General features: G+C 52.8%; 26 protein-coding genes, 1 tRNA gene and 1 rRNA gene. 4 read left to right on the plus strand and 24 right to left on the minus strand.

The window, feature by feature from the left end; translation table 11 throughout:
- Positions 1 to 126 precede the first annotated feature (126 nt).
- The 24 genes from RDM37_RS03940 to RDM37_RS04055 all read right to left on the minus strand — a co-directional run bounded on the left by RDM37_RS03940 (position 127) and on the right by RDM37_RS04055 (position 37,220).
- A complete protein-coding gene (locus tag RDM37_RS03940; RefSeq protein WP_308555184.1) occupies positions 127 to 2,541 on the minus strand; it encodes a lamin tail domain-containing protein in 2,415 nt (804 codons plus the stop codon).
- Between the two features lie 16 nt (positions 2,542 to 2,557).
- Entirely contained in the window at positions 2,558 to 4,672 is a 2,115-nt protein-coding gene (locus RDM37_RS03945) for a M3 family metallopeptidase (protein ID WP_308555186.1), read from the minus strand.
- Between the two features lie 25 nt (positions 4,673 to 4,697).
- Positions 4,698 to 5,954 (minus strand): glycoside hydrolase family 57 protein, encoded by a 1,257-nt coding sequence (locus RDM37_RS03950; RefSeq protein WP_308555188.1) that lies wholly within the window; start codon positions 5,952 to 5,954, stop codon positions 4,698 to 4,700.
- A 30-nt stretch (positions 5,955 to 5,984) separates the two neighbouring features.
- A complete protein-coding gene (locus tag RDM37_RS03955) occupies positions 5,985 to 7,241 on the minus strand; it encodes a glycosyltransferase family 4 protein (protein WP_308555190.1) in 1,257 nt (418 codons plus the stop codon).
- Positions 7,238 to 9,244 (minus strand): glycogen debranching enzyme N-terminal domain-containing protein, encoded by a 2,007-nt coding sequence (locus tag RDM37_RS03960; RefSeq protein ID WP_308555192.1) that lies wholly within the window; start codon positions 9,242 to 9,244, stop codon positions 7,238 to 7,240. The genes RDM37_RS03955 and RDM37_RS03960 overlap by 4 nt, the downstream gene beginning before the upstream one ends.
- A gap of 318 nt (positions 9,245 to 9,562) precedes the next feature.
- Positions 9,563 to 11,503, minus strand: a complete 1,941-nt coding sequence (mutL, locus tag RDM37_RS03965) for a DNA mismatch repair endonuclease MutL (protein ID WP_308555194.1) — start codon at positions 11,501 to 11,503, stop codon at positions 9,563 to 9,565.
- A gap of 208 nt (positions 11,504 to 11,711) precedes the next feature.
- The gene (locus RDM37_RS03970) at positions 11,712 to 13,838 is read right to left on the minus strand and encodes an OstA-like protein (RefSeq protein WP_308555196.1); all 2,127 of its coding nucleotides are present in this window, start codon (positions 13,836 to 13,838) and stop codon (positions 11,712 to 11,714) included.
- A gap of 66 nt (positions 13,839 to 13,904) precedes the next feature.
- Positions 13,905 to 15,323 carry a peptidylprolyl isomerase gene (locus tag RDM37_RS03975; protein ID WP_308555198.1) on the minus strand — a complete coding sequence of 473 codons (1,419 nt, stop codon included), beginning with the start codon at positions 15,321 to 15,323 and terminating at the stop codon, positions 13,905 to 13,907.
- Positions 15,324 to 15,347: 24 nt separating this feature from the next.
- A complete protein-coding gene (gene recQ / locus RDM37_RS03980; protein WP_308555200.1) occupies positions 15,348 to 17,549 on the minus strand; it encodes a DNA helicase RecQ in 2,202 nt (733 codons plus the stop codon).
- Positions 17,550 to 17,649: 100 nt separating this feature from the next.
- Positions 17,650 to 18,969, minus strand: coding sequence for an ATP-dependent Clp protease ATP-binding subunit ClpX (clpX, locus tag RDM37_RS03985; RefSeq protein ID WP_308555202.1), 1,320 nt, complete (start codon positions 18,967 to 18,969; stop codon positions 17,650 to 17,652).
- Positions 18,953 to 19,669: an ATP-dependent Clp endopeptidase proteolytic subunit ClpP gene (gene clpP, locus RDM37_RS03990; protein ID WP_308555204.1), complete on the minus strand. Its 717-nt coding sequence runs from the start codon at positions 19,667 to 19,669 to the stop codon at positions 18,953 to 18,955. Before clpP ends, clpX begins: the two co-directional genes overlap by 17 nt.
- A 156-nt stretch (positions 19,670 to 19,825) precedes the next feature.
- Positions 19,826 to 21,985: an LlaJI family restriction endonuclease gene (locus tag RDM37_RS03995; protein ID WP_308555206.1), complete on the minus strand. Its 2,160-nt coding sequence runs from the start codon at positions 21,983 to 21,985 to the stop codon at positions 19,826 to 19,828.
- Between the two features lie 11 nt (positions 21,986 to 21,996).
- On the minus strand, positions 21,997 to 23,346 hold the full coding sequence (locus RDM37_RS04000; protein WP_308555208.1) for an AAA family ATPase: 1,350 nt from the start codon (positions 23,344 to 23,346) through the stop codon (positions 21,997 to 21,999).
- Positions 23,347 to 24,104: 758 nt separating this feature from the next.
- Positions 24,105 to 25,130: a radical SAM protein gene (locus RDM37_RS04005; protein WP_308555210.1), complete on the minus strand. Its 1,026-nt coding sequence runs from the start codon at positions 25,128 to 25,130 to the stop codon at positions 24,105 to 24,107.
- A 22-nt stretch (positions 25,131 to 25,152) separates the two neighbouring features.
- Positions 25,153 to 27,999, minus strand: a complete 2,847-nt coding sequence (gene polA, locus RDM37_RS04010; RefSeq protein WP_308555212.1) for a DNA polymerase I — start codon at positions 27,997 to 27,999, stop codon at positions 25,153 to 25,155.
- A 26-nt stretch (positions 28,000 to 28,025) separates the two neighbouring features.
- On the minus strand, positions 28,026 to 28,631 hold the full coding sequence (locus RDM37_RS04015; RefSeq protein ID WP_296951189.1) for a sugar O-acetyltransferase: 606 nt from the start codon (positions 28,629 to 28,631) through the stop codon (positions 28,026 to 28,028).
- 292 nt (positions 28,632 to 28,923) lie between these two features.
- Positions 28,924 to 29,373, minus strand: coding sequence for an IS200/IS605 family transposase (gene tnpA, locus RDM37_RS04020; protein WP_308555214.1), 450 nt, complete (start codon positions 29,371 to 29,373; stop codon positions 28,924 to 28,926).
- Complete coding sequence (locus tag RDM37_RS04025; protein WP_308555216.1) at positions 29,360 to 29,614, minus strand: hypothetical protein; 255 nt, start codon at positions 29,612 to 29,614, stop codon at positions 29,360 to 29,362. Before RDM37_RS04025 ends, tnpA begins: the two co-directional genes overlap by 14 nt.
- 1,226 nt (positions 29,615 to 30,840) lie before the next feature.
- Positions 30,841 to 34,017: a translation initiation factor IF-2 gene (gene infB / locus RDM37_RS04030; RefSeq protein ID WP_308555218.1), complete on the minus strand. Its 3,177-nt coding sequence runs from the start codon at positions 34,015 to 34,017 to the stop codon at positions 30,841 to 30,843.
- Positions 34,018 to 34,124: 107 nt separating this feature from the next.
- The gene (gene nusA / locus RDM37_RS04035) at positions 34,125 to 35,504 is read right to left on the minus strand and encodes a transcription termination factor NusA (protein ID WP_299369039.1); all 1,380 of its coding nucleotides are present in this window, start codon (positions 35,502 to 35,504) and stop codon (positions 34,125 to 34,127) included.
- Positions 35,505 to 35,572: 68 nt separating this feature from the next.
- A complete protein-coding gene (locus RDM37_RS04040; protein WP_308555220.1) occupies positions 35,573 to 36,070 on the minus strand; it encodes a ribosome assembly cofactor RimP in 498 nt (165 codons plus the stop codon).
- A gap of 354 nt (positions 36,071 to 36,424) precedes the next feature.
- Positions 36,425 to 36,682, minus strand: coding sequence for a 50S ribosomal protein L27 (gene rpmA / locus RDM37_RS04045; RefSeq protein WP_293965569.1), 258 nt, complete (start codon positions 36,680 to 36,682; stop codon positions 36,425 to 36,427).
- Between the two features lie 19 nt (positions 36,683 to 36,701).
- A complete protein-coding gene (gene rplU / locus RDM37_RS04050; protein WP_293965567.1) occupies positions 36,702 to 37,019 on the minus strand; it encodes a 50S ribosomal protein L21 in 318 nt (105 codons plus the stop codon).
- Positions 37,020 to 37,148: 129 nt separating this feature from the next.
- A tRNA-Arg gene (locus RDM37_RS04055) sits at positions 37,149 to 37,220 on the minus strand.
- 287 nt (positions 37,221 to 37,507) lie between these two features.
- On the opposite strand from RDM37_RS04055, the gene RDM37_RS04060 reads away from it, so the two are divergent.
- The 4 genes from RDM37_RS04060 to RDM37_RS04075 form a co-directional block, all read left to right on the plus strand.
- Complete coding sequence (locus tag RDM37_RS04060; protein ID WP_308555222.1) at positions 37,508 to 38,275, plus strand: ADP-ribosylglycohydrolase family protein; 768 nt, start codon at positions 37,508 to 37,510, stop codon at positions 38,273 to 38,275.
- 559 nt (positions 38,276 to 38,834) lie between these two features.
- On the plus strand, positions 38,835 to 40,448 hold the full coding sequence (locus tag RDM37_RS04065) for a T9SS type A sorting domain-containing protein (RefSeq protein ID WP_308555224.1): 1,614 nt from the start codon (positions 38,835 to 38,837) through the stop codon (positions 40,446 to 40,448).
- Between the two features lie 902 nt (positions 40,449 to 41,350).
- Positions 41,351 to 44,899 (plus strand): leucine-rich repeat domain-containing protein, encoded by a 3,549-nt coding sequence (locus RDM37_RS04070; protein ID WP_308555226.1) that lies wholly within the window; start codon positions 41,351 to 41,353, stop codon positions 44,897 to 44,899.
- Positions 44,900 to 46,650: 1,751 nt separating this feature from the next.
- Positions 46,651 to 47,040: ribosomal RNA gene (locus tag RDM37_RS04075) — 16S ribosomal RNA — on the plus strand; the annotation flags it as partial.

A 47,040-nucleotide genomic window follows, 5' to 3' on the forward strand; every position in this document is an offset into this window, starting at 1 on the left:
TTCAGTACGAAAATGGCTATTAGGCTGTTTTACCCACCATTTTGACCTATACGCCAAAAGTTCCAAGAGGGGAACCAGTTTTGGAACTCGTATCTGCTACGGAGACAGTACGATAGGAGGGCGTGTTTAGTTGACGATGATGCTGACGAGTGGGTAGGCGCGCTTGCGGTCGGGATGGCGTAGCTCCACGAGGAGGATGGCGCGTGTCGTGAGTGTCGCGGGCAAAAGCTCGGCGAGGCTCTGCCGCTCTACGATGGCTCGGCAGAGGGTCTCGGTGCTGGCGTGGTCATACTGCGCTAGCCGATAGCCCGCCACAGCGTATAGCGTGGCTGTGCAGCGGGTCTCACCGTCTGAGATCTCTTGGAGCACCAGTCGGGCGAGCTGTGGTAGCGACAGGCGCGTGCGTCGCTTCGGTAGATCGAGACTTTCGTCAGAGGTGGCGGTGCGTCCGTAGACACTGTTTTGCCGCCCCGGCGTGCCGTAGTTAGCCCACGCCTCAGCAGCTGTCCAGTTGCTCAAGTCTTGAGACTGCTTGTCTGGTATGATGCGCTCCTGAGCTACGCCTTTGACCTTTTGCAGAGCCTTGGGGAAGGTCTTGATGTCGTAGTAAACCTCCTCGACGATGCTGTCGTTTGCCAAGTGCACGAGCCGTATCGCGCACTCGCTATCCGGTAGCTGAGGCATCTTGGGGAAGAGGAGCAAGCTGTCGGGCTTGGCGTAGTAGAGACGCTCGAGCGGATGCGTGCTGGGTGTGAGCGCGAGGTAGCCCCGTGGGGGGATGCCGCCCGTGGGGTGGGGCGGGAGCGGATAGACCTTGGAGGGGTGCCCAGAGCGCACGATGACCAGTCCGAGGTGGTCCGTATTGACCATGGTATCGTTGGGGTTGTAGAGCTCGATGTACTCGGAGCCGTCGACCGTAGGACGCGCCATGATCTCGGTGATGTAGAGCGGTAGGGGAGCTGCGCGGTGGGTCGTGTCACTGGGCGAACCGCCTGCAGGCTGTATGCTATTGCGCTGCCCTGGGGTAGCGAAGTGCGCCTGCGGGGTGGCTGCGCCCCAAAACTCTTGGCTCTTGTCGCCCGTGGGGGAGAAGTATCGCTCGAGGGCTACGCCACGCTGATTGCGTCGCTGACCGAGGAGACCCGGGTCGTAGCGAAAGGTTTCCACAACCGTTGAGTCGGCATGACGAAGCAGCTCGATGGTGAAGCCTTTGTTGGCAAGCTGTGGCAGCGTCTTGCTCTGAGTCAGACTATCGCGTGGTGCTTCATAGAAGACGGTGATGCCCTCTACCGAAGTGGTGAAGGCGTGATACCCGCCCGCTGGGATCGGGCAGGAGCGACTGCTCAGCGGATACCAGGTGGACACCTTGCCCCGTCGCCACACCCCGACCGAGTAACCACTGGCATCGAGCGTTTGACCGGTGGGGTTGTGCAACTCGATATACTCAGAGGCACCCGAGAGCGGGTTGGCCATAAACTCGCTGAAGGTGAGTGCCAAGCTATCTGGACGAGGCTGCGGCTGGTCATACTCGACGGCTATCCTGTAGATCGCATTCTCGACACGCTTGGCACTGGCGGTCCGTACCCCGCGGAAGGAGAGCGCATATTCACCCTCTGGGATTGACGCCTCACTCCTTATATAGATGCTTTTGCCCTCGGTAGAGGTGGCGAGCTTGCCCCACGAGGGAGCCACTGCGATGATCGCCTCCGAGAGGTCGGCCGGCTCGGCGCAGAGCATCTCGACCGTGTGCGGATCTTTCTGACGAAACTCTTGGTAAAACTGGCTCGCTGGTATCACATTGCGCTCACGAGTCAACTCCTCAGGAGAGACTAGTGTGGGGTAAACGTCGAGAAACTCCAGCGAACTGTGCTGCGCCCGAGTCTTGCTATACTCGCAAGCGAAGAGGAATGTGGTACTCTTGTAGTTGCTAGGCGCAGCGGGCGTGCTGCCTGCACTGCCCACATACTTGTAGAGGTCGGTCGCACGGTGTCGCACCCACATCGACCAGTGCGCCGTAGCTGTCGGGTCATACTGGATGACAAAGTCAACGACTCCGCCATCTTCGCGGATCTCGTCAAAGTAAGGGTACTCGATTAGCTTTTGAAACGAGATTTGCTTGATGCGTCCATTACTTTCTAAAGCGACATTGCTCTCTGCCAGGAAGAGAGCCTGTTTGTTGTCCATCTTGAGCACCACATAGTTGAAGGTGCCGTCAGCTAGAGCCTCGTAGCAGTAGAGGAGGAGCTTCACATTGTTGCCCTTGGTCGGGGTGTAGTCGAGTTGCACCTTGCCCTGCCAGGTCATCTGCTTGCTGAGGGGCACTTTTGCCTTGATGTAGGCGTAGTTGGTCGTGCTACTAGGCTTGCTGTCGTTGAGTTGTAGCCCTCTGATGGGATCGCAGCGAAACTTGTCGAGCGTCCCCCGCCATACGGAGGGCGAGAGCGAGACGCTATCGGCAAAGTGCGCCTGCCACTGCCCCACGACAGACCAACTGCTGAGCAATCCTAAGATGAGTGCAAACCAGATCCAGCGAAGGCGCATAGCTTCTCTTCTTTAGCTAGTTAGCTGGTGTAATGCCGTCACGCTTGAGCATTGCGGTGAGTGTGGGTTTGCGTCCTCGGAAGCGTACATAGAGCTCCATCGGGTCTAGCTCGTCACCCCGCTCTAAGATCTGATGCCGGAAGTCGGTAGCAACGGTCGGAGAGAAGATCCCCTCCTCGCTAAATCGCTCGAAAGCGTCCGTGGCAAGCATCTCGCTCCACTTGTATCCGTAGTAACCAGCGGCGTAGCCTCCCGCGAAGATGTGACTGAAGGCGGTGGCGACGATATGCTTCGGGTGCTGCGGGTCACGCTCCCTGTCGCGCAGGGTGGTGCCTCGGAGGGTCTCCCGCTCGTAGGTGTAGAGGTCGTCGGGTAGGCTTTCGCCCTCGGCCAAAGTGTGGTAAGCCATATCCAGCTTGCCAAAGATCACCTGTCGGATGGTGCTGTAACCGACGGGGTATTGAGTCGCCTGGATTGCTTTGTTGAGGAGCTTAGCGGGGAGCGGTTCGCCCGTCTGGTAGTGCTTAGAGAGCAGCTCGGTGACCACCTCGGGCTGGAGAAGATAGTTTTCCATAAACTGGCTCGGGAGCTCCACAAAGTCACGCTCTACATTGGTTCCCGACATAGAGCTGTAGCGTGTCTGTGTGAGCAAGCCGTGGAGCGAGTGACCGAACTCGTGAAGGAGCGTGTGTACCTCCGAGAGGGTGAGCATAGCCTCCTTGCCAGCCGTCGGCGGGGTGAAGTTCATCACGAGGAGGATATGCGGGCGCTGCGTGGGCGTCCACTCCCGTAGGTTGTTCATCCAGGCACCGCTGCGCTTGCCCTTGCGGGGGAAGAAGTCGAGGTAGAGCAGTCCGAGATGCGACCCGTCGCTGTCTAGCACTTGGTAGGGACGCACGTCGGGATGATAGACGGCGACCTCCTCAGCGGGTGCGAAAGTGATGCCGTAGAGTCGTGTGGCAATGGCGAAGACGCCCGAGATAACCTGCGAGAGCGGGAAGTAGGGACGTAGCTCCTCCTCCTTGACCCCAAAGGTCTGCTCGCTGTGCCGCTCCATATAATAAGAGAGGTCCCACGACTCTAGCTCGAAGCCCGCCTCACGATCCAGCTCGTCCAGTTCATCAAGCGCGGTCTGTCGGTAATACTTGGTCAGGTCGTCGAGGAGCTGATCTACCTGCTCAGGGCTGTTGCACATGCGATGCTTGAGGCGGTAGGTCGCATAGTTGGGATGTCCGAGTAGTCGTGCCAGATTGCCACGGAGTGTCGCTATCTGACGAACGATCTGCCGATTGTTTTGCTCGTTGTCACGATTGCCCACGCTGCCCCGTCCTAAGTACATCTTGTAGCGTAGCTCTCTGTCGGCACAGTGCTTCATGATGGCACCCACATGCGGAGCCGAGAGGTCAAAGAGATAGCCCTCGCCATGCGCTTCGGAGGCAGTGCGTGCTTTCTCTCGAGCATCGTCTAGGATCTGCTGAGGCAAGCCACGTAGGCGGTCGCTTTCGTCAGCAGGCACAAAGAGCGTCCAGGACTCCTCGTCGCAAAGTTTGTTTTGCGCAAATCGTGTGGTCAACTGACTGAGCTGCTCATTGATCTCTCTAAAACGCTCCCGCTCGGCACCAACGAGCAGAGCACCATTGTCCGCAAAGCCCTCGTAGCTCTCGGTCAGGAGGCGCAGGTCAATCTCGTCCAGGTGCAGCTCCTCGCGCTGGTCATAGACGGAGCGAATGCGGGCGAAGAGCGCCTCGTTGAGCAGCGTATCCGTCGACAGCTTGCTGAGCCAATCGGAGAAGGTCTCCGAGAGCTGCATCATCTCGGGACACGAGTAGGCGGAGAGCAGATTGTAAAAGGCTGCTGTGACCGCCTCCAGAGCCTCGCCACTCTCCTCGAAGCGACGAATCGTATTGTCAAAGGTGGCTGGCTCACGCTGTGCCGTGATTGCATCGATCTCCGCACGATGCAGCGTGATCGCCTCCTGCATAGCCGTGCGGAAGGTCTCCATCGTCTGCTCTATGGCAGTGGCGGAGGAGAGGTCGAAGAACTGATCAAAGGGGAAGCTCCCGTAGGGAGTTTCGGGAGCGGTAAAGAGTTCGCTTAGCAGTGCTGTCGCCTGAGGCGTGGTTGCGGTCATATATAAGGAGTTGGGTAGGGTTGGTTTACTTAGCCAACTGATCTTCCAGCTGAGCTATCTTTTTGTTTTGGTTTTCGATGGTCTGCAGGAGCGCGCTGAGCTCCTCATTACCCATAGAGGTGGGGTACTCGGCAGAGACGCGGAGGAGGAAGTCGCTCAGGACGTTCATATAGTTGGTAAAAGCGGCGTAAGGCGTTTCGTAGGGCGAGAATGCGCCTGGACCGCCCAACTTAGTGGTCATATAGAAGAGGTGATCGGAGCCCTGCAAGTTGATCCAGTCCTCCAGTAGTCGCTGGTCTCGTGAGAGACGGATGCGCTCGCCCCACTCCTCGAGCTTCTGTATGACACATTGCTGTAGCTCATTGCCCGTCCATAGCGAAGTGTCTCGCTCCTCGCCCATACGGCTCACCGGATAGGTCGCTTGTATTGTGTCTTGCGGGGTGCAGTGCGTGGCAATCTCTTGAGGCGTGGTAAAGGTGAAGCCCCGCTTAGAACCCTGCTCGGGAAGAGCTCGGAAGAACTCAAAGATGCCAGTCTCACGGCTCCAGACCGATCCGAGTGTCTCTAGAGGCAGAGAGACCAAAGCATAGTCGCCCTGCTCAGCCTCCAGCGTCGCAAAGAAGCGCTCCGTCGTGTAGGGGTAGAGCGGACTGTCGTACCGTGCGAAGTCGTGGGCGATCGCATCGGAGAGCTCTGCGTGACGCATCAGGAGAGCCATGCCCTCGGTCGTTGCGTTGTACAGGTAGTTAGGACTCTTCCACGCTAGGAGGTGCTTGGCGCCCTCGGTGACGATCGCTTTGTACCCTTGGCTATGAGCCACCTGTGCGATGCGGTCGCTGTAGATCAGCTCAGGATTGGAGAGCGTCATGGGAGAGACCCCAAGGAGCGAACTGATACGGGTGCGGTACATGCGCAATTGGTTCGCATACTCCTCCTCATCGTACAGCCCGCAGAGCCCGTGCGAGATCGGCTCGCCGAGTATCTCGATGTGCCCGCTCTTAACCAGTCGCTTGAGTAGCTGGATCATGTCCGGCGTGTGCAGCTCCATCTGTGTGAGCACCGAGCCTGAGAGCGTGAGGGCAACTCTAAAGTCGGGATGCGCCTCGATCAATTGCTCGATCAGTTCGAGGGCTGGTCTATAGGAGCGGTCTACCACTTGACGCAGTATCTCCTCATTGGCAAAGTCGTCGTAATAGTAGTGGTCGCTACCGATATTGAAGAATGGGTAGTTCTTGAGCCTAAACGGTTGGTGTAGGTAGAAGTGAAGTATAATCTGTATCATAGGAAGGTGGAGAAGTCGTTTGTCAAAGTATTATACAAGTCGGTCGTAGATAGCTCTGAGGCGCAGTCCAGCTTTGCTCCAGACGATGTTGTTGACCTCCTCGAGACCCTTTTGCTTGAGATGCTCGTGGAGGGTCGGATAGGAGACGAGGGCGTGCATAGCGTCGGCCATAGCGTCCACGTCCCAGTAGTCGGTCTTGATCGCGTAGCGCAGGATCTCGGCGCAGCCACTCTGCTTGGAGATAATGCTCGGCACGCCACACTGCATAGCCTCTAGCGGCGAGATGCCAAAAGGCTCCGACACCGAGGGCATCACGTAGACGTCGCTCGAGCGCAGCATCTCATACACCTGCTGCCCTCGCAGGAAGCCCGTAAAGTGAAAGCGGTCGGCTATACGCTTGCGAGCCACGAGGTCAATCATCTTGTCCATCATATCGCCATTGCCCGCCATCACAAAGCGGATGCCGTCGGTATGCTGTAGCACCTTGTGGGCCGCCTCGACGAAGTACTCAGGTCCCTTTTGCATGGTGATGCGCCCCAGGAAGGTAATCACCTTGTCGCCCGTATGCTGCTTATTGGGCAAAGCTAATAGCTCAGGACTAAGTGGCTCGACAGCGTTGTGGACGGTAAAGACCTTGTCGGGGCTCTGACCATACTTGTCGATGACGGTTCGTCGGGTCAGGTTGCTCACACAGACGATAGCGTCTGCGTAGTCCATCCCTTGCCGCTCGATCGCATAGACCTGTGGATTGACATTGCCACGACTGCGGTCGAAGTCGGTCGCATGCACATGGATTACCAGTGGCCGCCCCGTCACCATCTTCGTATGAATCCCCGCTGGGTAGGTGAGCCAGTCATGCGAGTGAATGATGTCGCACGGCACCGTCCGCGCTATGACGCCCGCCACGATCGAGTAATTGTTGATCTCCTCCAGCAGGTTGTCCGGGTAAGCTCCGCTAAACTCCAGACAGCCCAAGTCGTTGGGGCAGCGATAGCGAAAGTCATCGTAAATGTGCTCTCTCGCAGCTTGGTAGTAGGTCACCTCCGCCTCATTGTGTAGCCGTGAGCGCAGGTACTCGGTACTATGATCATGGTAAACGATCGGCGTGCGGTCAGCGCCAACCAGCGTAATGTGCGAAGTATCCTCATCGCCATACAGCTTAGGCACGACAAAGGTTATATCCATATCGCTCTGCTCGGCCATACCATTGGTCAAGCCGTAGCTAGCCGTGCCTAGCCCTCCCGAAATGTGTGGGGGAAACTCCCACCCGTACATCAATACTCTCATCTTGTAGGACGCTCTTCGTTGCTGGTTGTATAGTATAGGTAGTTAGCCAGAGGGGTCTCCTCACTATTGTATCGCTCCAGGGTCACCAAGGCGCGCAAGACCTCCGCACAGCTCATCGCAAAGGAGATACCTCCGTGACTATCGTAGGGCGGGTTGCCGTCGTACAGCTCGCTCAGTGTCGAGATACCGTGATGCTGTAACTCATCCTGTATATCTCCTAGTAGGCGCGCCAGGTGGGTCACACCGCTACGACCATTGATCTTCAGATAAGCATCCGTGTAGGCACCCAGTAGCCACGGCCACGCGGAGCCATTATAGTAAGCATGCTCCCGCTGCTCCTGAAGTCCGCTGCACTGCTCCACATAGCCCTCACTGCGGGGACTCAGCGAGCGAATACCCTTTGGCGTGAGTAGCTCAGAGGTTACAATCCCTAGCACTTGTCGCTGCTTAGCACGGCTCAGCGAGCAGAACGGTAGCGAGATAGCTATCAGCATATCGGGACGGACAGCCCGCTCACGATACCCCTCCTTGGTCACGTAGTCATATAGGTAGCCATAGGGATTGACAAAAGTCTGCTCGAAAGCAGGTCCCAAGCGTTCGATCACGCTCGCCAGCTCCTCGGGAAAGCTCTCTGCGCCACGAGCCTCACGGTAGAAGCAGAGCGCATTGTACCACAAGCCGTTGACCTCCACCAGATAGCCCCGTCGTGGCACGACCGCTTGACCCGCTATTGTTGAGTCCATCCAGGTGACTGGAGGCGTGCCACTGCCCTCGGCATAGAGCAGCCCGTTTGGCTCGATGCGCAGTATCGGGTGGCGGTCGCTCAGGTAGTATTCGATGATGCGCCCCACGAAGTCTAGGTAGAAGGTGCGGTGGCTGTCGTCTGGATACTCAGCGAGGAAGAGCTGTATAGCCCGTATCGCCCAGAGCCCCACGTCGGGGTCGCGCACCCCCTCCATATCTAGCGGGAGAGCGATCTGCTTGATGAAGTTGATGCTGCTCCGTATGAAGGTGCTCATCACATTGTGAAAGCGCTCTGGGTGGTCACTGTAGATCGAGCACCCAGGCAAAGCGACCATTTCATCCCTCGCCCGCACCCCATACCATGGGAAGCCCGCTAGGATGTAGTGTCGATTGGATTCTGGTTTATAGTAAAACTGGCTACAAGCATTGCGCAGACAGCTCCGCAGATCCACCCGTGCCTTGCGGTGCGCCACCTCCGAGTCAAAGAGCGCAGGCAACGTGGTCACATCTACCTCCTCTAGCTGAGCGGTGAAGTAAACCGACTCGCCATTGCGTAGCTCCATCTCGAAGTAACCTGGCGAATAAAGGTCTTCGCAGCTTTCGTACCCTCGTATCTGCTCCTTAGGATAGTGCAAGTTCTTGATCCAGTAGCCCTCATCGACCCAATGCGAGGGGGCATCCACCTGCATATACAGGTCCGGATAACCCTCATAGAGACAGGTGCGCACACCCGTTGTGCCGACGGGGTGGACGGTCGTGTCGGCGGTCTCGTTCTCATGCGATAGGAGGATCACATCTCTAAAGGCGACCACCGGGCGCAGCCGCAGCGTGGTCTCGCTGTGGCTGTCGAGGAGCGTGAACTTGATAATGACCTGATTCTTGTAGTGGCAGAAGATCGACTCCCGCTGCAGGACCACCCCGCCCACGCGGTATATCGTGCGGGGCATCTTGTCTATGTTGTACTCTCGTATGTACTTGTGCCCATTGGGATAGACCGTGCCATCGCCGTAGAGATGCACCCCAAGGTTAAACTCCGCCCCATGCTGTATCACCGTCGCGTCTAGCGACGAGAGTAGGATGTGGTTGTGCTGGCTCAGGTGAAGCAGCGGCACCACGAGGAGACCGTGATACTTGCGCGTGTTACACCCCACGAGGGTCGTACAGTTGAAGGCACCCCCACGGTTAGAGCGTATATGCTCCAGCTGTAGCGAGCGGTCTAGGTTAGAAAGTGTCGTGCGGTCAAACTTGAGATAACTCATAGATAGTAAATTACTTGGGAGTCATGATGCGATCGCTCCTCGATGCGCGCCAGAGACAAGCGTAGTGTGGCGAGGTGACGAGCGGTCTTGAGGATAGTCCTCTCTGCGTTGCTAAGATACGAATTAACCGCTGAACGGAGGTTAATTTCCCGCTAAACGAACAGTTTCCTCCGAAGAAACTAGAGTTTCCTCCGAAGAAACTGGAGTTTCCTAGGTATGAAACTAGAGTTTCACCCAAGTGCTACTGATAGTTGGCTCAAAAAAAAGACTAGGGGACGAGTCCCCTAGTCAGGCAGATAGAGTAAGAGTTTGTGAGGATTAGAACCACTTGTCGATCTCCTCGGAGGTGAGCGAGACCATGATGGAGCGTCCGAGCGGGTCGAACTGCGAATTGGGCGTCAGGAAGAGGTCGGAGATGATCTGACTGGGCTGGGCAGCACGCGCGTGGAGTGTGTGGCGCACCAGTTCGCTGGCTTGGCGCAGGGCTTCGCCGGAGAGGAAGAGTTGCGCGAGCTGCATCGCCTGAGAGAGCTCTGTATCGCTCTCTTCACGCTCCAGCTGATCGAGGTATTCGCCGAGCGTCTGGGTGATCATATCGGCAACTCCGATGGGGCGGAGCGGCTTGGGGACAGAAGTTATGAGGTAGACGTTTTCGTCTGTATCTGCGGAGGCTTCTTCTTGCGGGGTGATCTCAAAGCCGATCTGTCGTAGGCTCTCGACCAACTCGTGATGCATCGGGTAGAGATCGCTGGGTAGCGACAGCTCCTCGGCAAAGAGTAGCGGCTGTGCCTGATCGGGTTCGAGCGTGAGGGTGGCTATCTGCTGCTCGTAGTAGATGCGTAGCAGCGCGCGATCGATCTGTATGACTGCAAGACGGTCGCTCATCGTGGTGAAGAGGTAGCGCTCCTGAAAGGTGTAAACCAGGTTGGTGCTATTGGCAGCTGGCTGAGCGGGGCTGGCGGAGACCGCAAAGAGTGGATCTGTCGCCGAGGGGGTTGCCCCTGTGGGTTGGCTTGCGGGAAGCGTTGACTCGCCTCGTCGCTGCTGGAAGTCGTCGATAAAGTTTTCCCAATGAGCGGGCGAGCCGCTACTCAGCGGGGAGAGTGGGTCGAGGGGATTCTGGTCGTCCGTTGGGACCGCCTTAAAGGGATTGTACTCAGGGTCTATCTGCACGGGCGGTGGCTGGAGCGTACTGCTACTCTGTCGTGTGGCATCGTAGGCCGGTATGTCGATGAGCTGGTCGGTGCTAAAGGTGATGGCGGGCATAGCACTGGTGGTGCTGAGGTGCTCGCGTAGCACTACCATGAGGAGCTTGAAGATAGCCTGCTCGTCGAGGAACTTGATCTCCGTCTTGGTCGGATGTATATTGACATCGATGCGACTGGGGTCTAACTGAAAGTAGATGAAGTAGTTGGGCTGGCTACCTGGCGCGACGAGATCCTCAAAGACGTTCATGACCGCACGGTGGAAGTAGGGGTGCTTCATGTAGCGTCCATTGACAAAGAAGAACTGCTGGGCACCTCTGCGCTTAGCATCACGAGGCAGGGTGATGAAGCCCGAGACGTTGGCTAGGGGACCCTGGTACTCGATCGGGATGAGCTGCTTGGAGTAGCTCTTGCCTAGGAGGTCTACAATGCGGTGCTGCAGATCGCTCTTGGGGAGGTTGCGTATGAGCTTGCCCTCGGAGTAGAGGGTGAAGGCGATCTCGGGGTAGACCAGAGCGATGCGCTCGAACTGGCGGTAGATGTGTCGCAGCTCCGTCTCGGAGCCTTTGAGGAAGCGTCGACGTGCGGGGACGTTGTAAAAGAGATTCTTCACCGTCATAGAGGTGCCTACCTCGGCAACGGTGGGGGAGGAGCTGATGACCTCGGAGCCGTTGATCAGGAGCTTGTAACCTATGTCGCTGTCGGCCTGTCGTGTGATCAGCTCGATCTGAGCTACTGCCACGATGGAGGCAAGCGCCTCGCCACGAAAGCCCATGGAGCGGAGCGTGAAGAGGTCGTCGACGGAGGATATCTTGCTGGTAGCGTGCCGCTCGAAGGCCATACGAGCATCTAGCGGACTCATGCCGACGCCGTCGTCGATGACGCGCATGAGCTCTTTGCCCGCATCTTGTAGCTCGATGGTTATCTGCGTGGCATGGGCATCGATGGCGTTTTCGACCAGCTCTTTGAGCATAGAGGCTGGTCGCTGGATCACTTCACCAGCGGCTATCTGATTGGCAATGCTGTCGGGGAGAAGGTGGATGATTTCGCTCATAGGAAGGAGAAGAGGGGACCCTGTCTATAGTATAGTACCCAGACGATGAAACCTAAGAGGATGAGCGTCAGGATGCAGCGCAGGATGATGCCCGAGCGGGCGTAGTTGTCTATGCCTCGGTCTCGCTGCTTCTTGAGATGACGTGTGCCTCCGTAGAGACTCTCCGAGAGACTCTCACGAAACGCTTCGCCAGATCCGTAGTCAGCCTCTACTTGCTTGTCGTGGGCTTTGTTGGCGTCGTCGCTACTTCCTGCTGTGTCGGAGCCTTCGGCAGCTTCGAGCTCTCGTCTGATCTGCTCGATGCGTCGCTGGAGCTGCTCCTTCTTGGGGTCCCAATAGATGGGCTTGTGGTTGAAGCTGCGCGGTTGTCGTGGTCTATATATGAGTCCCATGAGTATAGAGGTAAAAGGTGTATGTAGCTCTGGAGCGAGTCTGCGGGAGACTGTACGGAGCTGCTGTCGCTCTCTAGTGGGCGACGTATGTAGATGGAGAGTGGCGTCTCAGCTACGGCAGTCGTGTCGGAGGCTGCCGCTGGCTTAGATTCTGCAGGCTTGGGCTTCTCGATGGCTTGCTGGTACTCCTTGTAAAAGGCTTGCCAGGCGGCTAGTCCGTCGAAGCCTTGGCTCATCTTGCTGTTTTGACCTTGCAGTGTAGCGAGCGAGTCGGTAGACTCTAGCTGTGCTGTGCGGTCGGGGATGACATCTTCGGGCGTGAGCGGACGCTTGTCGCCATGCCACTCGGCACCGCTCATCTGACGCAGCTCATCGGTGAGGTCTTGGATCGGGTGGATCGTCCCCTCAGCCTTGCCATGCCAGAGGATGTGGTCGAGCTTGTCATCGGCAATGTAAACGTCCATTTGCGGGTTTCGCACCTGAGCAAGAGCGTAGTAATGCTTCGCTTTCTCCTGCTGCAGGTAGTAGCGTGACTCCACGTTGGAGCGATAGAAGGCATGGTCGAGCGTGCCTTCGCGAAAGTAAGCTTGGATCGTATCGGCCTTGACACGGTCCTGCTTGACCGAATCAATCCAGCGCACGGTCGAGGCGTTGGGCCAAGCGAAGGCGTGGTCGATCGTATCGTTGGCAAGGTGAGCATAGATGGTGTCACCCTTGAGCTGTGTCGAGTCGTTCCACAAGATAGGACTGCCAAAGAGCTTGATGAGCGAGTCGACGGAGAAGTAGTGTATGGAGTCACCGATGGCCTGTATATCCTTGCGGTAGAGGCGCACATCGTGGTACCCCTTGGTGTACTTGACCTCTAGCGAGTCGGTGGTGCCTGGGGCCGGAGGTAGATTGCGCTTGATGCCCTCCATGATCTGGGCAGACATATATAGAGTGTCCTCCTCGGAGTAGTCCATGACGTAGGCTCGTCCTGTGGCGTAGGTATAGCCATTGGCCTCATCGAGATAGCCGTAGTCACCGAAGTAGGTTACCTTGTCCTCTTGGTTGTCGATCACCACATCGTAGAAGGCCTGGCAGATCTGTCTCTTCTTGTCGTAGAGTATCGAGTCGCCCGTCATGGTGCCATCGGGATGCGTGACGAGCGAGCGATCGAGGAGGATGCTCTGCTCGGTGTCTGTATTGTAAAAGCCACGGTCGGTCTCGATCGTGACCGAGTCTTTGGTCTCTATGAGGGTGGGGCTGACAATACGACAGATCGAGGTCTTCGTATTGTAGTGCAGTATGTCGGTGTCGAGGGTAAAGCGGTCGTTCTCTAGGTGCACATCGTTCTGAAAGAGTGCCTCGTCGGAGCTGGTGTTGTACTCACCGTAGATAGAGGTGAGCGTATTGACCGAGTCGGCCAGGGTGCCGAAGTTGTCGTAGTAACCGACCTTTTGGTTGCGATCGTAGAAGAGCCTTTCGGTGAAGAGTGTCGTCACATTCTTCGTCAATATCACATTGTCGTGGAGCTCTGCCATGGCGGTCATACCGTCGTACAGCATCTCTCCAGCGGTTATCGAGATCGAGTCTCCCTCTAGGATCTGCACATGACCGAAGGCGTCAAAGGAATTGGTCGTCTCGTTGAGATTGGCACTGTCGCAGGTCATGATCCAGCTGCCATGCCTGAGACGCACATTGCCCGTAAGGATGACAATGTCTGGGTGTATCTCCTGATCGTGTCTGAGTACATCGGCATGGTCGAGGATGATGAGCCGCTTGCCGCCCACCATCTCAGGGGGTGGTGCTGGAGCGTCTGTAACATGAGTGGCGGGGTGTAGCATCGCCGTACCGCCCCATAGTGGTAGTCCCACAAAAAGCACCAGAGCGACCGCTAGTAACCCGCTGAGGGTGAGTAGTAGTCGCTGTGTAGCGGTCACTTGGTGAGACTGAAAGGACATGAGACTCTATAGTCTAATGGGTAGAGATGTGGGTGCGCGATCACCTCCTCTGAGGAAGCGTAGGTACTACTTCTTGATCCAACCTGGATAGCGGAAGTCGCACTGCTGATAGTCAGGGCTGATGCGTATATAAGTACTCTTCTGGTGCTGGACGATCCACTTGTCTAGCTCTTTCTGCTTCTTGTCCTGCAGAGCTAGCTGCTTGATGAGCTGAAAGTCGGTAGCCATGTCGGCACGGTGACCAGCGACGCGACGCTTGAGCTTGAGGAGTACGACCTGCGTATTACCGTTTGCGTCTTGAGAGACAAAGGCTGGAGAGACATCGCCCACCTGCATCTTGTCTACATAAGAGGCGAAGTCTTGCTGCAACTCGGACATGGTAAAGAGTGCCGTGCCGTAGCGGTCGCTCTCGTAGTCTTCGTTGAGGAGGAGACCAAAGTTGTTTTTCGTCTCATCGACGTTGCTACATAGGACGACGGCATCGTCAAAGGAGGTCTTGCCATTGCGTACCTGCACAGCGACAGAGTCCGCTTTGTTGACGGCTTGCTGTAGTTTGTCCGGAGCCACGCTCGGCTTGAGGAGTATGTGACGGAAGTTGATCGTGTTGTCACGCTTCTCGATAAGCTGTACGATGTGATAGCCCGTGGCGGTACGTATGATAGGAGAGACCTGCTTGGTATCGGTCAAAGCGAAGACAACCTGGGCAAACTCAGGCTCTAGAGAGCTGCGAGCCACGAAGCCATACTCACCACCACGCAGGGATGTGCGAGAGTCCTGTGAGTAGAGGCGAGCAATCGTTGAGAAGTCGCGACGCCCAGCGACTATATCGTCGGCGTAGCCTCTGAGCTGCTCTTTGATCTGATCAATAGCTGCCAGCTCGATGTCAGGCGTGATACGAAGTGCTTGGACCTCGACGACATCTGGTATGTATGGCAAGCTGTCTTGGGGTATCTGAGCGTAGTATGAGCGGATCTCTGTGGGTGTTACCGCCACTCCCTGGATGATCTTCTGCTGCATCTGTCGGACTATCTCATTATTGACCGCCATGATGCGCTGCTGCTCACGAATGCTGGAGTAGGGACGGTTGAAGTACTCCTCGAGACGCTCACGAGAGCCTATCTGCTGCACGAGGCTCTCCATAAAGTTGTCTACAAATCGGTCTACCTTAGTATTATCTACCGAGATACTATCGATCTTAGCTTGGTTCAGGAAGAGCATCTGGACAGCTAGTTGCTCCGTAAGGTAGCAGTCGGGGTTTCCCTCGAGAGGCATCCCCTGAGAGCGCATGTAGAGCTTTTGGTTTTCTATCTCAGACTTGAGGATAGGCTCATCGCCCACGGTCCATATAACCTCATCGACGACAGATCCTGCGAGGGTCTTCTGCTGCGGTGTCTGAGCCGTCAGAGAGAGGCTAGCCAGCAAAGACAAGAGCATGGACGCTATCATCCAGCGTGCGGGTGATGTAGATGATCTATAGGTAGACATAAGAGTTGTATTGCTAATGTGGTCTTATTGGTTGCAGGAGAAGATGAGCATAGCGAGTCGTAGCTCCGCCTCGTTGTAGAAGTCTTCGTACTCGCTGATGAGGTCGTCTAGCGTGCATCCTGGGTGGTCCTCTAGATACTCCTTCAGCTCGTCGTAGCTATCCTCACCTAGCTCAGAGGCTATGAGGTAGTTGAGCTTGACTTTGGTGCCAGACTTGACGATACGCTCCAGCTCGGTGAGCAGATCGTCGGTGCTGATAGAGTGTGAGATAGCTATATCCTCAAGGAGCACCTGACGGTCTAGCTGCTGTACGATAGAGATATGCTGCTTGGTATTGTTAGGCAGTGTGCGGATCTTGTAGTCCTCGGGTCGCTCGATCTCATACTCCTCGACATAGTTACGTATGACACGGACGAAATCCTCGCCATATCGATCAGCCTGCTCGACATTGACACCCGAGATGTTCTTAAGCTCAGGCAACGTAATCGGGTATAAGGTAGACATCTCCTCAAGAGCAGCATCTGGGAAGACCCCATTGGGCCCCAGCCCGAGCTTGATGCTGAGCTTCTTGCGCATATCCTTGAGTATGTTGTATAGAGCGGGATCGGTAGAGGCTGTACGTCCACGTCCACTAGATGCAGAGCTATCCGTCTCCTCATCATCGTCTAGATCCTCATCGTCATCTAGATCCTCCTCATCGGGAGTTACAATCTTGAACGAGGTCGGCTTCTTGATAAACTTCTTGCCGCTCGGTGTGACGCTCAGGATACCATAGGTCTCTGTGCTCTCGATCAGGTACTGCAGTACCAGAGCACGCTCTACGACTAGCTCCCAGACATCTCGTGAGTAGTCGCTGCCTATACCATAGGACTTCAGCTTGTCGTGATGAAAGTCTTCAATAGGAGCGGTGTCGCAACCTAAGATCACATCGATGACGTGATCCTTCTTAAATTGTTCTTTGAGCTCCAAGACCGTTTGGAGCAGTTGTTTCAAAAGCTCTTTAGCCTCCATTGTTTTCCTGTTTTTTGCACAATTGTCGCACGCTCCACAGTTCTCCTGATCATATCTCTCTCCAAAATAATAGAGCAGATATGCCCGTCGACACATGGGCGTGAGTGCAAAGGTAGAAGTTTTTGCGAGTAATTGCCTACCTATCTCCTGCTCGGCGATAGGTTTTCCCTGCATAAAGTTCTCCAGCTTCTGTATATCCTTCTCATTATAAAAGGCTAAGCAATATCCCTCGCCACCATCACGACCTGCACGTCCTGTCTCCTGATAGTAGCCCTCGAGGCTCTTAGGCATGTCGTAGTGTATGACGTAGCGTACATCGGGCTTGTCGATACCCATGCCAAAGGCTATCGTGGCAACGATCACACGGCACTCCTCGCTCAGGAAAGCATCCTGATTGGCCGAGCGCTCCTTAGCGTCTAGTCCGGCATGGTAGGGGAGTGCCTTGATGCCGTTCATCTGGAGCAGCTTGGAGAGGTTCATCACCTTCTCACGGCTCATGCAGTAGATGATACCGCTCTTGTTGGGTCTCTTGCGGATAAATCGGATGATGCGCGCATTGACATCTTCGCCCTTCTCCTCGACGCTGTAGTAGAGGTTAGGACGGTTGAAGCTTGACTTAAAGATCCGGCCATCGAGGATGCCCAGATTCTTGCGAATGTCGTGCTCTACCTTAGGCGTAGCCGTCGCTGTGAGTGCGATGATCGGTCTGCGTCCTATTTCATCGATCACGGGACGTATCTTGCGATACTCAGGGCGAAAGTCATGCCCCCACTCGGAGATACAGTGCGCCTCATCGATCGCAAAGAAAGAGATCTTGACCTGACGGAAGAACTCTATGTTCTCAGCCTTGCCGAGCGACTCGGGCGCTACATAGAGCAGCTTCGTGTCACCCGCAGAGACATCGTGGTAGACCTGGTCGAGCTGTGCTTTATTGAGCGACGAGTTCAGCACGTGCGCTATATCGTTAGATCCAGTCGTCTCGCGCAGGGCATCGACCTGATTCTTCATCAGAGCAATCAGCGGGGAGACGATGATAGCCGTCCCCTCCATGATGAGTGCAGGGAGCTGATAGCATAGAGACTTACCGCTACCTGTAGGCATCAAGACAAAAGTGTCGTGACCCTCTAGCAGGCTTTTAATGATCTCTTTCTGATTACCCTTGAACTCTTCAAAGCCGAAGATCTTACTCAGTAGTTCTGTCAGATTGTGTGTCATGGTTCGTGAGATTGGTCATCCGGAGAGGCACTGTGATGCGCTCTCCACTGGTGGATTAACGATTACATAGGGTGTGCACTGGTTTGTGGCAGAGGTAGATTTAGTTGGCTAGAGAGGCAGTCATGCTCGGCGTCACCTTAGAGCGAGCATACTGCTCTGTGATACGTAGCGTCTTACGCTTCAGAGAGGGTATCTCGTACATCGCGTCGATCATGATCTTCTCCACGATCGAGCGCAGTCCACGAGCCCCCAGCTTTGTCTCGACAGCGACATGGACGATATACTTGAGTGCCTCCTCGTCGAAGGTGAGCCGTACGCCATCCATCTCAAAGAGCTTCTGGTACTGCTTCGTGATGGCATTCTTAGGCTCTACGAGGATGCGCAGGAGTGACTCACTATCTAGGGCGTCTAGATAGGTCAGGATAGGCAGACGTCCGATGATCTCGGGGATCAGCCCGTAGCGTCGGAGGTCTTGATGGGTAATGTGTGCCAGCAGATTGTTTTGGATCGTCTGGTAGTCCATCTGCTGCTCCTTATAACCCACCACGCGGGTGTTGAGGCGAGAACCGATGATCCGCTCTATGCCGTCAAAGGCACCAGCACAGATGAAGAGGATCTGCTGCGTATTGACCTGGATAAACTTCTGCTCGGGATGCTTGCGACCACCATAAGGGGGGACGTTGATGACACTCCCCTCGAGCAGCTTGAGAAGGCCCTGCTGCACCCCTTCGCCACTCACATCACGGGTGATGGAGGGGTTGTCGCCCTTGCGCGCTATCTTGTCAATCTCATCGATGAAGACGATGCCACGCTCTGCGGCAGCTACGTCGTAGTCGCAGTTTTGCAGTAGGCGAGAGATGATACTCTCTATATCCTCTCCCACATAGCCGGCTTGCGTCAGGACCGTCGCATCGACCATCGCAAAGGGCACCTGTAGCATACGAGCTATCGACTGGGCTAGGAGCGTTTTACCGCATCCCGTCGGTCCCACCATGATGATATTGCTCTTGGCGATCTCTACATCGTCTAGCTTGGAGCTATCGTCGCTCTTTTCGTCCTTCTCTTGGCTAGCCAAGATACGCTTATAGTGGTTGTAGACAGCCACCGAGAGATACTTCTTAGCATCGGTCTGCCCGATCACGTAGCGATCCAGGTAAGCAGCTATCTCCTGCGGCTTAGGCAGCGACTCGTAGGTGAGTGGCGCAAAGGCAGAGCCCTTGCCTCCCTGCTTTTTCTGTTCAGTAGGGTCAAGCGTGGGGCCAGAGACCAGCCCGTTCTGATAGAGCAAAGCGTAGATCTGCTCCGCGCAGTCACTACAGATCTGCGCAGAGCCCTCGGCACCTATTAGTATAGGCACCTCGCTCTCAGGACGATTGCAGAAAGAGCATCGACGCTCTATCGAGTTACTTTTCTTTGCCATCTGCCTTCTTGTCCTTAGCTACTTGCTTAGAAGATACGAGTACCTTATCGATCATGCCATACTCCAGCGCCTCCGAGGCGGTCATCCACTTGTCACGATCGCTGTCTCGCTCGATCTCCTCGACAGAGCGACCCGAGTGATCGGCTATGATCTTGTAGAGCTCAGCCTTCACCTTGAGGATCTCCTTAGCAGCGATCTCTATGTCGCTCGCCTGGCCTTGCATACCGCCCATCGGCTGGTGTATCATCACCCGCGAGTGGGGTAGTGCATAGCGCTTACCCTCGGCACCCGCTACGAGGAGGACAGCGGCCATCGAGGCGGCCATACCGGTACACATCGTCGAGACATCGCACCCCACGTACTGCATCGTATCGTAGATGCCAAAGCCCGCATAGACCGACCCACCAGGGCTATTGATATAGATCGAAATATCCTTGCCAGGATCTGCATTGTCTAGGTACAGAAGCTGCGCCTGGATCACATTGGCCGTGTAGTCGTTGACCTCCGTGCCGAGGAAGATGATACGATCCATCATCAGGCGGCTGAAGACATCCATCTGCGCCACGTTGAGCTGACGCTCCTCGATGATGGTCGGATTGATGTAGCCAGTAGAGGCGGTTATGTAGTCGTTGAGAGCATTGGTATTCATCCGAAGATGAGCGTGTGCATAGTGGACGAAGTCCTTATTATGGTCTGTCATAGTGATGAAGCAGAGTTAAGTGAGTTACTATTTATAGGTTAAAGGAGCGAAGCCACGCTTCACTTGCTAAAGGTTAGAGCCAGTCGAGTCACCCCGCCCTAGCTTAATTCAGAAACAAAGATAACGTTATTTCTGAACATACGCTACACCCCTCACTCAGATCTCATCTGTGTTTATCAAGTCGGCTATCTGACAATAAGATGGATCATAACGCTCCGTATTGTCAGCAAACTCCAAGTAGCCTGAGTGGATGTGGGTGGTGGGCACTCTTTTATCTAAGTCAAACTGAACCAAAAGGTAGAGCGGGCAGTGCCTCATGTTGAGATAGAGTCCTGGGTGCTCCTCGATGTCTGAGTTGTTGAGTAGTTGAGGTGTAGCACTGATCTCAAATAGATGCTGCCCCTCGTCTCGTCTTGTGTGAAAAAGGAGATAGCGGATCTCATCTAGATGACGGATGATCTCCATCCCCGCCTTCGTTGTCTTGATGCCGATAGCTATCTCTCCTGAGTTTAGGAACTTATGCAGCCTATCTTGATACATCATCACCGCTAGCACACCCTGGCGTGCACTCAAGCCGGGGGCTGTTTTACTATCTATCGATACGCTTAGAGCTTGCTGTGGATTGGTTCCGAGGGCACATGGCTCTACATAGTAGTCTTGTCGCAGCCTAGCCAAGAGTAGCTCATTAGCCTCCGTATCTTTATGGTCGAGGGCTAGAGACAGATACCGAGGATCTGAAAAAGGCCGATACACCTTCCCTAGTAGCTCCTGAAAGTGTACTCGCAGGTACTCCTCATTATCGACCCCCAGCTTAGCTCTCATAGCGTAAAAGTCATACTGCTCCTGCAGTGCTGACTGTATCTTTTCACGAAACAGGTTACGCACTTTTTTCTTCCACACACTCTTCTGGTAGTTATTCTCTCGAGCATAGAGCGACACCACGTAGAGGAAGTTTACATCGTAATGATAGACTAGGAGCGTATCACGATCGAAGAGGCGATTGTTGAAGTGTCGAGAGATAAAGGTGTTGTTTTCACGATCTGTCGTAGAGATATTGTCGGCATAGGAGAGATGCTCGTCCATCTTAGCACTGATGAAGAAGTTAGGCACGATATTGTACCCTTCGGTTTGATCATCACGGTACTTGGGGCTGTGTGCGCGCAGAGCAGTGTGGTCTGCCGAGTCATCTAGGAAGAGGTTGATATTCCATTGGATCACGTTACGCGCATAGGTAAACTGCTTGTAGACAGACTCCGACGAGATCTGATTGCCTATCTTATAGTACTTACTGTCTCCGATGTAGTAGATTGGCTTGTCGTCCTCATTGTTCGTTAGGCTCTGATAGCTATAGATGTGATCTACTCGCTTACCATCGCCTTGGTCTTTTAGTCCTCGTGGAGGTTCTTTGTCTCCAATGAGCTCGTCTATGATAGCCTCAAATACAATGTTAAAGCTCTTGACCAGCAGGTACTCACGTTGCTCTGCTACGATATTGATACGATGCGCTCTGTCAAAGAAGGCATAGCACATCTCCCACAGGCGCAGCTGTATGTCAGAGAAGTAGCGATACTTTATTTGCTTCAGTCGGCGAACGCCATAGCCAGATAGGTAGTGGTCGAACTTGCGCCCTTTGATCAGCTCATAGCCGAAGGCGATCTCTACGGGAAATCCGTAAGTATCACTGATGTAGTGAAGGATAGAGAGATAGATAATGATCAGCTCCTCATCGGTATCGACCTGTCGCTTCTTATTAATAGGGTCTAGGTAGATAGGACTCCCCTTTTGTATCCAGGCCGTAGAGTGGGCGATGGTGCGTGTCCAGTTGATCTTGTTATGCCCAGAGTGTATGTTGCGTAGCGTAGAGGTAAAGAAGTGCTGCTGCTCCTTGTTGAAGCGGAGGAGTGTCAGTAAGATGTCTAAGAAGGTATTGCTCAGCATACGCCTGCCCTTGCCCATCTCTGCTATCTTACGACGATAGACGATATCATTCTTGGGGTTGCTGTTATTGTAGACAACGATCGCTCGATAGATCCACACCGCAAAGTCGTAGATAAAGCTACGCTCCTCTGCGGTGAGCAGATCTGAGTCGTCTAGGTTGATGATGTCGTGTGGATCCAGTCGTGAGAAGACTCTATCCTGCTCATCTAGTAGCACCTTAGGTAGGATAAAGACACAGTCACGGAGGCGAGCGTTGTAGTAATAGCCTACATAGCTCACACTTACGGCCCCCTCTACATTCTCTAGAGGACTCAGCTCGTGCAGAATCTCCCGCACGCTCTCAGACCGATAGTTAAAGCCCTCGATGATTACCCTCACGGCTACTTTATCTACGCCTGACTGTCAGTCGCTTCTACTATATCGTCTCCCTTGATCAGATTGTCTAGAAACTGAGCGACGAGTTCTTCATTCACACGCTGTCCCTGAACCTCGGTCTCGTAAAACATCGGGAAGGTCATCTGACCACCCGTTGCCGTCTGAAACTCCTTGTCACTAAACCCGTAATCCTTAAAGACGTCGTTCCATAAGTAGAAGATCACCTTACTCACGAAGGTGTCTGCAGAGATTGTCTGGTTGTCCTGGGGCTTGACAAAGAAGTACCCGAGCTTCTTATCCTCACTATCGGTAACACTGCCTATCTTGCTATTGATCTGCTCTAGGAAGGTCCACCAGTCCCATGTTTTGCTAGCAGCCTCGATGACCCACCCCCTCTGTGCATTACGGATGGGGACATACTCCCACTCCCAGCGCCGCTTAAAAGCACTATCAATGGGGAATAGACTTTGGTCACTCGTATTCATCGTGGCGAGGATATGAAGATTCTTCGGGAGTAGGAGTAGCTCTCCAGACTTCACCTTGCTCATGACATCCTCATACTCCTCTGAGTAGAGTGCGTTAATCTCCTCCTCAATGCGCTCGTCAGGAGCAAAGCTACCATCCTGCTGGAAGTGCTCCTCAAGGTACTTGCAGATGTCACTATCCGCTACAATAGGGTACTCTGAGAAGCCCTCACTATTACGGTCTAGCAACTGAAAGAGATCGCCAAAGATCTGTGCACAATTGCCTCGGTTGATCTCCTCAATAACTAGATACTGAGGCTCTGGATAATGCTCCCACGCCTGAGTGTATGCCTTGAGGAAGGCTTGAGGCACGAAGTTGTACACGATTCGCTTTTCTTCCACTTGAGTACCGCTACTCTCATTTCGTGGCACAATCTCCATTGTGGGCTTGTAAGCCCCTACAAATGTTGAATAGTCGCTGTCAGGGTGAAATGTAGTGCGAATTAATTTCTTTCCAGTAGCTTGCAGACTCTTGATCTGGTATGACTTGCCAGTCCCTGGAGCTCCGTAGTAAATTACTTGAAGGGGTTGAGATGAGTGAGGCTGATTCCTTAAGCTTCCCTTAAGGTACATACCCGCCATTACAGACAAAGTTGCAGTGTATCCATATTCAAACTTGTCAATATCACTCTGCCCACTCAAAGCTGCTCTAGCTTCGTTTGACGTTGAGTTTGGGTGGTTACTCCAGTAGTCGATGTACTCTTTGAGCAACTCTTTAGAGATTGTACGGAGCCCTCTTGCTCCTCTACTATTGGACTCGACTAGATAGCAAAGCCGATCTACATCAACAATACGAACACTTCCATCTTCTGAAATGTCTCCTTTTTGCAATGGACGCATAAGTTCTTAGGATCTACATGATTGAATTAGGTCGCCTAGTGTTACATCTAAGAGTTCAGCGATATTATATTGGGTGGCGATAGAGCGTTAGTCGTCTTTTTGTAGGATCTCTAGACACAACATGCTCAAACGCATCGATTCACACAGCTCTCAGACTCTTTATGTACCTAGCTATGCAAAGATAGGCATTTTCATCCGTTCGGAGAGGGGAGAACGATCAGGGCTCAGGGCTGACGCATTATAATCGCTCTTTTAGAAGCTACACATGAGCGACAAGCGAGGCATAGATGAGGTCACTATATATAATGTGTCAGCCATGCCCTCTAACTTCTCCCCTCTAATTTCTAACCTCTAACCTCTAGTTCCTGTTTACATATCTTTACGGGGAAATTCGTCCGATTCTATCCTTTCTCGAATATCCACGTGGAAAATCTCAAATCCCCACGTGGAGAATTTTTATTTTCCACGTGGGCGTCAAAAAATTCCTCCGAAGTTTCATTTGATTCCTCCGAGGAATTTTTTATTTCCTACCTGGGAAATAAAAAATATCCACCTGGATATTTCGAAATATCCACGTGGAAATCACTTTTCCCCGACATGGTGCCGTTTCGATATGTCGTTGGGTCTAAATTATTGTGACAGGTCGGCAGTGAGTTTGCCCTGATGAAGACTGTTGACTTTTGCAACAGTCTCGTTTTGGGGTCGTATATCGCCGCGCGCAGTTCGTATGCTTTCGGAGGGAGGAGCGGAGCGGGGAACTAGTAGTTTAGCTTTTTGGTTGTGTGGGTGTCGCGCTCTGCGTAGGTATTGCGCTGGGTGAAGATGGCACGGAACAGCCGCCCGACGAGGTGCGACTGGCGAGCATAGTTCCTGAGCGAGACCGAGCGAAAGTCCACATCCTGAGGCCCGAAGCTTTGCGGGGAGATGTAGTAATAGGTCGCCTCCTCAAAGAGCTTTGCCAAGCGTCGAGGCGGCTTGGCTGTCTGGCTCATCTTCTTACTGCTGGGGCAAATGACCTCTATCCCCTCAGCACAGAGCCGCTCTACCGTAGTCGCTATGACCCGGTCGTAGGCCGCTACGAGGGGAGCCATGTCGAACTCCTTGTAGGCACTCTCGCCGATCTTCTGCACGGGGCGTATCTGCACCGTTCGGACGGGATAGTCACGGATTAAGTCGGGTAGACGGCTTAGCTCCTCCACATTGTCGCGATTGACCGTGTAGTTGAGCCGTACGGCGGGTGGGTTGTCTAGCGCCTTCAACCACTCTAGTAGCGTGACAAATCGTTGCCACTCGGCACCTACCATCAGCCGCTCATAAGTCGCTTGCGTGGTGCCATGCAGCGAGAGTGTCAGTTCGCTCAGTCCCGCCGTCACGAGTGCCTGCAGGGTCTCCTCGGTCAGGGCATTGCCATTCGTTATGACAGAGATCCAAGGAACGTGGTACTCCTGGCCCAGCTGTACGAGGCGAAGCATCGTCTCTGGGGTGAGCGTCGGCTCGGCACCGCAACCGATCTGTAGCCTGAGTGCCTGGGGAAAGAGATGAGCCGCTATCGCCTCGCAGTCGTCCGTGGTCAGCTTGCCACGCAGCGTAGCTCTATACTCAGGATCGCTAAAGTAGCACATCTGACAGCGGAGGTTGCAGGCTAAGATAGGGTCAATGAAAACGCCTATGTAGCGTCTCCTCAAGAGGTGCATACCGAGGACGGAGAGGAGCTTAAGGCGATCTCCTCCCTTACGGCTCAAGGTGCGCGCTAGTCGCTGTGTGGCGTGGGTGAGCTGGCTCATCATCCTCTCTGTCTCAGGTGGATTAGTGCGCTGCGAGCCAATCTTTGCCGGTGCCGATCTCCACGACAAGCGGTACAGAACACTCGGGCCAGGCACCCTCCATCGCTTCACGAACGAGGGCTGTGACACGATCCAGTTCGTCGAGATAGACGTTGAGGACCAGTTCGTCGTGCACCTGCAGGACGAGGTAGCTGCGTAGCTGTTGCTTCGTCAGCTCCTCCTCGACACGTATCATAGCGATCTTGATGATGTCTGCGGCGGTGCCTTGGATCGGTGCGTTGATCGCGTTGCGCTCGGCATTGCCACGCTGGGCTCCACGCGCCGTGCGGAGGTTGCGTAGCTGCCGGCGACGACCGAAGGCGGTCTCCGTATAGCCTCGCTCGGTGGCCAGCGCTATCGCCTCATTCATAAAGGCTTGTATATGGGTGAAAGTGGCGAAGTACTCCTTAATCAGCTCGGCAGCCTCGCCAACGGGGATGTTGAGACGCTGGCTCAGACCGTAGGGCGTGATGCCGTAGTTGATGCCAAAGTTAGCCGTCTTCGCCTTGCTGCGCATTAGCGGGGTCACCTCCTCGGGAGCCACCTTAAAGACTTTAGCAGCTGTCGCCGTGTGAATATCGTCGCCCGAGAGGAAGGAGTGTATCATCGCTGGGTCTTGGCTCAGATGCGCTATGACGCGCAACTCCACCTGCGAGTAGTCCGCACTGAGCAGGACAGCGCCGATTGGCTCCTCATGGGTGTGATCCACAGGAACGCAAGCCGAAAGGCGCGGGGTGTAGTACGGATCAGCGACAAAGGCACGACGCAGGGGACGCCCAAGGTCGCTACGGATGGGGATGTTTTGCAGATTCGGATTGCTCGAGGAGAGCCTGCCCGTGGCGGTGACCGCCTGATTGTACGAAGTGTGGAGCTTGCCATCGGGGTAGCACATCTTGGGCAGCGGATCTATGTAGGTGTTGAGCAACTTGCGCGCCTCACGGTAGTCTAGGATGAGTGCGACGACAGGGTGGAGCGAGCGCAGCGGGAGGAGCGTCTCCTCGTTGGTCACATAGCTACCAGTCTTAGTTTTGCGTGGCTTCTCCACAATCTTAAGCTCATCGAAGAGCAGTTCGCCGATCTGCTTCGGACTATTGACCTTCAGGTTAAGCCCTCGTGAGGAGTAGCTCTGTATCTCCTTCTCTAGGCGGAGGACGCTCTCGAGTAGCTCCTGACGGGAGCGCTGCAGTGCCTCAATGTCGAGGACGATGCCACGCTGCTCCATGTGCATCAGCACGTAGAGGAGCGGTATCTCCACCTCGGTGAGGAGACGCTGCTCGGTAGGGGAGAGCTGCTTGTGCAGGGCGTGGTACAGGCGTAGCGTCACGTAGGCATCTTCGCTGGCGTAGTCGCAGAGGAGCTTGGGGTCTACGTCGGTGCGTAGCGCAAAGCTCTCCTGAGACGAGAGATCTTTGTAGCGTATCGTGTCGTAGCGGAGCAAGCCGCCGGCCAGTTCGTCGAGACTATGCCCCTGGTCGGCATCGATCAGGTAGTGCGCCAGCATGGTGTCGTAGAGCGGGCGCGCCTCGGGGAGTCCGTAGCGTGTCAGCACCTCTAGGTCAAACTTCGCATTGTGCGCCACCTTGAGCACACGCTCGTCCTGCATTAGTTCCTTTAGCGGAGAAAGTATATGCGTAGCCTCCTCGGCCGACTCGGGTAGCGGGATAAAGTAAGCCTGCTGCTCATCGGCACAGAGCGACATGCCGACGATGCCCGCACAGAGCGCATCGAGGCTATCGGTCTCAGTGTCAAAGGCGACCACGGAGCTGCCCGCCAACTGCTTAGCGAGCTGGTTCACTGCTTCGTAACCTTTGACTTCGGTAAAGGTCACGCCAACCGTCTTATAGTTTTCTAGAGGAGCTGCGGCACTCACGGGACCCGACACCTCAATCGTGGCTGGCGAACTAGCTGGCGTCGCGCTACCGCCAAGGTCAAAGAGACCCACCTGAGGAGTGCTCTCTGCGGGCTTGCCGATGCGCTTCAGTAGCGAGGTGAAGGCAAACTCCTTGAAGATGCGCTCCACAGCGGCGTGGTCGGGGCCTCGCCACTTCATCTGATCTGGGTCAAAGGTGACTCCCGGCACGTCGGTCACGATGGTGACGAGATGCCGCGAGAGCATCGTCTGCTCCTTGGCTGCGAGGAGCTTTTTCGCATAGGTCGGCTTCACCTGGTCAATGCGTGCGTAGATATCTTCGATCGAGTCAAACTCCTCGAGGAGTCGTTGCGCTGCGACTTTGCCAATGCCTGGACAGCCGGGCACATTGTCCGAACTATCTCCCACCAGCCCCAAGTAGTCGATCATCTGTAGCGGATAGCGGATGCCGTACTTAGCGGTGATCTCCTCGGCACCTAGTAGCTCGAAGCCTGACCCCGTGCGCTGTGGCGCAAACATCTGCGCATGCGGTCCGACGAGTTGCCCGTAATCCTTGTCTGGTGTGACCATGCGCACATTGTAGCCCGCCTCGACAGCTTGGCGGCTCAGGGTGCCGATCAGGTCGTCCGCTTCGTACCCTTCGACCCCCAGCAGAGGTATCTGGTAAGCCTGCACCAACTCTTTGATATAAGGCATCGAGAAGCGTATCGTCTCGGGGGTCTCGGGGCGATTGGCCTTGTACTCTGGGTACTCCTTGTGGCGAAAGGTTCCTCCCGGCATATCCATCGCCACGGCGATGTAGTCGGGTCGCTCCTTGTCAATGATGTCTTGTAGCGTGGAGGCGAAGCCGTAGAGCGCACTCGTGTCGCGCCCCTGCGCATCCACGAGGGGACGATTGATGAAGGCGTAGTAAGCTCGGTAAATCAGTGCATAAGCGTCAAGCAGATAGAGCGTAGGCATAGTTCAGATAGGGTAAAAGTAACGGGTTAATCTTGAGGGGCGGCAGAATCGCTGAGCGAACGAATGACACGGCAGGGATTGCCCACGGCCAGGCTCATCGGGGGGATGCTCTTGGTGACGACACTCCCCGCACCGATCACGGAGCCACGGCCAATGGTTACACCGGGGAGGATCGTGCAGCCACCACCGATCCAGACATGGTCCTCGATGATGATCGGGATGCCAAACTCCCAGCCGGCAGCGCGCTCCTCGAGGTCGAGCGGATGCCCCACACTGTAGAGCGACACGGAGGGACCGATGAGTACATGGTCGCCAATGGTCACATGCCCGCCATCGAGCATGGTGCAACCACTATTGATGAAGGTATGACTCCCCACCTCAATCTCGCTCCCGTAGTCGCAGAAGAATGGGGTCACCAGCCAACTCCCCTCGCCGAGCTCTCCGAGTAGCTTCTCTAGCTCACGATGATACTGCGCCCGCTCCTCGACGGGTATGCGGTGCAGGGCCTGCAATCGCTCCTTGCACTGACTGGCCAAGAGCTGGCGGTCGGTGTCGCTCTGTATATTATAGTAGCGATAACCCTCGGGCTGCGGGGAGGGTACAAACGATAATGGGGAAGTCGTGTGAGACATACGGTGAAGCGGTAAATGCGGAGAGAGAAGCCTGTCATCTCCACCACGGAGCCAGCAGAGCAACCCTCAGCGGAGGCTATGGCAACAGTCTCCTACCACAAAGGTAACAATAAATCCCCTCTCCTTTCTCTTTCCTCCCGCTCGCACTCCAGTTTCACCCGTGTGAAACTATTGCTATCCAATAAAAGGCAGAAAGGACAGCAATGAAAATCTGTAGGACACAAAGTCCATACCACAAACGCTATCGCCTGCTACCAGCAGCCGCTACACGTCCTCTCCCGTGAAACTTGGGTTACGAGTGTGACTCATCTTGAGCTGCACCTAATCCAAATATCATTGTTAATTCTTTCTCAAAGCCAAGCTTGCCGTGATGCTCTTTTTGCCTATCAATATAGGAGCTAACAGCTACGACATCCCGACGGCTCACAGTACTCGCAAAGTACCCCTCTTGCCAAGCAAAAGATCCACGTGTACTTACCTCTGTGTTTAGGAACTTGTTGGTCGACTTCTTGATCTCTCGGACAAAGTGTGAGACAACAAACTCTCCTGAATAAGCAACCAGTAAGATGTGGATATGATTCGTCATACCATTTACATTTATAACAGAGTAGGATCCCGCTTTGGTACAAGCCTGTATGTAGGCATATAGGCGCTCCTGTATGTCAGGAAGGATAGACGGCTTCCGCTCCTTCGTTGAGAAGACGAGGTGATAATAAAGCGAGATATAATTATCTGTACTCATAACGTCTACGATCGTAAGAATTCTCGTATCTTCTGCTCCTCAAGGTATAGGAAGTCCATTTCGTAGGAGTCTGTTGTGTCGCAAAGTAGCAACCACTTTGGCTGATATCGTCATCGGTGATGGTGCCAAAGGTGTGCTCGGTAAATATCTGATATAGAGGCTTACTGTCGTGTGCCACCTTGAGGTAAAGGTAGTGGCGTATAGCCTCTATCTGCGCATCACGTAGCTTGCCCCGCTCCAAGATGTACTGTAGAAATGGCTGATAGGGGCAGTCGGGCTGTACTCACCAGGCATCGCCTGCCTCTTTGATTAACTCGTAAAACATATATCGCTCTAGACTCGATTGCTCATCAAAGGTAGTAAAAAAGAAGGCTGACCACATCAATTACCCTAGATCCCGCAATCCCGCATATCTTGTGAGTATTCCGCTGTAATGAGGCCCTCTGACTAGAACTAGCCGTGTGCCCCGATAGGTCGCCAGTTTATCGCCCCCTCGATCAAGTCAAATGTGTTTGCTGCTCCTAGTCCGACCCACAAGGGGTCGATCAATGGGCAACGTCTTGTCCCCCCCAGTCGTTCGGGCTACGCCCTCCGACTGGGGGCTATGATTCGTCTGACCTCCTGCGGAGGTCACAAACGACGTGTATTCGTATCCCCTCCTGTGGAGGTCACAAACGACGTGTATTCGTATCCCCTCCTGCGGAGGTCACAAACGACGTGTATTCGTATCACCTCCTGCGGAGGTCACAAACGACGTGTATTCGTATCCCCTCCTGCGGAGGTCACAAACGACGTGTATCTGTAATATGGATCCCCTCCTGCGGAGGTCACAAACGACGTGTATCTGTAATATGGATCCTTCGTATCACCTCCTGCGGAGGTCACAACAGATGACAATGACATTTCGCTCTCAGGCTTAGAGAGGAACGACCGCAGCGCGGTCGGACGGATCCTAGCCCCCAGTCGGAGGGCATAGCCCGAACGACTGGGGGAGCCGATGGGTACACCCCGCATAACGACCTCCCCTCGTGGGAGGTCGGACTATATATAGCTAAGGTCGTTGATATGCAAGGCGTCATGCACATCTTCAAGCTTTTGTGTCACTAGCCTTATATAGAAGCATTGCTGTCCGATAAATGTTTTTCAACGGAAGAAGAGTTTCTTATTTCATCAGACAGCCGATTTACTCACTGAAAAACATTTGCTTAGGTGGCGACACTGTTGAAAAACCAGTGATATTTGAAGGTCAAGAAGACGTTTTGCCCAAAAGGGAGACTTGGAAAGCAAAATCAGAAAGCTCAACCGCTTCAATTCAGCGATTGAGTCCCCTCGGTATGCCCTTTCTGACTTTTATCGGACAGCAATGATATGAAACTAACAGAGGCTGGGGATGAGACAAAAGAAAAGTGGCGGCCGCTCCTCTGTGAGAAGCAGTCGCCACTTAGACAAATGTGTTGGGGTAGGGGACTAGAGCTTGCGCCGAACTTCGATCTCCTCAAAGGACTCGATGATGTCGCCCACCTCCAGGTTGTTGTAGTTCTTGATATTGATACCGCACTCGAGACCTGAGACCACTTCCTTGGCCTCGTCCTTGAAGCGCTTGAGTGACTCCAACTGACCCGTATGGATGACCACACCATCGCGGATGACGCGCACCTTGTCGGTACGCTTGATCTTGCCATCGGTGACCATACAGCCGGCGATGGTGCCGATCTTGCTGACCTTGAAGGTCTGCAGCACCTCCAGATTGGCTGTGACCTGCTCGCGAATGTCTGGCGAGAGCATGCCCTCGAGCGCATCGCGCACATCTTCGATAGCATCGTAGATGATGGAGTAGGTGCGGATCTCGACGCCCTCCTGCTCGGCGAGTTTGCGGGCCTGAGCACTAGGACGAACTTGGAAGCCGATGATCACAGCGTCGGATGCCGTAGCCAGCTGGATGTCTGACTCGGTGATCTGACCGACACCCTGATGGATGACGCTCACCTGGATCTCCTTCGTTGAGAGCTCGATGAGGGAGTTGGCCAGTGCCTGTACGGAGCCGTCCACATCACCCTTGATGATGAGGTTAAACTGCTGGAAGTTGCCCACAGCGATGCGACGACCGATGTCGTCGAGGGTGAGCATCTTCTGCGTACGCAAGCCTTGCTCACGCTGTAGCTGCTCACGCTTGACCGCTAGCTCACGAGCCTCCTGCTCGCTCTCCATGACGTTGAAGTCATCGCCTGCCGTCGGCGCCCCATTGAAGCCGAGGATGGAGACGGCCGTGGATAGCCCAGCGGTGTCGACACGCTTGTTGTACTCGTTGTACATAGCCCTGACACGTCCGTAGTAGCTGCCAGCTAGGATGAAGTCTCCGATGTGGAGGGTGCCTCGCTGGATCAAGACGGAGGCGAGGTAACCCTTGCCTTTGTCTAGTGAAGACTCGATGACGGAGCCGGAGGCACGACGATGAGGATTGGACTTAAGCTCGAGGAGCTCAGCCTCGAGGAAGATTTTGTCTAGTAGATCAGGGATGCCGATGTTCTTCTTCGCAGAGATCTCCTGTACCTGGTACTTACCACCCCAATCCTCGACGAGGTAGTTCATACCAGCGAGCTGCTCGCGGATCTTATCGGGGTTGGCACCGCTGACATCGATCTTATTGATCGCAAAGATGATCGGCACGCCAGCGGCACTCGCATGGTTGAGTGCCTCGATGGTCTGAGGCATCACGGCATCGTTTGCCGCAATGACGATGACCACAATATCTGTAATCTGCGCACCACGAGCACGCATAGCGGTAAAGGCCTCGTGACCAGGTGTGTCTAGGACGGTGAGGCGACGACCATCGGAGAGGGTCACATTGTACGCACCGATGTGCTGCGTGATACCGCCCGCCTCGCCTGCGATAACGTCCGAACGACGGATGCAGTCGAGTAGTGATGTCTTACCGTGGTCTACGTGACCCATGATGGTGATGACAGGTGGACGAGGCTCTAGATCCTCAGGTTTGTCTGGCTCCTCGTCGGCGGTGATCGCCTCGACGACGTTGGCCGATACGAACTCGGTCTCGTAGCCAAACTCCTCGGCAACGATATTGATCGTCTCGGCATCAAGACGCTGATTGATCGACACCATCATGTCGATACTCATACAGGTGGAGATGACGTCGGTGACGGGTACGTTCATCATGTTGGCTAGGTCGCTGACGGTGACGAACTCAGTCAGCTTGAGTACCTTCTCGTCCTGTGTGGAGAGCTCCTGCTCACGCTCAAACTCGGCACGACGTGCCTCGCGCTTCTCACGTCTAGACTTAGCAGCACGCCCGAAGACGGTCTGCTTGTTGTTGAGCCGTGCTAGGGTCTCCTTGACCTGCTTAGCTCTTAGCTCGTCCTGCTCCTCGGGAGTCAAGACAGGCTCCTGACGTCTGCTCTTACGTCCAGTGCGACGCTCGTTGCGTCCTCCGCGCTCACCTCGCTGTGGAGCTGCTGTGTGACCGCCCTTCTTGCCTGAGCGGTCGTCCTGTATCTTGGCACCTTCGCTCTTGACATCGACAGCTCCTGAGGAGATGCGCTTGCGCTTGCGACGACTGCTCTCTTTGTCCTTGTTAGACTTGCGAGAGCGAGAGCTGCTAAAGCTACTGAGGTCGATCTTGCCGACCACCTTGAGCTGTGGCTCGTCCTCTTTCTTAGCAATGCGGAAGATCTCGGTCGCATCCTCACCCTTGGGCTCGGTAGGAGTCTCGGTGGGTGCACCTGCTTTGGGAGCTGGTGCGGGTGTCTCCTGGGCAGCTGGCTCTGATGCGGCAGCGACTGGTTGCTCGGCAGCCTTCTGCTTTGGCTCTTCCTGGGCAGGCTCGGGCTTAGCCTCGCTCTGTGCAGGTTCCTTAGAAGCAGCGGGTGTGGACTCCTTAGAGGCGTCGCTCTCCTGCTCCTTAGACGAAGCCTTCTCAGAGGGCTTGGTGCTTTCTGCGGGCTTAGCCTCGCTCTTTGTTTCTTTTGTCTCTTTTGTCTCGGGAGCCTCCTTAGTCTCCTTGGTTGGCGTAGTGGCCTTCGGCTGCTCGGTTGTCGTGCTTGCCTTCGGCTTGGCAGGCTCCTCCGGCGTAGTCTCCTTCTGCTTAGCCGTGCTCGCGCTTTTGGGCGTGCTTTTGGTCGTACTCTTAGTCGTACTCTTGGTCTTGCTCGTCTTAGCTGTTGCCTTAGGCTTGGCAGGCTCCTCTTGAGTAGCCGTGGAGGCTTTGTCTGTAGAGGCCGAGATGGGGTTGTTGTGCTTGTCGAGTTCTATACGTCCCACGACGTTGACCTGTGAGGTGCTTGCCGTGGTGGGGATGTCTGGCTCTGCCTTGCCCTTCTTAGCTGCTGAAGCTTTAGCCTTGGTGGGCTGCTCCTCGGGGCTATTCGCTTCGGTCTTTGCTGTCTTGGCAGGCTCCTCTGCTTTAGCCTTAGGCGCACTCTTGCTGCGGAGAAACTTCTTCTTGGTTCTTTCCACAGTCTCCTCATCAAAGGTCGGCGTGAAGTCGCGCAAGACGAGATTAAATTCATCCTCCGTGATGCGTGTGTTGGGGTTGTTGTCTACCTCCTTACCCTTGTCGTTAAGGAAGGAGACAAGCGTGTTGACTCCGATGTTGAGTTCTTTGGCTAGGCTAAACAGTTTTATGGACATATATTTCTCTTGATTGCTCGTCTACGGGTGGGGTTCGGTATTTCTTATCCTTAATGAATGGGTCCAGTCACGGTCACCCCTATACAGTGGCTGGTGGTGTGCTCTGCTTACTCCTCGGTGGCTTCGTCTTCCTTGAGGTCTTCGATGATCGCCTCTGCGATCTCACTTTGCGTAGGCACGGGGCTCTTGAGCAGGTCAATGTTTTCCTGTGGTAGCCCCATCTCCTCTAGCTCCTCAAGGTCAAACTCGGACGAGAGGATGCGGAGGACACGGTCGATGGTCTCTATCTCCAGATCGGTCTTCTTAAGTAGCTCTGAGCGAGATGTGGTCAGGACGGCACGAGCCGTGTTGAGACCTATGTCTAGAAGCATCTTGATGACCCAGTCCTCGATCTCATCGCTAAACTCGGAGAGGTAGATATCCTCCTCGGTCGTATCAGCTGCATCACGGAATACCTCAATCTCAAAGCCTGTCAGGACGGACGCTAGCTTGATGTTGCTGGCGTTCTTACCAATAGCTAGAGGCACATCCTCTGGACGTAGGTAAACCTCTGCCTTGGCGGTCTCTGGATAGAGCTCGATCGAAGAGATCTTAGCCGGACTCAGCGCACGCTGTATGAAGAGACTATCGTTTGCCGTGTAGGTGAGGACGTCAATGTTCTCCCCATGTAGCTCCCGGACGATGCCACGTATGCGGCTACCATTCATACCGACACAAGAGCCGACGGGATCGATGCGATCATCGTACGACTCGACAGCAATCTTGGCGCGAACGCCTGGGATGCGTGCTACACGCTTGATGGTGATCAGTCCGTCAGCGATCTCGGGGACGTTGATCTCGAAAAGACGCTTGAGGAACTCAGGGCTAGTGCGTGAGAGCGTGACACGAGGGTTATTGTTCTCATTATCTACACGAGCTATGACGGCATGGACGCTATCGCCCTTGCGGAAGTACTCGTCAGGGATCTGCTCACTCTTGGGCATGATGAGCTCGTTGCCATCCTCGTCGACGAGGAGAGTCTCACGCTTCCACACCTGATAAACTTCGGCCGTGATCAGCTCTCCTACACGCTCTATGAAGGTTTGGTAGAAGTGCTCCTTCTGCAGATCCAAGATCTTGCTCGAGAGGGTCTGGCGTAGATTGACGATGGCACGCCGACCGAAGGAGAGGAAGTCTACCGAGTCGGTCACATCATCTCCGATCTCTGCCTCGGGATCTATCTCACGAGCCTCCGTGTAGGCTACCTGCTCGTTCTCCCGCTCGACAGCGTCGTCAGCAACCACCTCGCGGGTACGCCAGATCTCAAAGTCTCCGCTATCCGCATTGATGATCACGTCAAAGTTGTCGTCTGAACCAAACATCTTAGCGAGGATGCTCCGGAAGGAGTCTTCTAATACGTGGAGCATCGTCTCCTCGTCTATGTTCTTTAGCTCTTTGAACTCAGTGAGTAGAACCTTTAAGCTCGTTGCTTCTTTCTTTCTAGCCATATATGTATGTTGGGTCTCTGTCTGTGGGACTAGTATATCTAAGTAATGGTGGGGGAGGGGGATCGCTATCAGAGTGCCTTGTCTAGGTCGTACGAGATGCGCTTGAGCTGATCATGCTCGATGCGGTGTGGCTCGATGATCTGCTGCTTTTTCTTCTTCTTGCCATCCTGTATGGTCTCTGTGCGCTCGATCTCTAGGACGACGTACTCGGGGAGCTGATCAGCACCCCGCGCACCGACCTCTAGGAGCTTGCCGTGCCACTTCATGCCTGACGCATCGACCGCCTGCACGGGTGCCTCCAGATGACGTGTGTACTGCTCGTAGACCTGCCACGGATCGGAGAGACTGGGTGACGACACCTCGAGGGCATAGTCCTCCTCCTCGTCACGATCGTGTAGCTGCGTGATGGCTCTAGAGATCTCGACACAGCGAGAGATGGGCAAGCCTCCCATGGCATCGATCACTACGCGGATCTGATCCCCTGGGCTACTAGTTATCTCCACGATGAACTCGTCCTCGTGAAGCATCTGCTCTATTTCTGTGCGGAGTACTGCTAGATCTATCATGATACTCGATGGTTTATATACAAAAAGGAGGGAACCGCTGTCGCATGGCTTCCTCCTCCATACCTAAGCTGAGTCAACTGCTCGTGAGCCGTACGACCTCAACCGGTTCATTACGATGCAAAGATAGTAATATTTCTTCAGATAGCACACTGTCTACCCGATGCAAGGTAAATAATCCAGAGGAGCTGCCTAGGTAATAATGAGACTGTTGCAAAAGTCAACAGTCTTAATGTTGGAAGAATGAAAAATGTCAAGCCCCTCTACCTCATAACCCTTACTAAACGAAGGGATAGGAGGCGGAGGGGCTGTTGTATTGTGTAGCGTAGAGCTTAGCGATGTGTCACTAAGTGATGACTACTCGTGTGCCGCTACAGAGACGAAGCTACGATCTCCTCTCGTCTGAGTGAAGACGACCGTACCGTCTGTCAGTGCATAGAGGGTATGATCCTTGCCCATGCCCACGTTCTCACCTGGGTGGTGCTGCGTACCTCTCTGACGTACGATGATGTTACCAGCCTTACAGGCTTCGCCTCCAAAGATCTTAACGCCTAGGCGTTTGCTTTCGGATTCGCGTCCGTTCTTGGAGCTTCCTACACCTTTCTTATGTGCCATGATTCCTTAGAGTCTTTAATTATCCTACGATTTGCTTTACTAGTATCTCGGAGAATTGCTGGCGATGCCCTCTGAGCTTGCGATAGCCCTTTCTCCGCTTCTTATGAAAGATCAGCACCTTCTCACCCTTGACGAGTGGAGATACCACCTCACATACTACCTGTGCGCCCTCGATCGTCGGGGCACCTACTGCGACTGCTCCGTCCTTGTCTAGGAGCATAACCCGGTCAAAGGTAACCTCTGCACCCTGCTCCGCCTCGCGGATATGATGCACGAAGAGCTTGCGACCCTCCTCTACCTTAAACTGCTGACCTTGGATTTCAACAATTGCGTACATTACGTTCGTCTGTTACTATTATTATATAGTCCCGTAAGGTGGCTGCATACTATCGACGAGCGCTTGACAAACCTTACTTAGGAAGTAAATCGACTGCAAAGGTACAAAAAACTTGACACCCCGCAAGCGTACCCCCGCTGAGAATCGAACTCAGATCTAAAGTTTAGGAAACTTCTATTCTATCCGTTGAACTACAGGGGCCTTTGCATACCTGCACGCTGGCGTGCGCCACAGCTCTGTGCAAACAGCCTCGTACAGTCGCCACCGCAAAGGTACGCAATAAAAACGTACCGCCGCACACACCGCCCGCAATCTCAACTCCGCAAATATCACGAGTAATGATGTGTAGGGACGCACGGCTCGTGCGTCCGTCCCCGTTAAAACCACGATGCTGTTGATACAACCGACCTCCCGACGGCTTGCGTCCCGATGGTCTGCATCCCGACTCGCAGGGAAACATTATCTTTGTGCCAAACAACAAGCAAGTTATGTTAGGAGCAATAGTAGGAGACATCGTCGGATCACGATTTGAGTTCGCAAATACCCACCGCACAGACTTCGAGCTCTTTGCCGATGGATGCAACTATACGGACGACACAATCTGCACCGTAGCCGTTGCCGATGCTCTACTGAGAGGGGCGGACTTTGCCGATACCTTGCAGACCTGGTGCAGGCGCTACCCCCATCCTAAAGGAGCCTACGGCGGACGCTTTCATCAGTGGATCTACACGACCCCACCAGTGCCGTATCGCAGCTTTGGCAATGGCAGTGCTATGCGCGTCTCACCCTGTGGCTGGCTCCCCACTCGCGACGCCGTCCTCTCGCAAGCTAAGGCCAGCGCCGAGTGCACCCACAACCACCCCGAGGGGATAAAAGGGGCGGTCTCTATCGCAGACGCCATCTACCAGCTCAGAGGTGGGGCGAGCAAAGCCGACCTCAAGAAGCATCTCGAGGAAACCTATCACTATGACCTCACACAGCGGGTCGACGACATCCGGGAGCACAACAGCTTTGACGAGACTTGCCAGGTGACCGTGCCACAAGCGATAGTCTGTTTCTTAGCGGGGCGCACCTTCGAGGAGGTTATTCGCCTCGCCATCTCCATCGGTGGCGACAGCGACACCATAGGAGCTATCGCCGGGAGCCTCGCCGAGGCGCACTTCGGGATACCCGCCGAGATAGAGCAGCGCGCCCTCGCTTATCTACCCGAGGATATGCGCCAGGTCGTCGACACCTTCCGCCAGACAATCCGATGACACGAGTGCCTGGAGCTATCAAGTGACGAAAGCCTCCTCAGACTACTATTATATATACGTCCCTGACCGAGCAAAAAACGAACTCTTGAGCGCGGGTTCCGACTCCCACGGAGGAAATCTCCGATAGCTCACTAGGAAATGAAAATTCTTCACCGAGGGGCGAAATAAAACTTCGGAGGAATGAAATGAAACTTCGGAAGAATGAAATCATAAGTCCGAAGAATTTTCCAGTTCCTCCGTGGAGAATGAACAATCTCCACCGAGAAATTCCCGATTTCCTCCCTGCGTGGTCGTACCCCCACCTGTCAGACATCCCCGCTGTACGCTCCCACGGCGAGCCTCTCGTGATATCCGCCGCATCCAGTTGCGAAAGCTATTGCAAAAGAAAAGATAAACAGATATCTTTGCAAACAGAAACTGAGGTGTAGCTTGTGGGCTGATGTAGCAAGCATCAGCCCAAATGCTCCTCTTCCTATAGGCCTAGATTTGTCGTATAATCAAGCCCAATTGGAGAGTCCCGTACAACAAAGTAGACTAACTTACTAAACATACAATACTTATGAATAAAACGACTACTTATCTACTCTCCATCTTACTCCTCCTTGCTACGAGCTGTGGTCTCTTTGCACAGTCGGAGTATACAGATAGTCTCCTATTGAGTACTAACCTCAAGAAGGGAGAGACGCTCTATCTAATCATTAGAGCTGATGAGCTCAATATCGAAGGTGCTAAGGGAGAGTTCACTAGTATGGGCATCTCTGAGTATGAGATCGAGCGTGAGGGGGAGCCTCTAAAGATCAAGGGTAAAAACATCTCTATGCTAGACTGCTCTAACAATCAAGTGACAGCTCTAGATGCCTCTGCTGCCCCTTCACTAATGAGCTTAGTCTGCAATAGCAATAAGGTGCAGTCACTCATCCTTCCTAAAGGCGATAAACTGAAGGTGCTAGGGTGTGCTAATAATGAGCTATCCGACATTGACCTAACAGATGTCAAGGGACTAAGAAGTCTCTCTTGCGCCAATAATAAGCTATCGACTTTGCATCCACAGGAATGTGTAGCATTGGAGAGCCTCATCTTCGGACACAATAAGATAGAGCAGATAGATCTCCGCCACAATGTAGCCCTCAAGGAGCTATCCTGTGTCAGCAATCAACTTGCCTCCATAGATTTATCCCTCAACACATCCCTCGAACTCATCGACTGTGATAGCAACAAGATAAAGGAGCTAGACGTGACGCGCTGCTTAGAGCTACGCTCACTACGCTGTCAAGCTAATGGCATTAAGAAGCTTGACGTGACAAAAAATAAAAACCTCTCTGCTCTTTACTGTGCAGGCAATCAACTAACAGAGCTAGACCTCGTAGATCACAAAGAACTGCTCTTCTTAAACTGCGGACTCAATAAGCTCTCTAGTCTAGATCTAAGCGACTGCTCGAAGCTATTGGAGTTGATGTGCTATGAGAACGAGCTGACACAACTAAACTTTGGCCCTGACTCTCAACTAACACAATTGTGGTGCTATGGTAATAAGCTGACAGAGCTAGATGCGACGCAGCATCCTAATCTCTCTAAGTTATCTTGTTTTGCCAATAAACTGACCTCTCTAAATCTCTCTTTCTGTCCAAACCTGCAGGAGCTGTCTTGCTTTAGCAACAATATCGAAGAGATAATCCTACAAGACAACAAGATGCTGGTTACGCTCTCCTGCTTTAGCAATCAAATCAAAGGAAAGAAGATGACTGAACTCGTAAAGAGTCTATCTGATGCTCCAGAGTTCTTTAACGCTAAGCTGTTTGTCATCTGCACGAAAGATCCAAATGAGAAAAACATCTGTCTCACGAGTGATGTTGCCATTGCTAAGTCCAAGCATTGGACTGTCGGGGATTATGATCTAGACAATGACTCCTATGTTGACTATGGAGGTAGTGAAGTGGGAGTTTACAGCCCTGCACCTCAAGACTGCAAGGTGTATCCTAATCCAGCTAGCGACTACGTTATATTGTCCGGATTCGCTTATGGAACAGAGGTGACCCTGTGTGATCTATCGGGGAAAGCTTTACGTACTTCTCGCATTGTAGCAGATGAGAACCGCTTAAATGTTTCTGACCTTCCGCGGGGGGCATACTTGCTCATCTCGACAGAAGGCGTTCAGTCGCTTATACTTCAATAAGAGGTTTTGACTGTCGCTCACTAGTTTGTATCTTTGCGGTGGAGTTCATCGCTATGGGCGGTCTTCTTCACCCGAGACGATAGCGGTTTCAGTCCGAAGTCTCAAAAGCACACAGCCTCTACTCTCTCGGTAGGGGCTGTTCTTTTGTCGCTCAGTTTTGAGTGGCTCTCACTACTTCCTTGACGACAGACATTGCCTAGTTAGCTCATAAGCGTCCCTTACTTGTAGAGAGGAGAGCTCCAGTACAGCTGATAATTCTGCTGCTCGTTGAGCAGGTTTGTGATGATATTTGTGGAGTCTATAGCTAGTTCGTACCTTTGGAGTGCAAAACACGATGAACTATGACACGAGACGAGCTGATCAAGCAATGCCGATACTACAAGGGCGAGGAAGAGTGCCCCTTTGACGGTATAGACCAAGACAAGACTGCCTTTTGGTCCTATGAATATATCTGGGTGAATAATTTTAAGGGAGACTATATTGACGAGCAAATGACTCAGTCTAGTTACCTTGCCTTCCCCCCTGTCGCGATGGCTAATAGGGGAGAGTTCTCTTCTGTCCCCGTATCTTTTCAGCAACTGCTCTTGAATCGTTATATGCACTGGTTGGGAGGCTATCGGTCTTTGGAGGATGATGTCGAGAGTTTTGTGGATTGGCTTAAAAGCTCCTATCTACAACAATGACTATCGAGCGAACGCCTTCATCTAGCATAGCCAGTATGAAGTACTGCAAAGCTAGAGCCCGAACTCATTCCTACATGACGAGCGGAATTAGAATTGTGCCATCGTACAAAGAGTTCTTTATTTGAGAAATAATGCTACCTTTGACCTGTACGTATAGTGCAGGCTCAATAGTGCCTGCAGCAAAGCGAACAGTTGTCTAATCTATAAAACAGGCTTACTATGAAAAGAGCATTGTTACTAGCATCGTTGCTTTTACTCCTTCTTTCGCTGGATACGAAGGCACAAGTACGTCCGACGACGCCACTTTTGGATGCCACTACCGAGAAGCAGAATGGCGAGTACTTGGCAATTCAAATCTCATCAACAGACTACTTCTGGATAGACTGGGGAAGCGGTGTCCCCAAGCGCTATACCAAGGGGAGCTATGGTGAAGAGAACCCGATCTATGATAAAGTGTCGGGTAGCAGCATCAAGATTTATGGAGAGTCCATTTCGCACATCCTGGCACCTTCGGGTGGATGGACGCAAGCCACGGTCGGGCTATCGCTAAAGCTGCTAAATATCGACTTGAGCAATAGCCCTCTTGCCAAGATCGATCTCTCAGAGGCAGCACTACTTAATTCGCTGAACGTCTCCTATTGTAAGCTACAAGAGCTGCCTCTAGGCAAGAAGAGTAAGCTTACCTACTTGTGGGCTCAGGGAAATCAACTATCATCCATAGATCTAAGTGGATGTAGTAGTCTTCAAAACATCGACATCTCTCAAAATCAATTAGCGGGTACTGTCACACTAAGTGCAAGTATTGCTAATGCAGACTTGTCGGACAACAAACTAACGGAAGTAGTGCTTGCCCCTGGGAGTCAGATGATGGATCTCTCTATTCGCAACAACCAGCTGAGTAGCTTTTCCGTATCTGAGGCACCTCATCTGCGTATGCTTGATCTTTTCAAGAATCAGCTTACGGCTGTTAGCCTACAGGGCAAGCTGCAAGAGTTGGTCGCCCTCAATTTGGGGAAAAATCAAATCACCGATATCGATCTGACACAATGTACAGAGCTTCGCGGGTTAACTCTCTCGTACAACCCGATGAAAAAGGTCGATCTATCTCCCTGTAAAGAGCTTACGGCTATATCTATCCACCACACCTCTCTTACGGAGCTCGACCTTTCGCATACCATTAAATTGAAAAACATCGAGGCGATGAATGGCAAGCTCACCTCGATAGATCTCTCTCCATGCTTGGAATTGATAGAGGTATGGCTCTCACAAAACTCTCTGGCAGATGTGAAGCTTGCGCCTAACAATGAGAGCCTCCTCTGCCTTCAATTAGCAGGGAATAAACTTACTCCCGAAAAAATAGAGAGCATCATAGAGACGCTCCCAAATATATCGGATGTGACAGTCCCCTCCTATCAGGCAGACTATCTTAAGCATCTCTCTATCCGCTACAATCCCTCCACCGATAAAGCAAACTTAAAGCCTGCACAGGACAAGGGATGGACACTGGACGTGAAGCCCAATGATAGCTATCCTTATCTGTCGTTTGCTACTCAAAAGTCAAAAGACGCAGATATCGAGATCGCTGTTACAGCCCCTATGGGTAGTGACATCCAATTCTGGGGAAATGAACAAAAAACAATTAAGGCAGAGAGTGCTACTACTGTACTAAAAGAGGTCACTCTCCAGGATCAACAATCGTACTGCTTGGAGAGCAAGGCTACTAAGCTTGATTTTTCCAAAGCAAACCTGTCGGAGCTTGAACTATATAACTGTAGCGACTTAAGCTCTTTGCAAGTACAAGGTGGTGGCCTTACGTCATTGGATCTAACACAAGCTCCTCAGTTAAAAGAGCTTTACTGCCTTCAAAACAACCTTTCGGCTCTATCAATGACAAAGCTAATCCAATCGTTGCCAGATAGGAGTGCTTCGAATGACGGTGTTATTTATGCGATGCACCTTGACGAGACTTTGGAAAAGAATGTCTGTACAAAAGAGCATGTGGATGAGGCAAAACTAAAGGGGTGGAGCATAAAAGCTTGGGATCCCTCTAAGGAGCAATATGTGAATTATGTACCTGCCGCTGTCCCTGTCTCAAGCTCTATCGCACTTACAACCGCCAAAGCAGTCGGCGAAACGATCAGCTTGGCTGTAAAGTCTGAGGGAAAAGTCATTGCTACCGGTATAAAAGAAAAGATTGTTGCCGATGGTAATAACCAAACTTACACACTGACCGCACAGACGGTTACGTTGCAGGGGGATGTAGAGGTATTTCAGTGCAACAATAACTCGTTGACCTCCATCGAGCTGTTTGAAGCGGAGAAGCTTAAAGAGCTAAGCTGCTCTAGCAACGAATTAACAGCACTGGATGTCAAGGGCTGTCCGAACTTAGAAAACTTGATCTGCGCAAGTAACCAGATTGCCGCTCTTGATCTTTCTGCTTGTAAGAAACTTACCAAGCTCTTATGTCACGCTAATCAGCTGACAGAGCTTAACCTATCAGCATGTCCTAGCTTACAATTTGTTTGGTGTCAAAGGAATCAAATCGCGTCCTTAGATCTTTCTAACTGTAAGAATCTTCAGAAGCTTAAGTGCGGGGACAATAAACTGTCTACCTTAGACACCAAACCATGCGAAGCACTTACCGATTTGTTTTGTGAAGGTAATCAACTAACCAAGTTGGATGTTTCTAATTCTACCAAATTAGTTCATCTGTGGTGTAGTTCAAACCTTTTGACTGACCTGGACATTTCAGGTTGTGAAAGCTTGACCCAGGTGTATTGCTATACAAATAAATTAGTCTCCATAAAAGCATCACAGTGTCCTAAGTTGACTCATCTGTGGTGTAGCAATAATCAGTTGACCACATTAGATATTTCTCAATGCCCAAGTCTAAAACAGTTGTACTGCTATGACAACAAACTGAGTACTATAGATCTATCTAAATGCCCAGATCTTATGTCGCTTGAATGCTATAAGAATCAAATTAGGACACTGGACTTCTCTAAGTGTCCCCAGATCTGCTACATTTATTGTGAAGACAACCAGATAGCCTGCAGCCAAATGGAAGCTATCATAGCCTCGCTCCCACAAAGACATCCTGATGACGATGCAACATTCATTGCCGTTACAGTGGCGGAAGACCAGAATCCTAATGTAGGAAATGTGATAACAAAATATGCGGTCAGCATGGCAAAGTCGAAGAATTGGGAAGTCTATTCTACTGTCAACGCCGGAGATGATGAAGTGACTCCATATGACGGACGAGACGGAAACTGTGTCGATAACGTACTCTCCTATGTAGTAACGGTTTCGGAGAATGCAAACGGAAGAATAGTCATCAAGGGAACGGAAACTCTTGAAGCTGTACCTTATGGTACAGAGCTCACCGTAGAGGTAGCTCCCGAAGCTGGCTATGAGCTGGACAAGCTCATGGCAAACGATGAGGACATCACCGCCAGTAAGCGATTCGTTGTGAAGAGCGATGTTAAGGTGACCGCCACATTCAAGACTGGTGTTGATGCTGTCACACGTGAGAGCATCTCGCTATACCCGAACCCTGCTAAATCCGAGGCAAACTTGCTCGGCGTAGCACCCCAAACTGACGTGATAATCTACGGAACGGATGGTAGACGACTCCAAACGATTACAGCCGATCAAGACGGGCATGCCGTACTGCTCCTTGAAGGACTTCCCGAAGGCACATACTTAGTTTCTTTCCTTGACAGAGCTGGTGTACTGACGACACGTCAACTAACCATCAAGCGGTAAGGAGCAAACAATAACTAAACGCAGGTCGCTCTTTGTAGGGGATCTGTCAATTCTACAAAAGGCACGCACTTTTCGATGGAAAAGCGCGTGCCTTTTGGCTGTTAGCTGTTAGCTCTTGGCAAGTTCCACTGCGTCTGTTACTGCGTCCCTACACGGTGCAGTATCACTTCGATACCTCCGATCACTCCGACCTCCGATCTCTAACCTCTAACCTCTAATGACTCTCCGATGGATAGGACCTCGCAAGAGGTCCGACGCATGGTAGCCGTCGGTCGGAGGGGCTACAGCCCCGAACGACCCATGGGGGCAAGACAATAGCAGTTTGTCGACCCCTTGTGGGTCGGACTAGACGTAGCTTATAGTTACAGTCCCAGTCCAATCTATTCTTCATTTGTCGTTACGTGTAGCTCCTGACAGAGCGATTATGATGCGTCAGCCCTGACTGGGGAAACCTAACGCCAGCTTACTACAATAATTCATATTTGACTACATATCGAAACTGTGCTATGTCGGGAAAAAGTGATTTCCACGTGGATATTTCAAAATCTCCACGTGGAGAATTTTTATTTCCCAGGTAGGAAATAAAAAATTCCTCGGAGGAATCAAATGAAACTTCGGAGGAAATGAATGACGCCCACGTGGAAAATAAAAAATATCCACGTGGGGATTTGAGATTTTCCACGTGGATATTCGAGAAAGGAGGAAATCGGACGAATTTCCCTGTAAAGATATGTTATTAGAGATTAGAGGGCTGACACATTATATGAGACTGTTGCAAAGGCAACAGTCTCTATATATAATGCCCTCAACTATTCCTCGCTTGTCGCTAATATGTAGCTCCTAAAAGAGCGATTATAATGCATCCGCCGAAAAAAGTTGGTCGAAAGTTTGGTGGTTTCGGGAAGTTGTATTACCTTTGCACTCGCAACTCAAAAGAACGGGTCTTCGGAGGTGTCTGGAGAGCCTTGAGTGGTGAGCAAGTTTTGACGACTAGAGAGTTGCTTGTCAGCTTCTTTGTCGAGGTCTTAGGTCCTAACGGACACTATATATAATAGGAACCCTCGCAAATGCGATCTAGGTACCCCTATATATAAGATGTCTCTAAGAATTCGATTTAGGTACTCCTATATATAATAGGTGCCAGACACAGGGATGAGGCTCTCGAAAAAAAAAACTTCTCCGAAAATTTGGTGGATTCAAAAAGTTGTCGTACCTTTGCATTCGCAACTCCAAAGAAAGGGTGGTCGGAAGTGTCCGATACATGATTGGAGATTGGTGACGACGACGGCTGATCGAGACGCTAGCAGAGCTAGCTTAGAAGCTCGCTTGTGAAGCCGGTTAGAAGCTTGCTTAATACGAGCTTCCGGCAGATAGAAATCGATCGGCGAAAAAAACTTCTCCAAATATTTGGTGGTTTCAAAAACTTGTCGTACCTTTGCACTCACAACCCGAAAGAAAAAGCAGTTCGCTCTTCACAGGTTGAAGGGGTCTTGAGCTGGAGCTCCTAACGAGGGCTAGGCTTACGGGAATTATAGAAGCGATCTTTGATATATTTCATAACTAAACAATCAAAGTGTAGTGATCTAGAGCAAGTTCTAGATCAAGCAATACCTAAGACAATCAAAATCTAGGTCTACACTGCGAGGACAATAAGCATAATAGCACAATAATCATCTTAGAGACAAGGCTTGAGTGTAGCAATAGCTACTGGGTCTTGTGTTATATACAGAGAACAAACAAACAAAATACTAACAATGGAGAGTTTGACTCTGGCTCAGGATGAACGCTAGCGATAGGCTTAACACATGCAAGTCGAGGGGCAGCGAGATGTAGCAATACGTCGTCGGCGACCGGCGAATGGGTGAGTAACACGTATGCAACTTACCTCTTAGTGGTGAATAACCCGATGAAAGTCGGACTAATACACCATACTCTCCTTAGATCACATGAGAAGAGGAGGAAAGATTAATCGCTAAGAGATAGGCCTGCGTTCCATTAGCTAGTTGGTAAGGTAACGGCTTACCAAGGCAACGATGGATAGGGGGACTGAGAGGTTGACCCCCCACATTGACACTGAGATACGGGTCAAACTCCTACGGGAGGCAGCAGTGAGGAATATTGGTCAATGGGCGAGAGCCTGA

The organism is uncultured Porphyromonas sp. (assembly GCF_902489635.1).
Lineage (GTDB): Bacteria > Bacteroidota > Bacteroidia > Bacteroidales > Porphyromonadaceae > Porphyromonas.

What these genes read in the sequence shown, in the direction of transcription:
- RDM37_RS03940 (WP_308555184.1), bottom strand. Translation starts at nt 2,541, where the DNA reads ATGCGCCTTCGCTGGATCTGGTTTGCACTCATCTTAGGATTGCTCAGC.
- RDM37_RS03945 (WP_308555186.1), bottom strand. Translation starts at nt 4,672, where the DNA reads ATGACCGCAACCACGCCTCAGGCGACAGCACTGCTAAGCGAACTCTTT.
- RDM37_RS03950 (WP_308555188.1), bottom strand. Translation starts at nt 5,954, where the DNA reads ATGATACAGATTATACTTCACTTCTACCTACACCAACCGTTTAGGCTC.
- RDM37_RS03955 (WP_308555190.1), bottom strand. Translation starts at nt 7,241, where the DNA reads ATGAGAGTATTGATGTACGGGTGGGAGTTTCCCCCACACATTTCGGGA.
- RDM37_RS03960 (WP_308555192.1), bottom strand. Translation starts at nt 9,244, where the DNA reads ATGAGTTATCTCAAGTTTGACCGCACGACACTTTCTAACCTAGACCGC.
- mutL (WP_308555194.1), bottom strand. Translation starts at nt 11,503, where the DNA reads ATGAGCGAAATCATCCACCTTCTCCCCGACAGCATTGCCAATCAGATA.
- RDM37_RS03970 (WP_308555196.1), bottom strand. Translation starts at nt 13,838, where the DNA reads ATGTCCTTTCAGTCTCACCAAGTGACCGCTACACAGCGACTACTACTC.
- RDM37_RS03975 (WP_308555198.1), bottom strand. Translation starts at nt 15,323, where the DNA reads ATGTCTACCTATAGATCATCTACATCACCCGCACGCTGGATGATAGCG.
- recQ (WP_308555200.1), bottom strand. Translation starts at nt 17,549, where the DNA reads ATGACACACAATCTGACAGAACTACTGAGTAAGATCTTCGGCTTTGAA.
- clpX (WP_308555202.1), bottom strand. Translation starts at nt 18,969, where the DNA reads ATGGCAAAGAAAAGTAACTCGATAGAGCGTCGATGCTCTTTCTGCAAT.
- clpP (WP_308555204.1), bottom strand. Translation starts at nt 19,669, where the DNA reads ATGACAGACCATAATAAGGACTTCGTCCACTATGCACACGCTCATCTT.
- RDM37_RS04000 (WP_308555208.1), bottom strand. Translation starts at nt 23,346, where the DNA reads ATGCGTCCATTGCAAAAAGGAGACATTTCAGAAGATGGAAGTGTTCGT.
- RDM37_RS04005 (WP_308555210.1), bottom strand. Translation starts at nt 25,130, where the DNA reads ATGAGCCAGCTCACCCACGCCACACAGCGACTAGCGCGCACCTTGAGC.
- polA (WP_308555212.1), bottom strand. Translation starts at nt 27,999, where the DNA reads ATGCCTACGCTCTATCTGCTTGACGCTTATGCACTGATTTACCGAGCT.
- RDM37_RS04015 (WP_296951189.1), bottom strand. Translation starts at nt 28,631, where the DNA reads ATGTCTCACACGACTTCCCCATTATCGTTTGTACCCTCCCCGCAGCCC.
- tnpA (WP_308555214.1), bottom strand. Translation starts at nt 29,373, where the DNA reads ATGAGTACAGATAATTATATCTCGCTTTATTATCACCTCGTCTTCTCA.
- infB (WP_308555218.1), bottom strand. Translation starts at nt 34,017, where the DNA reads ATGTCCATAAAACTGTTTAGCCTAGCCAAAGAACTCAACATCGGAGTC.
- nusA (WP_299369039.1), bottom strand. Translation starts at nt 35,504, where the DNA reads ATGGCTAGAAAGAAAGAAGCAACGAGCTTAAAGGTTCTACTCACTGAG.
- RDM37_RS04040 (WP_308555220.1), bottom strand. Translation starts at nt 36,070, where the DNA reads ATGATAGATCTAGCAGTACTCCGCACAGAAATAGAGCAGATGCTTCAC.
- rpmA (WP_293965569.1), bottom strand. Translation starts at nt 36,682, where the DNA reads ATGGCACATAAGAAAGGTGTAGGAAGCTCCAAGAACGGACGCGAATCC.
- rplU (WP_293965567.1), bottom strand. Translation starts at nt 37,019, where the DNA reads ATGTACGCAATTGTTGAAATCCAAGGTCAGCAGTTTAAGGTAGAGGAG.
- RDM37_RS04060 (WP_308555222.1), top strand. Translation starts at nt 37,508, where the DNA reads ATGTTAGGAGCAATAGTAGGAGACATCGTCGGATCACGATTTGAGTTC.
- RDM37_RS04065 (WP_308555224.1), top strand. Translation starts at nt 38,835, where the DNA reads ATGAATAAAACGACTACTTATCTACTCTCCATCTTACTCCTCCTTGCT.
- RDM37_RS04070 (WP_308555226.1), top strand. Translation starts at nt 41,351, where the DNA reads ATGAAAAGAGCATTGTTACTAGCATCGTTGCTTTTACTCCTTCTTTCG.